Here is a 48,110-nt window from a genome sequence, read left to right as displayed (position 1 = left end):
GCTCTATCCTCCTCGATCGATACCCTATCAGCGTGTAAACCATGTTTGCGGTTTAGGGTGTAAAGGATGAATGCGGTCTGTACCTTCTGCGACTCCCCCCTCAAGGGGGGAGTCGCAGAAGCCGAGCCGCAGGCGAAGGCTGATGCGGAGGGGGGCATACGCGGCGCCGCAAAGCAGCGCTGAATGGCGAAGGCTGATGCGGTGGGGGGTATACGCCAAGCTGTCAAATTCAGTTGTAGGTCTGGCCACGCAGGAAGGGAGCAGGGGCGCTCCCCAGGGAGGGACCAGGAGGGGGAGAATCTACCCGTCGATGGCTTGTGCGTCCAGTCGGTCCAGGATCAACTGTCCCATCTCGCGCGTGCCCACCGAGCGGCCGCCGGCCGCCATCAGGTCGGCTGTGCGGTAACCCTCGTCCAGCACCGAGGCAATCGCCCTTTCGATGGCGGCCGCTTCCCGCTCCAATCCGAAGGAATACTTGAACATCATGGCCGCGGAGGCAATCATGGCGATCGGGTTGGCCAGGTCCCTGCCGGCAATGTCGGGCGCCGTACCGTGGACGGGCTCGTAAAGACCGTTGCGGCCACCCAGGCTGGCCGAGGGCAGCATTCCAATGGAGCCGGTCAGCATGGAGGCTTCATCGCTGAGGATGTCTCCGAACATGTTGGTGGTGACGATGACGTCGAACTGCCCGGGGTCGGCAATCAACTGCATGGCGCAGTTATCGACCAGCATGTGGTTGAGTGCAATGTCGGGGAAACTTCTGCCCACCTCCGCAACCACCCGGCGCCACAACTGCGACGATTCCAGAACGTTGGCCTTGTCGACCGAAGTCAGCCGGCCTCGCCTCTTGCCGGCAGCCTCGAAAGCAACCCTGGCGATCCGCTCGATCTCGGACGTTCGATAGATCAGGGTATTGATTCCAACTTCCTGTCCGTTGATTTTCGAGATGCCGCGGGGCTGACCGAAATAGATGCCGCCGGTCAGTTCTCGCACGATCAACAGATCGACTCCCTCGACAATCTCGGGCTTCAGGCTGGAAGCCCCCGCCAGGGTGGGGTAGACATGAGCGGGCCGGAGATTGGCGAAGAGCCCCAGGCCGGCGCGCAAGCCCAGAATTCCCTTTTCCGGCTTCAGTTCGGGAGGATTGTCATCCCATTGGGGACCACCCACGGCTCCCAGCAGGACGGCATGGCTCCGTTTGCAGAGATCCAGGGTGGGTTCGGGCAGCGGCACGCCGGTGGCATCCAGGGCGCTGCCTCCGGCCAGGGCCTCTTCGGTCCGGATGCAGTGGCCGTACCGAGCGGCGATCCTTTCGATCACCAGCAAGGCCTGGGCCATGACCTCTTTCCCGATTCCGTCTCCCGGGATTACCGCGACCCGCTTCTCACCATTGGATCCCATGGATTGTCGTTGCCTCTTTCCTTTTAAAGGATTATTACGCCTGGGGAACCGGCAGCTTTCGCTTGGCCCGCTGCCGGGAAGCCGCCGACTCCCTGGCATGGATCATCTTGTTGACGGCGTTGAGATAGGCGCGGGCGCTGGCGTCCACCAGGTCGGAGCTGGCGGCCTTGCCGGTGAAGTGATTGCCTTCGAAATGCACGTGAACGAAGACTTCGCCCACGGCGTCCTTGCCGCTGCTGACCGAACGCACGGAATAGTCCAACAGCCTTCCGGGCACGCCGGTGATTCGATCGATGGCCCTGTAGGTAGCCTCTATGGGACCGCAGCCCAGGGCGGTGTCCACGCAGAACTCGTTGTCCTTGCTCAGCCTTACCGTTGCCGAAGCCAGCACCTGATTGCCGCCCGTGGCGTGGACATACTTCAGGTGGTAGCGCTCGGGAATCATTCGTATGCCGTCGTGAATGATGGCCAGCAAGTCCTCGTCATAGATACTCTTCTTCTTGTCCGCCAGCTTGGTGAAGAGCATGTAGGCTCGGTCCAGTTCCTTCTTGTCCAGGGTGTAGCCCAGATCCATGTAGCGCTTGGAAAGCGCATGGCGCCCCGAATGCTTGCCCAGCACCAGGTTGCTGGTGGGAACCCCCACCGACTGCGGGGTCATGATCTCGTAAGTCAGGGCCTGCTTGAGCACCCCGTCCTGATGGATCCCCGCCTCGTGGGCAAAGGCGTTCTTGCCCACCACCGCCTTGTTGGCCTGGACCATCATTCCCGTCAGGTTGGAGAGCAGGTGGCTGGTCTTGTAGATCTGCTCCGCCTGAATTCCGGTGCTGAAACCCAGGTGCTCACGGCGTACCCGCAGCGCCATCACGATCTCTTCCAGGGAGGCGTTGCCGGCCCTCTCGCCGATCCCGTTGATGGTGCACTCCACTTGCCGGGCACCGGCCCGAATGGCAGCCAGGGAGTTGGCCACCGCCAACCCCAGGTCGTTGTGGCAATGGCAGCTCAAGCGCGCTCGGTCCATATTGGGCACCTTTTCGCGCAGCACACTGAAAATCCGTCCGAACTCCTCCGGCACGCAATATCCCACCGTATCGGGGATGTTGATGATGGTCGCGCCTTCCGAGATTGCCGCTTCCACAACCTGGCACAGATAATCCAGGTCGCTGCGCCCTGCGTCCTCGGCGGAGAACTCCACCTCGTCACAGAGGGACCGGGCCAACCGAACCGCATTGACCGTGTCCTCCAGGACTTGATCCCGGGAACGTTTGAGCTTGAACTTCAGGTGTATATCGGAGGTGGCGATGAAGGTGTGGATTCGCGGCTTGGCGGCAATGTCCAAAGCCTCCCAGCACCGGCGGATGTCCTTTTCCATGGCCCGGGCCAGTCCTGCCACCGTTACCGAACGGATCTCCCTGGCAACCTGGCGCACCGACTCGAAATCGCCGTCGGAGGCAATGGGAAACCCGGCTTCCATCACATCCACTCGGAGGGCTTCCAACTGGTGAGCCAGCTTCAGCTTCTCCTCCAGGTTCATGCTGCAACCGGGAGACTGTTCCCCGTCCCTCAAGGTCGTGTCGAAGATATGAATGGTGTCTTCCATCGGTTTCCCCCTGGTCCTGCTCACCTGCCGAAGCCGCAAGGCGCGAGCTCCTCTCAAAGGGTTCAGGTCCTAACCTGACTAGACCCGTTACCACATAGTTTGAGCTCAGCAGCCAGAACATTCAAGAAAAAGGAAACATCGGTCACAATTCCGATGGCCTGCTTGCTTCCCCGATTGCCCAGCTTGAGGGGAGTGGCTTCGTTGATATCAACGCACACGGTCTTGACGCTGCTCTTCAGTACATTGCCCACGGCGATGCTGTGCAGCGTCGAGGCCAGCATCAACACCACCGCCACCCCATCCAGGGCATCGATGTACTCCCGCTGCGCCTCCACGCAGTCGGTAACCACGTCCACCAGGGGACCGTCGTCCCGAATGGACCCGGCCAGGACCGTCCGAATGCCCCGCTTGACGCACTCGTACATCAAGCCCGCGGTCAGCACTCCCTTCTCGACCGCTCTCTCAATGCCTCCTGCCCGATTGATCTCGTTGATGGCCCAAATGTGGTTGCGATGTCCGCCGTCCACGGCCTTGCCGCTTTCCTGGTGAATTCCGAGGGAAGTGTTCAGAAAGGCCTTTTCGATATCGTGAGCGGCAAAGGCGTTGCCGGTGAGCACCACGTCCACGTAGCCCATCCGGATCACCTCCTTCAGGTAGCCGTCCGCGCCCGAGTGGATCACCGCCGGGCCCGGGACAATGGCGATCCGGTCTCCCGCCTTCTTGGCCGCGTCGATCTCCCTGGCAATCTGGGAAATCAGTATTCCCTTGTTGATTTCGGCGCTGGCGTCGTTGGACATGAAATCGAACACCGAGTACTCGCGGCTTCGTTCCTGCGGCTTGACCCGAATCCCCTGGCGTCCGACGACAATCCGGTCTCCCGCCTTCACTCCGCTGATCTTCTTGGTGATGGCCTGTTCACCCGTCCACACGATGACGGCATCCATCTTCTGGTTGACGACCGGTTGCCATTCCCCCCGGACCTTGATGAAGGTGTCGAAGTTGGTGGTGGAATAGAACTCGCTGGGCAGGATGCCGTCCTGTTCGGCCGGGACCAGACGGCAATCATCCCGATCGATGATGGCGCCGAAATCCTCCAGGGCAGCCAGGATGTCCTGCAACTGTTGCTGACTCCGGGCCTTCACCATGAGCCAGGCCCGGGAGGTTTCCTGGTTGTTCCTTCCGATCTCGAAGCGCAGGACTTCGAACTGGCCCTCCATTTCGACGATCTTGTCGAAGGCGTACTTGAGTATGCCCGAATCGATCAGGTGGCCTTCGATCTCGATTTCTTCCTGCAACTGAACCATGGATGGTCACCGGTACGGTTGGAGCCCTTTGGCGGGCCACTGACTAGCTTTCCGTCTTGTTCATCCAGCTCATCATGTCCCTCAGTCCCTTGCCCACCTGCTCGATGGGGTGTTCGGCCTCCCGGCGCCGATTGGCGTTCATGGAAGCCCGCCCGGACTGGTTCTCGAGGATGAATTCCCGAGCGAAATTGCCGTTGCAGACATTTTCCAGGATGTCGTCCATGGCATCCCGCACGGCCTGGTTGACGATCTGAGGCCCCCGGGTGTAGTCACCGTACTCGGCGGTGTCGCTGATGGAATAGCGCATGTAGGACAAGCCGCCTTGATACATGAGGTCTACGATTAACTTCATCTCGTGAAGACATTCAAAATAAGCCACTTCCGGTTGATAGCCGGCTTTGATGAGTGTCTCGAATCCAGCCTTGACCAAGGCGGAAGTCCCGCCGCAGAGTACGGCTTGCTCACCGAACAGATCGGTCTCGGTCTCCTCCTTGAAGGTGGTCTCGATCACCCCTGCCCGAGCGGCGCCGATTCCCTTGGCGTAGGCCAGCGCCACGTCGAGGGCATGGCCGGAAGCATCCTGCTCGATGGCAACCAGAGCGGGAACGCCTGCTCCCTCCTGGTAGACCTGGCGGACCATGTGTCCGGGGCCCTTGGGAGCGATCATGGAGACATCCACCTCCGGCGGCGGTACGACTTGACTGAAATGAATGTTGAACCCGTGGCTGAACATCAGGGTCTTTCCTGCCGACATATGCGGCTTGATGGAGGCTTCGAACACTGCCCGTTGCGTCTGGTCGGGAACCAGGATCATGATCACCTGGGATTGGGCCGAAGCCTCATCCACCGTGGCCACCTGAAGTCCTTCGCCCTCGGCCTTGGCCCAGGAGCGGCTCCCCTCATAGAGTCCGACCACCACCTCCAGTCCGCTGTCCCTGAGATTCAAGGCATGGGCATGTCCCTGACTGCCGTAGCCGATAATGGCAATTTTCTTTTCCTTCAGGTGAGCCAGATCTGCATCTTCATCGTGATAAACTTTCGCCATTGACGCGTCCTCGCTTGGATATGGATTGGGTCCGGAAACTGCTTCCGGGGCCCTCGATTGCCTGCAGGGGGCAGCCCTGGTTCCGGCCCATGGATGCTGCCCATGTTACACCAAGCCATCACCTGCCTTCAAAAAACTCGGTAGTGTCTCAGTTTGTCCGGGTCCAAGGTTGGGATGAGAGAATCGCATGGAATTTCGGGGCGCCATTCCGACTACGCTAGTAGACCTCGTCACCTGTTTCTACGAGGAAATGTTGTTGGGGCCGGGCGACCGGTCCTGGCATAAATTGAAGGACCGGAACGACCCAACGTCCGAAAAAACCAACTGACCACGCAGGTGCCGTTTTGCAACCCTTCACGCTCTCTCTGCTGGCCACTCTCCCCATCGTCGCGGTAGCCCTGCTGCTGGTGCTGCTGCGATGGCCCGCCAGGCGGGCCATGCCGATCGCCTACCTGGTTACCGCCGCGCTTGGCCTGTTGGTGTGGCAAGTACCGGTGCGGCAGGTGGCCGCGGCTTCCATCAACGGCCTGGTGGTTGCCGCCACCCTGCTCTACATCATCTTTGGAGCCATTCTGCTGCTCAACACCCTGCGGCAAAGCGGCGCCATTCAGGCCATCCGAAGCGGTTTCACCAATGTGACTCCCGACCGGCGGATTCAGGTGGTGATCATCGCCTGGTTGTTCGGCACCTTCATCGAAGGGGCTGCCGGTTTCGGGACGCCGGCGGCCATCGCCGTCCCTCTGCTGGTGGGACTGGGGTTCCCGGCCATGGGTGCGGTCATGGCCGGAATGATCATTCAAAGCACACCCGTCTCTTTCGGTGCCGTGGGGACCCCCATCCTGATCGGAGTCAACAGCGGGCTTTCCGCCGATGCCTCCATCCAGGCCTTTGCCCTCCAGGCCGGATTCACCGATTGGAACGGCTTCCTCTCCGAAATCGGCTTCCGGGTGGCGCTGCTGCACACCGCTGCCGGAACCCTGGTGCCCCTGTTCGTTCTGGCGTTGATGACCCGCTTTTTCGGCAAGAACCGATCCTGGGCCGAGGGATTGCGGGTATGGCCCTTTGCCCTCATGGCCGCCTTCGCCATGACCCTGCCCTATCTGTTGGTAGCCAGATTTCTGGGTCCCGAGTTCCCCTCCCTGTTCGGGGGGCTCATCGGCCTGGCTCTGGTGATCTTTGCCGCCAAGAGAGGTATTTTCATGCCGCGGCCGGAGAATCAATGGGATTTCGATGCTCCGGAACACTGGCCCGGCCACTGGACCGGATCGGTTCGTCTGAAGGAGGAGCCTCCGGCTCGCCCAATGGGCCTGTTGAGAGCCTGGACACCCTATCTTCTGGTAGGCCTGTTGCTGGTACTCACCCGGCTGGGATTTTTCCCTTTTCAGGAATGGACTCGGGCCTGGACCATTTCCTTTCCGCACATCCTGGACACCGGGATCTCGGCCCGCGTGCAGCCCCTCTATCTGCCCGGAAGCATATTTCTGCTGGTTTCAGTCCTGACCTTCTGGGCTCACCGGTTGAGTTTGTCCCGTTTCCGGGAGGTGTGTTTTCAATCGGCCGGGACCACGGCAGCTGCCTCGGTCGCCCTCATCTTCACCGTCCCCATGGTGCAGGTATTCATCAACTCGGACGGTGGGGCCGCCGGTTACGACAAGATGCCCATCGTGCTGGCCGCCGGTGTGGCCGCCCTGGCCCAGACCGCCTGGCCGATTTTCGCCCCTTTCATCGGAGGCCTGGGGGCTTTCGTAGCCGGCAGCAACACCGTCAGCAACATGATGTTCTCCCTCTTCCAGTTTGGAGTCGGGCAACGCATCGGGGCGGATCCGGTCTGGATGGTGTCCCTGCAAGCGGTAGGCGGAGCCGCCGGCAACATGATCTGCGTTCACAACGTGGTGGCGGCTTCGGCGGTGGCCGGGCTGGTCGGCAAGGAGGGCGCCATCATTCGCCTAACCCTGCTTCCCTTCGCCACCTATGCCCTTTTGGCGGGTGCTTTGGGTTATGCGATCGCGTGGCATTCCCGGCAAGGCTGGGTGAATCCGGGAACGTTCATCGTCCTGTTGATTGCGGCGACCGTCGTGTGGCTGATCGCTGCCGGCAGGCAGCGGGCCGGGTAGGGTTACATGCTGCCCAGAGCCTGTTCCATCAGATCCATTCCGGTCACCAGGTTCTCCATGCTGGTCGCAAAGGAGATGCGCACGTGACCTTCCATGCCGAAGGCTGAACCCGGAACCACGGCTACTCCCGAATGACGCAGCAGCCAAGTGGAAAACTCCACCGAGTCCCGCACCTCGCTCCCGAAATAGCTGGAAATGTTTGGGAAGGCGTAAAAGGCGCCTCCCGGAGTGGCGCAGCTCAGGCCGGGCATGCCGTTGAGCCGTTCCACTACGTAACGACGCCTGCGCTCATACTCTGCAATCATCTGTGACACCGAGTCCTGGCTGCCGAGGATGGACTCAAGGGCCGCTTTCTGGGAAACCGAGGCCGGGTTGGCGCTGTGGCTCTGGACGTTGCTGACGCTCTTGGCGACTTCCCGCGGGGCCACCAGGTAGCCAATGCGCCATCCGGTCATGGCGTAGGTCTTGGAAGCGGTGTTGACCAGCAAGGAAACATGCTTGGCACGGTCGGCGTACCGAGCCAGCGAGGTGTGCCGATTTCCGTCGAAGACGAAAAATTCATAGCATTCGTCGAAAATGATCATCAGATCCCGGTCCAGGGCCAGGTCCACGATCCGGTTCATCTCATCGGCCGGAATTACGGCTCCGGTAGGATTGTTGGGCGTGTTGACCACCATGGCTCGTGTGCGGGAGGTTACCTTGGCTTCCAGGGCCGATGCCTTGAGGACAAAGTTATCCTCTTCCCGGGTCACGACCTCGACCGGTACGGCTCCAACCATCTTGAACTGCTCGGGAAAAGTCACCCAGTAGGGAACGGGCAGCAGCACCTCGTCACCTTCTTCGAACAGGGCAAAGGCCAGGTTGAACAAGGTGTGCTTGGCGCCGCAGGAGATCACCACCTCGGGCACGGAGTAGTCGACCCCATACTGGCGGCGGTATTTCTCCACCACAGCTTCCCTGAGGTCCTTGATACCCGGTGCCGAGGTATAGCGGGTGAAGTTGTCGTCGATGGCCCGGTGTCCTACGCCCTTGATGTTGTCGGGGGTGTTGAAGTCCGGCTCACCGATACTGAAGTCCACCACCTCCCGACCTTCGGAGCGCAGGCGGTTGGCCTCTTCCGATACCGCCATGGTCGGCGAGGGCGAAAGGCGCCCGACTCGTTTGGCTAGTCTCATCGTCTCTCCCCGCGTCAATTCCAGTCATTCCAGGCTTTCAGCCGGGCTTCACACGGCCCTGGCGGAAGCAGAGTATATTCAGTTCCCGGAGCAAAGTAAAACCGTTCGGGAGTCCGTCCCCCGACGCCTGCAATCCCGGATTCTCAGGGGATGGCGAAGCGTCGTTCCCCATGGGCTGACGCCCACGGCTACCTGTTGTTGCCGCAGCAACAGTCATTAAAATTCCAGTGACGTTTATCTCCGTCCGTTATAGTCTATAACTGTGTTATTTATGAGTGTATTATCTAGGTCTTGCCATCGCTGGACTTGCTACCAACATCCCTTGCTTTCCACTGCCATCCCCCATTTAACAGGGGGATGGATACTTTAAGCAACGTCCCTCCTGCCCGACCTAAAACCAAGCCCACCGGCCGCCACCCCAGCAACGCCCTCTCGACCGCCTTTCTGCGCTCCGCTCCGCCCGGAAGACACGCCGACGGAAACGGATTGTACCTCTTCGTCCAGCCTTCCGGGAGCCGGAAGCCGGAGGTTGGCCTTGTCGGTAAATCTGCCGGGCTCTCAGCACTCTCTCATAGTTCCCCTAACCACGACGGCGAAAGCTCCGCTCTCTGCGAGCAGCACCTCCTGTTGGTCCTGCTGTGCCGGATCAGATGACCACCCCAAATTGTCAAGATTGCGCAAAGGAGAGTCGTAAGTGGTCGATTCTCAGTGCACCAGCAAGTCAAGAAGTGCCAGGAGGGTTAGTTGGTCTGCCGGATTTCAGCGGTGGCGTCCATGTACTCTTTGCCCGCATTTACTCGCCGGAGACGGAACACGTGAAACCCTGTGTGCTTTCCAGATTTGTCCTGATTCATAAACGTGTATCTCCAGTTGTTCTCGTCGAGCCGTTTAACAATGGACGTCCCCAGGGTTACTCTTGCTGGCATCAGATGAAAGGGGAGCCCTGTAGAGGTATTTTCTTCAGTGACACGGTGCGGGCTGTCCTTGGGGACGATCACAAATTTCTGGGAGAGAAAGAGGATGGCACCAAGGGCGAAGCCTAGGACAAAAGCGCCCGCTACAGCCGAGATGTGTACTTTTCTCCACATATTCGCCTCCTTTTCTAGTTACCTTGCCTGACATTTCTTGATGGTGTTTGATTTACGAGTATATCGCACCTCTATTGTGAGAGGGGCTTTACAGATCCTTACAAGGACCCTCTTTCCGGCCAGCCAACTGGAAGAATCAGATCTCCCGCCCCACGATTTCTTTGGACAGTGATTTGAGCAACTCTTTGAGAAGCTACAGGAGAGGAGAATCACGCTATGTCTAGACGAAGGAATGGGGCGACGGTAGCCGATAGGGCGACCGTAGCACGCGCCGGATCCGTAGGTGCTAGAAAGAGCCGGTGATCAAAAATGGTTTGGACCGAACTGCGGGCACTGCATTGGCTATGGATATCGCGTGGCGGGCTCAGGACCCGCTTGACGGCCTCGGACTCAAGGTTGATACTTGGCTGACCTGTCCATCAACGTCCTGAATCGTCCAGTAAATTACGGTTCAACTAGAGGGATTTAATGAGGGGATGGAGACGGACCTCTCTAAAATAGGTCTTTTATAATTAGTGTATTACAACTGAACAATCATAGCCGCCGCGTTCGCGGCTATACTCCCCTACGCGACGTTTCCCGATAGCTCCCCCCGGGCTCTGCGCCAGGGCATATTCTAAATAGAAAAGCACGTTTCCTCTTGCAGCATTGTGGGTTCGGGGAGAGCTGCGAATGCTGCGGTTGACGGGGGTACCCGGCGAGACGCCACCTAGGGGCCATCCTTATAGAGCTGCGTAGCTGCGGCTCAGGGTAGCCCCGGGTGTCAACCCGGGGTCGTTTGGGTTCAGCACCAACCCAGCCGCGAATGCGGCGCATTGAAAGCACCCGTTCGGGACCGCACCACCTCCTCCAAAGAAACGCCGCCCCACGCCACATCTACCCACTGTCGCAGCCGCGTACGCGGCAGACCAAACGGCGGGCCCCAAACACACAGCTCCCATTCGAAATGGCCACCCAAAATACGTAGCAATACTCATGACCCAGTATACTCAGCCCCCCTTCGTGTCCCTTCTTGCATCCCCCTACTCCGGGCGTACCACTTCCACTGCCTCAGGATTCCCCTCAGAATGCGGATGTCGCGATCGTCGGGTGAAGCCCGTGCCAGCAATTGACGCAGGGTCATCATGATTTCCCGGGGATTCTGCTTCTTGAGGAACTGGATTTCTTTCAGACATCCTTCCAGATCTTGAGAGAAGGTCTCTGTTTGACCCAGTTCCGCCAGCCCCCGAACCCCTTTGGAAGGAGGTGCCGAGAGTCCTTGGGAAAGCTCGTAGGCCACGATAGCCACGGCATGGGCCAGGTTGAGAGATGAGAATCCGGGGACGGTGGGAATCCTCACCTGCCAGTGGCAGTACTGCAAATGCTCATTGGTCAGTCCGGTGCGTTCGGGCCCGAAGAGGATGGCAACCTCGTGCCCGGGGGCCAGCGCCTGCAGCTCGGCTGCCATCTCCCGAGGCTGCAGGGATCGATCGAACCATCGAACCGTCCGCGAGCTGGTGGCTACGCTCAGGTGAAAGGACTCCAGCGCCGAGGCAAGCCCGCTGGTCCGTACGGCATTTTCCAACAGGTCGTCGGCTCCCCGGGCCCGTTGCCGGGCTTCCTCGCTCAGATCAGCTTTGCAGTCGACCAGGACGAGTCGACCCATACCCATGTTCTTCATGACACGGGCCACCGAGCCCAGGTTTCCCGGGGAGCTGGTCTCCACCAGCACAATGGCAATGCGGCCGAGATCAGGCATGGGCGGCTCGCCGGGTCTTTTCACCGGCAGTTTGCTACACAATCAAAATGCGGGTTGCTTGTCGGGATCGCCCACGTCTGCCAAACCCATCCGGAGATGCACTATTCGGGTTGGGGCGCTCCTTCGGGCAGCAATTGTCCCTTTTCCAGATAGCGGATCTTGCTGGCGTGGCGGGCTGCATGAGGATCGTGGGTCACCATCAGGATGGTTTTCCCGTGGTCGCGGTTCAACCTGGAAAGGATGGTGAGGATCTCCTGGGCCGACTGCGCGTCCAGGTCTCCGGTGGGCTCATCGGCCAGGATAATGGAGGGATCGCTCACAATGGCTCGGGCAATAGCCACCCGTTGCTCCTGGCCGCCGGAAAGCTGGCGCGGATAGTGATCCATTCGGTCCGACAATCCAACCAGCCCTAAAGCGGTAGCGGCATGCTCGTTCCGCTCCTGTCGGCTGAGACGGGTCAGCAACAGGGGAAGCTCCACGTTTTCCCGGGCGGTCAGGACGGGAATGAGATTGAAGGTCTGAAAGATGAAACCGACATTCTCGTTCCTCCAGTCCGCTATGGCCCGCTCCTTGAGCTTAAGGAGATCCCGGCCCAGGACCTTGACCTGCCCGCGAGTGGGGCGGTCGATGGCGGCAATGAGATAGAGCAAGGTGGACTTGCCCGACCCCGACGGTCCCATGAATGCCACAAATTCTCCTCTTTGAATCGTTAGATGAACATCCTGCAAGGCAATGACCTGAAAGGCGTCCCGCTGGAACTCCTTGTGCAGGTCAGTGGCCTCCACCACCAAATCGTTAACCATGCATTCCCCTTTTCGACCTTTGGCGAGCCCCTCTCGACCCTTCTCCAACCCCTTAGTGGCCCTTCGTGGATATCTCTTTTTCCTGCTCGCCGATCCGAGGCACAGCCTCGCTAATCCCCTACCCTGCGGACCCGGTCCCCATCCTCCAAATTGCCGGGAGGGTTCACCACGATATCTTCCCCGCCGATCAGACCCTCGGTGACGACTACGCCCTCGGCAGTGAGATCTCCGATCCGGACTGGGCGTTCCCTGGCCCGGCCCTGCAGGACCGCCAACACCGTCTTGCGACCCTCCCGGTCACGCACAGACGCGGTAGGCACGGTAATCCGCAAACCCGTGGGAGCCCGATCTCCGTTGGACGGCTCTTCCGGAGCCAGGAAGGCAACCTGGGCATTCATCTCCGGTCTCAGGAAGGAGTCGGGATCGGCCACCTGGACCTTGACCTGCACGGTTGCCTTCTGCCGGTTGGCCTCCGGTGCGATCTCGGCAATATAGCCGCGGTAGGAGCGGTCGGGAAAGGCATCAGTCTTGAGGGTGGCCTCCTGCTTCATGGAGAGCCTGGCGAAGTCGTCCTGGCTGATGTCCAGTTCCACTTGAAGATCGTTCAGATCGGCCAGGGTGACCACGTAGCCCTTGGCCCCGCGTTCACCCACAAAGCTGGTGGTGACAAATTCTCCCTTCTCCACGGCCCTTTCCAGGATCGTTCCGGTGATCGGGGCTCGAATGACGGTGGAGTCCAGGTAGGTCCGGCGAAGAGCCAACGCGCCACGGGCCTGCTTGACCCGCCCCCTCATAGCTTCGATCTGCTCCTCCCGTGGACCCAATCGCACCAGGTCGGCTTCCCTGGACAGCGATTCCACTCGAGCCGCCTCGGCCTCGAAGCGGGTCTGGGCGTTGTCCAGGTCCTGCCGTGGCAGCACTTCTTCCTCAAAGAGCTTCCGCACCCGATCCAGGTTGATCCTGGCGTTCTTCAGATCGGCCTGGGCACGGGCCAGGTTGGCATTGGCGCGAGCGATCTCTTCGGGACGGGAGCCGGCCTCCAGCTCGCTCAATTGTGCCAGCAAGCTGGCCAGTTGTCCCTCGGCCTGCTGCGCCTGAGCCCGATACTCGGCATCCTCCAGCCTGACCAGAACCTGTCCCTGCTGGACCAGGTCCCCCTTTTCGACACCGATCCAGGCGACTTTCCCCACCACCTTGGCCGTCAACTGGATCTTGCGATGGGCCACGATGTACCCGGAGGCGTTCAGGACCACCGCAGGGCCCTGAGACCCGGACTCACCGCCCGCGACCACGCGGAAGACTTCCACCTCGATCTCCTGCCTGGCGAAGCGGGCAGCGGTGACGGCCGCGGTCACAGCCAGAACCAGTACAACACCGGCAAGAATCCAGCGGGTTGTCCACCGGGAGGGGCCGCTCGAGGAACGCCTTCGGCTCTTGTGGATTCTCAGGCTGTCGAGTTCCTGCTCCAGATTTTTCCCGGATTCAACCACCGGCTACAACTCCCGCAGTGCATTGAGAATGCTTTCCCTGGCGGCCCCACGGGCCGGCAGAAGTCCGCCCAGGAGCCCCATGATCGAGGCAAATCCAACCCCAAAGGCCACAATGGCCGGCGAGAGACGAAAATCGAAACCGGTCTCGCTGAAGGTGAGATTGTTGCCGATGCCGGTCTCCAGGCCATGCAGCGGCAGCACCAGCAGTACCCCGATCAACCCGCCCAGCAGGGAAAGGAGGAGAGACTCGATCACGAAAGCAAGCAGAATGCTGCCTCCCGAAAAACCCAGTACTCGCAGGGTCCCGATCTCCCGCGAGCGACGAGCCACGGCCGCATACATGGTGTTCATGGCGGCAAAGCAGCTTCCGACAGCCATGATGACGGCAACAAAGATGCCCAGGAACTTCACCGGCTCGGCCGAGGCGGTCTGCTCCTGGTAGTAGTTCACTTCCCGCTTGCCCTCCAGGTAAAGCCGTTGATCGTCGGCCAGGGCGTTCTGGAGCGCCTGCAGGCTCACCGGATCGCTGGCGCGGACCAGAACCGAGGAAAGCACTTCCATGCGATTGGAATCGGTGGCCAGTTGATTGAGACCGACCCAGATCTCGCTGTCGAAGGCAGTATTGCCGGCGTCAAGAATACCGACCACATTCCAGTCGCCGCGGCCGAAGCGCAGCCGATCTCCCACGCCGGCGTTGACGTACCGCCTTGCGATCGATTTCCCCACCACCACTTCCCGCTGACCCGGCTGGAACCAACGGCCCTCGCTCAACTTCAGGTTGGGCCGCATTCGGATTCCCATCGGGGGCAGGCCCCGGATGTTCACGTTGGCCCCCTCGGGACTGTTGTGGCGCGGCAAATTGATGACGGTCACTATTTCGGGGGAAACCATGGGCCCCCCCTCCAGTTGCTGAATCCCCGGCTTGTTGCGAATGGTCGACACGGCCTCGCGGGTGACCTGGCTGACCAGCTCCGAGATGGAGTTCTTCCTCATTACCAGGAGGTGGAGCGGATGCCCGGTGGCCTGGAGAGACTTTTCCAGGCCTCCGACCAGGGCCAGTATTCCCAGCAGCACCGCCACCGTGAGTCCTATGCCCAAGGCCGTCATGACCGTGGTGGTCTTGCGGACCGTCAGGTTCTTCAAGTTGTAGGAGAGAGGCAAAGGCATATCGTGACTCAGGGCTTCCCCACCGTCTCAGCCATCCAGGCCGACGGGAGGAACACCGCGCGGCCGCAAGGGCTCCGAACCAGACGCTTCAATCGGTTGAGGACGCGCTCAATTTCTCCCCACTATCCGGCTGCTCCTTGAGCACAAACGGCTGTCACCCCGTGTGCCGAAGCGCCGAAGTAATGGGCATCCGGGTCGCTCCCAGGGCCGGGACCAGGGAGCTCAGAATGCCGATGGCCAGGGCAATGGACAGGCTGATCAGGAACACCGGCGGTGAAAACGACAGCCCGGAAAGCATGAGCTGCGATTGTCGCAAGAACCCCGATGCTCCCCAGGCCAGGCCGCATCCCAGCAGGCCCCCCGCCAGGGATATCAGGACGGCCTCGGCCACGATCATGCCCAGCACCTTGCCGGTGGTAAATCCCAATGTCTTGAGCACCCCGATCTCGGTGATGCGCTCCCGCACCGACATGCCCATGGTGTTGGCGGCCACCAGCAGAATGGTGAAAACCAGGGCGCCGCAAATGCTGAGCAGGAACACCTTGACGTTGCCCAGCATGGAAACGAAGCTCAACTGGAAGGCCCGCTCGGTCTCGGTCTTGGTCTGGCGCTCCGAATTTCGATAGAGATCGTCGATTTGCTGCGCGATGCGCGGCACCGACTCGGCGGAATCGGCCAGGACGCCAAAGGTTCCCACCATCCCGCGCCGGGACTCGGGCAAGCCCTCTTCCAGGTATTTCCGGTGAAAATACATGGAGAAGTCCTGGTTTTCGACATCGCTTTCAAACAGGGCCCGAATGGTCAATTCCAGGTCCATCGGGTAGATGTCCCCCTTGATCGTAATCCTCTGGCCCAGCTTGAAGTTCAGCCGCTCGGCCAGGCTCTTGCCGACAGCCGCGGCCGTGCGCTCCGACTGAAAGGCCTCGAGCTGTTCGGGAGGCACCGTGAACTCCTTGTAGACCTCGAAGATCCTTTCCGGATCGGTGGCGAACCGCGGGAAGAAATTTTCCGGTCGATTGTCGATATAGACCCCGCCGAACCAGGAGGTGGGCACCAGCTCGCGCACGCCAGGTACCTGGCGAATCTGCTGTTCATAGTATTCGGGAAGGGAGAAGGTCAGAGAGACCCGGTTGCGGGTCACAAGTCGCAGGGCCTGCTCGGGAGGGCCCTCCTGATGGTAGAAGGCCTGATAGACCGAAAGGAGTACTCCCAGCAGAAACAGCGAAATGCTGATGCTGGCAACCGTCAGCAGCGTTCGGCGCCGGTTGCGCAGCGCATTCTTGAGAGCCAGGTTCAGGGTATCCCGAAACACGGATAGTCTCGTTTCCGCGGGAAGAAAGCAGAGACTCCCGCTGGTTTTCAGATTAGCACAACTCCGGCGGACTCGGTCAAAGCATCCTGGGCATCCCTTACCTGAAACAAACGCTGGCGCCTAGTGGCTGGAAACCGGTTCAAAGTCGAGCATGGGCAAATTTTTTATTCACATCGATGCACAGGATATACAGGATTTTTTTCAGGAAACGGCTAGCTCTTCATGCCGGGAATCCGCAAAACCGCACCGGATCATCGCCTGAGCTGGCCTCTCGTGCTGGAAGCTCTTGTCCCGTTAATCCTGTGCATCCTGTGCATCGATGTTCAATTAGGTGGAAAACCGTGCTAACGGAACAGGACCCTTTTCCCCGACAGGCTATGAAGATTCGTTGTTTCACCCTCGAATGATCCGCACGACAGGGCGGGGGCGGTACTTGTCTGAAACCTCCCGGTTCCGCCCCTATGAGTCGCCCCGTCGTTGGGGAGGGAGGAGCGCCTGGGTGAAAAGTGAATAGTGGAGAGTGAAGAGTGGTCAGCGGATGGTGCTGAAAGCAGCCAAGCGCTTGATGACCCAGTTGCACTTTCTCAAGGACCGTGCCGAGAGCAACAGGACATTTGACTGATCGATTCCAGACCTATTTGAAGGACTGCGCCGAGGCCGGAACGATGCTTTGCGTGTCGATCAAAGAGCTCTTCCCTCTTCACTCTCCACTCCTCTGAAGCATCCCTGGTTCACTCTGTATGATCCGTCCCGTCGTCGGGGACGGGAAGCGGCTAACCAGGACCTTGACCTTTTCTCCGACCTGGTCTCCGGGAGTTTTCTTCCAACGGACTGGAACACGCCCTGCAATGAGTCCTCCGCCGGGCATTCAGGGTCCCGCAGCTCCGGCAGCGGATGTACATGGTGTTCGTGAACCACTGGGTCAGGAAGGCGCTTCCGCCCAGGATCAGAACAGCCAGCAGGATATTGAGGGCTGTTTCCATGAAAGGAGCAAATAAGGACCGCTACCGGCTCAGCCTGGAAACAGGCGGCCCATGCCTCTATTCCGCCACGGGCGACGGACTAGCCCGACCCGGGCGCTTCATTCGCCTCCACCCTCCCGGGCCGAAAGAAGAACGCAAAGAGCACCAGCACCACCGCTGCGGCCACCGCGGGCACCAGCCAGACCTCACCCCAATGATGCTGCACGGCACCAGCCCCATCAAGATAACTGTAATGCTGCACCACCAGCCCGGAAACCCTGGCGCCCACGAACATGCCCAGGCCCAGGGTGACCAGGGCGATGAATCCCTGGGCCGCTGCCCGAACCCGGATGGGTGCCTTGCGGTCCACGTAAACCTGGCCGGCCACGAAAAAGAAATCGTAGCAGATGCCGTGCAGGAGAATGCCTCCCAGCAACATCCACAGGTATTGGTTGCCGTCGCCCCAGGCAAACAGCAGATAGCGGGCCACCCAGGCAGCCATTCCGATCAGTAGCGTCCCCTTGAGTCCCACCCGGGTCAGGAAGAAGGGCATGGCCAGCATGAAGAGAATTTCGGATCCCTGCCCCAGGGTCATTTTGCTAGCGGCCTGACTGACTCCGATCTCGTTGAGGAACAGGTTGGTAAAGGTGTAGTAAAACTGTAGTGGAATACAGAGCAGAAACGATCCCGCCACGAAGATGGCAAAGGAGCGCTCCCTCATCAGGCTCAGGGCATCCAGCCCCAGCAGTCCCCTGAGGCTGAAGGGCTGACCGCCCCCTTTGGGAGGGGTGTGGGGAAGCAGCAGGCAGTAGAAACCCATCAACACCGACGCGCCGGCGGCAATTTGCAGCGGCACGGCGGTGGCCTCCAGGTGCAACCGTCCCACCAGCAGGCCGGCGGCGATCCAACCGATGGTCCCCAGCACTCTTACCCTGGGGAATTCCCGTTCCGGGCTCTCCATGTGGTGAAAGGACAGGGAGTTGGTGAGCGCCAGGGTCGGCATGTAGCACAGGGTGTAGATCAACAGCACCGGGAGGAGGTGGCTGAAGTTTTCCAGACCGGATACCCAATACAGCAGGACCCCGCCCATTAGGTGCAGCCCCGCAAGCACCTTTTCCGAGGAAAAGTAACGGTCGGCCACCAACCCCATGAAAAATGGAGAGATCATGGCCGCGATGGCCGTGGTGGCGTAGGCCCAGCCGATCTGGCTGTCGCTGAAGCCAAGGGTCCGGCTCAAATAGGTGACCAGGGTGACGTACCAGGCCCCCCAGATGAAATACTGCAAAAACATCATGGCGGAGAGCTTCAGGCGAACCATACCTTGACCTCGTTGACGGAGCGGTCTATCGGCTTGCGCCCGGCTAAGGGCCATTGTTCCGGCCGCGGTTGCTGAGTAGCGACAAGACCATTTTCCTTTTGGTTTTCTTGGTGGCCCTTCGTATTCCTTCGTGGCCCTTGGTGGATAACTCTTTTCATCGCTCCACCTCAGTCTCCAGTCCCCTTCTCACCCTCAACCCAGGACATCCCCGACAGGCGGGTCACGGTCCGTTTTTGCCCGAGAGCCGCCATGACCTCGAAAATTCCCGGGGCTACCGCCTTTCCGGTCAGCAGTGCTCGGGCCGCGTTGATGAGCAGACCCGCCTTGACCTCCTTTTCGGCGGCAAAGGCGCGAAGGGCCGATTCCGTCTCCTCCAGTCCGAAGACGGGCAGCGACCCGAGACGCGCGCCCAGTGCGGGCATCAGAACCGGCAGAGCGTCATTCTTGAGGAATTTCCGGCGAGCCTTGTCTTCGATCTCGAAGTCATCGGTGAAGAAGGCTCTCCCCTGGGTGGCGAAGTCGGACACCATGCGGACGCGCTGCTTGAGCAGATCGATCACCTTCAGCATCCAGGCCCGGTCGGAGGAGTCGAACTCCCCTTTCCATAGTCCCTCCCTTTCCAGCTCGACCCTGATCAGCGCGAAAAGCCTCTCGGCAGGGGCGTTGCGCAGATAGCGGCTGTTGAACCAGGACAGCTTCTCCAGGTCGAAGACGGCGTTGCTTTTGTTCACACCCTTCAGGGAGAACTGCTGGATTAACTCATCAGTGGACAGAGACTCCACCTCGGTTTTCGGAGACCAGCCCAGCAGCGCCAGAAAGTTGCAGAAGGGGTCGGGCAGATAGCCCTGTTTCCGGTAGGTGGTCACGGCGGTGGCCCCGTGCCGCTTGCTGAGCCTGGTCCGGTCGGGGCCCAGAATCAGCGGGAGGTGCGCAAAATCGGGAACCGTCCGTCCCAGGGCCTGGTAAAGGAGGATCTGCTTAGGAGTGTTGGAGATGTGGTCGGCGCCGCGGATGACGTGGGTGATCTTCATGTCCAGATCGTCCAGCACCACGCCCAGGTGGTAGGTGGGCATGCCGTCGGATCGAACCAGCACGAAGTCCTCGATCTGCTTCGCCTGGTGGACAATCCGGCCGAAGATTCGATCCTCGAAGGCAACCTCTCCGTCGCGGGGCCCCTTGAAGCGCACCACGCCGGGCAGACCGCGGGCATGCCTCTCCACTGACCGGTCTGACGACAACCCGCAACAGGTGCCGTCATACTTCCAGGGTTTTCCGGAAGCGGACGCCGCCTGGCGCTTGGCCGCCAACTCGGCTGTCGAACAAGAGCAGCGGTAGGCCTTGTTCGCGCTCAAGAGCTGATCCGCTACCTGGCGGTAGCGGTCCAGCCGTTCCGACTGCAGGAAGGGGCCCTCGTCCCAGTCCAGGCCCAGCCACTGGAGAGCCCCCAGAATGTCTTCCACCATCTCCGGGCTGGAGCGCTCCCGGTCGGTGTCTTCGATTCGGAGGATGAAGCGACCGCCCTGACCTCGGGCAAACAGCCAGTTGAACAGTGCCGTACGCGCCCCGCCCACGTGCAGGGATCCGCTGGGGGACGGCGCAAAGCGTACTCTTACACCCGGCACGCCAGGATCCTCCTTGAACTATTGGAAATCACTGTGTGCAAATTCAGGAAAGAGGTTGGGCGGGGTGGCCGGAAGTCGTCCGCCCGGGCGGGCGAGCGCTGATCAAGGCTCCCCGCCGGCGGTTCGGACAGATGGTCGGAACCTGCCGAAATCGCATGGATTCGGCAAGTCCGTCCCAGGCGTGCCTAAACGGCGTCCCTGGCGGCAGCCAACGCCGCGTCATAGTCGGGATGGGAGGCGATTTCCTTGACATACTCCACGTGGCGGAGGGTTCCGCCGGAATCCACCACGAAAATAGCCCGGCTGTTCAGCCTAAGCTCCTTGACCAGGGTGCCATAACTGGCTGCAAAGGACATTTCCTGGTGATCCGAGAGCGTCTGGACCTGGTCCGCCTCGGCCGCTCCGCACCAGCGCTTTTGGGCGAACGGCAGATCGGCGGAAACCGTCAGAACCACCACCCCGTCTCCCAGACCGGCGGCCTCCTGGTTGAATCTCCGGCTCTGCTGGTCGCAAACCGGGGTATCCAGCGACGGGACCACGCTGATGAGGCGCACCTTGCCGGCGGAATCGGATAGCCCGACGGGTTTGAGGTCGTTGGAGAGCAGGGTAAAGTCGGGGGCCGGGTCACCTGCTTTCAACTCGGGCCCGACCAGCGTCAATGGATTCCCCAGAAATGTTGTGGCTCCAGCTCGTTCCTGCGCCATGTCTTCTTTCCTCCTTAGGATCGATAGCGTTATTTGTTTTACAACTTGAACTTCCACGGCTCGCCGGACAGAACCCTGCAACCTGGCATCCGGCAGGGACTGTTTGCGCCTAGCCTTCCTCGTACTGGCTCTTCAGCTTGGCCACCACGGTGGCGTCTGCCAGGGTGGTGGTATCCCCAAGGGCCCGTCCCTCGGCGATATCGCGCAGCAACCGCCGCATGATCTTGCCGCTTCGGGTCTTGGGCAGCTCGGCCGTAAAGTACACGCTCTGCGGCCGGGCAATGGGTCCGATTTTCTGGACCACGTGCTTCTTCAACTCGTCTACCTTGCCGGCATTCCCCTCAGCCCCTTCCTTCAAGGTTACGAACGCGGCAATGGCTTCTCCCTTGATATCGTCCTTCTTGCCGATCACGGCCGCCTCGGCCACCTCCTGATGGTCCACCAGGGCGCTCTCCACTTCCATGGTGCTCAACCGGTGCCCCGAGATGTTCATGACGTCATCCACGCGGCCCAACAGCCAGAAGTAGCCTTCCTCGTCCCGCTTGCAGCCGTCCCCGGCAAAATAGACGTTCTTGCCGAAGCGCTGCCAATAGGTCTCTTCATACCTTTTGGGGTCTCCATAGATGGTGCGGGCCATGGAAGGCCAGGGAGACTTGAGCACCAGGTAGCCGCCTCCGCCCAGCGGGACGCTGTTACCGGCCTCGTCCACCACGTCGGCATCGATGCCCGGAAGCGGGAAGGTGGCCGAACCCGGCTTGGTGGTGGTGAGGCCCGGCAGAGGCGAAATCATGATGGAGCCGGTTTCGGTCTGCCACCAGGTGTCCACGATGGGGCAGCGCCCCTGCCCGATCTTCTCGTGATACCACATCCAGGCCTCGGGGTTGATGGGCTCGCCCACCGTCCCCAAGAGGCGCAGCGTGGACAGGTCGTGCTTCGCCGGATAGGACTCGCCCCACTTCATGACGGCCCGGATGGCCGTGGGAGCCGTATAGAAGACATTCACGCCATACTTGGCCACCATGGCCCACCAGCGGTCCTTGTCGGGCCAGTCGGGGGAACCCTCGTAGAGAACCCCGGTGGTTCCGTTGGCCAGGGGCCCGTAGACGATATAACTGTGCCCGGTAACCCAGCCGATGTCGGCCGAGCACCAGTAGACGTCCTCTTCCTTGGCGTCGAACACCCACTTGTGAGTCAGGGACGCCCCCAGGATGTAGCCGGCGGTGGTGTGCAGAATACCCTTGGGCTTGGCCGTGGTCCCTGAGGTGTAGAGAATGAACAGCGGGTCCTCCGAGTCCATGGGCTCGGGCTCGCAGTAGGCCGGGACATTTTCCACGACGCGGTGCCACCAGACGTCCCGGGTCTCGTCCACCGCCACCGGAGCCGCATCCCCGATCCTTCGAACCATCACCACCTTCTCGACACAGGGGCAATCCTCGAGTGCAGCGTCCACGTTTCGCTTGAGGGGAACGATCTGACCGCGCCGGTAGCTCCCGTCGGCAGTGATCACCAGCTTGGACTGAGCGTCGTTGATCCGGTCTCGCAGGGACTCGGCGCTGAACCCGCCGAAGACCACGCTGTGGGGGGCGCCGATCCGGGCACAGGCCAACAGGGCGATGGGCAATTCCGGAATCATGGGCATGTAGATGGTGACCCGGTCGCCCTTTTGCACACCCAGCCGCTTCATGGCATTGGCGAACCGGTTGACCTCCCGGTAGAGGTCGGCAAAGGTCAGAACCCGCTCCTCTCCGGGTTCTCCCTCCCAAATGAAGGCGGCCTTGTTGCGACGCCAACCCCGAACATGCCGGTCCAGGCAGTTCACTGATACATTTAACTTCCCTCCCACAAACCATTGAGCAATAGGTGGCTTCCAGTCCAGGACTCGATCCCACTTGCGCATCCACTCCAGGCTCTCGGCAGCTTGGGCCCAGTAGGCCTCGGGGTCCTTGGCCGCCCGTTGATAGATGTCCGGATCGGCCATATTGGCGTTTCGAGAGCACTCCTCCGGAGGCGGAAAGAGGCGCTCTTCGTCCAGCAGAGCTTCAATGGGTTGATCGGAGCGATTCATCAGACCCCCTTGTGGTTACACAGCCATTCCACAACCCGAACACAGGGGCGCTATTATACACGGCAGCCATTTCGCCGTTAACGCCAATTTCCCGAGGATTCCACAGCCGAACCGACCATTTCCGCGGGCACCGTCCGGACTCGCAACAAGTCTCCCGCCGGGACTCAAAATCCCCCGCCCTGACGATCCAGCCCGCGGTAATAGTCGGACAGGATCTCGACTTCTCCGGCTCGGGAACCCCATACCACGTTTTCCTCAACCCGGATGCCGGCCACCGGACGGCCGCCTTCCCGCCAGTAGAGTCCGGGCTCGATCGAGGTCACCTGCCCGGGCAATACCGGCCGCTGTTCTCCGGGACCCAGGGTGGGACGGTCCTCGTGGTAGGCAAAACCGAGGCCATGGCCCAGAAAATGGGTGATTCCCTGCTCGAATCCGGCCTCTCGCATGGCCTGCCAGGAGGCCTCGCAGAGTTGTTCCCCCGTGCTCTTTACCGGGACATAACGCGCGATTGCCGCCGCCTGGGCATCCAGGACGGCCTGGTGCAACCTCCGAAGCAATGCGGTCGGTTCGCCGACTACCGTGGCCCGAGTGATGTCGGCCCAGTACCCCTCGGCGTGGGCGCCCAATTCCAACAGCACCAGATCTCCCTGTTGCAGTCGTCGCGCTGTGGGATGATTGGAAAGGGTATCGGCTATCCCAGTGCGCTCAGCACCCGAGGTAATCTGCGGCATCTCGCAAAAGACGTAGTCGATTCCCAGTGATGCCGCCTTCCGGAGGACGGCGCAGTGGACCTCGGTGGCCAGATCGATTTCTCGAATGCCTGCCTGCGCCAACTGGTAGAAGGCCTGCGCTCCCGCTCGCACCACCTGGTGGGCCAGCTTGAGCTTGCCGACCTCCCGGGAGGACTTGACCGACTTGAGCTGGTTGATCCGGTCCCCGGCGTCCTCAACCACGGGGAAAATCGAAGGCAGCTCGGCCCTGATCCTGTCATAGGTCAAACACTCCGATGGCATCTTGTTGGGGCCGTAATGGTGCACTTCAAGATGCGCCCCGACCTTTTCAATCCCCTGCCTCGACCTCTCGCTCCGAAGCCACTCGATGACGGCCTGATCGGGGTCCACCTGGCAGCCCCGCTTGCACCAGTCGAAGCAGTCGATACGGTCTGCCCAGCTCTCCTCGGCCACGAAGGATTCCCGCCACCAGGGGGTCAGCAGGCCGACCCCGCCGTCCCGGTCCACCAGGACGGCCACGTGGGTGCTCGCCGGCAGCATGCCGGTGGCCATCAGGATGTCGTCCGGGTAGAGCAGCAGCAGGGCGTCCAGTCCCCCCTCGGCCAGGGACTGTCGAATCTGGTTCAGTCGTTCATGGTCGGGGGAGGCCATGGGTTTCAATTCTTTCGGTTCGGAGTGTTCCGAGCGGGAATCCGTCACGGCTGCGCCGGAACTTGGCCGGAACCATTGTCGTGACAGCGATCCGAAAGGCGACGGAGAAGAGTAATGGAGAGGCTCCTCTGCTCATCTCACGCGGGCTGTCCACTATAGCGATAAGGGAGAAGAAGGGTCAATGGAAGGTGTGATGATACGGCTGTGCGTCCGAGGGCACGGGAACCCCTGCAGGAGGAAGGCCCCAACTGCGAGGAATGTCCATGATCGGGTCCGTTGACAATAGTCAGAATCCCAGTCATAATTTTCACCATGTCCATTGACGAGTATATCCCCGTATCCACGGCGAAGTCGCAACTCCTTAACGTACTCCGCCGCATTGAAGAGCAGCACGCCAAGGTGGTCATCACCAAGAATGGTACGCCCAAGGCGGTTTTGCTCCCCTACCGGGATTTCGAAGGCCTGCGGGAGACGATCGAAATACTTGCCGATCCGGCGATGGTTCAGGGGATCCGGAAGGGTCTGGACGACGTCACCGCCGGGCGGGTTGTGAGCGTGGAAGAGGCTTTCGAGGATTGAGACCTTCCTCAGTTTTCGTTTCCGAAGCTGCAAAAGAGATTCTGCGGCACCTTCATCCAACCTCGAAGAAGGCAATCCGCACCGCCTTGGATGATCTTCGAGAACATCCGTTTCAGGGGAAACCTCTGGTTGCCGAACTTGCCGGCCTGTGGTCTCTCCCCGTCGCACGGTACCGAATCATCTACCGGCCCGATTCCCGTGGGGTAACGGTGGTTTACATCGGACCGAGACGTGATGTCTACGAGACGTTGAGAGACCTGCTAACGCAGGGGAAGCCGGTAAGCCAGGCCTGATCTTTACCCACTGCGTCCATTGAGAACGGATCCGGGGCGCGACATGCCTTTCTCCATCGACAGTGTGATTCCCTGGGGGCGCACCTTGGCCGAATATCGGGCGATGTTCGACCTCTCGGAAGGTGATCTCGGCGGCCGAATCCTGGGCTGTGGCGACGGACCGGCCAGTTTCAATGCGGAGATGTCGGCCCTGGACCGTGCCGTCGTCTCCGTCGATCCGCTGTATGCGTATTCCGCTGCCGTCATCGAACGGCGGGGGCAGGAAACTTTCGACGTCGTCATGAAGCAGGCGCGTGATAATCAGCAGGATTTTGTCTGGACCCATGTGCCGTCCATTCAGGAACTGGGACGAAGGCGGATGTTGGCTATGCGCAGATTCCTTTCCGACTTTCCCACAGGCAAGATCGAAGGACGATATTGGGATGCATCACTACCCCATTTGCCCTTTAGCGACGCCAGGTACGATCTGGCGTTATCCTCGCATTTTCTATTTCTTTACAGCGCCCAGTTCGATCTGGCCTTTCATTGCAGCGCTCTGCAAGAAATGCTTAGGGTAGCCTCAGAGGCACGTGTCTTCCCCCTGCTGCAGGTTGGCGGTACACCCTCGCCTCACGTTCAGGGAGTGATTGAGTACTTCAAGTCAAAAGGGCTTCAGGCCTCCATCGAAACGGTTTCCTACGAGTTCCAGAGGGGTGGGAACAAGATGATGCGGCTAGGGAGATGACATTCAATCCGGAAAGATGACCCCGGAAATCACCTCGGCAACGTTTTGCCCAACCTCACCCACCAACGCCTGCCAAACCCTTCCACCCGACGCCCACTCTACTTCCGCCATCGTTCCCGCGAGTGTTGCCAATTCCGCAAAACTCCGTAATATTGGGGTTAATCGGTCTTGAATCCCGAAGTTTGGCAGAAACGCGCCTCAAGAAGTCTGTCTGAACAGAGCGGAGTCGTCTGTCCATGAGATACCTCGTCACTGCTCAACTCAAGTCGAACCGAAAGCGTCCCCTGCTTGAGGCCATCGAGGACAAGTCCCTGGGCCGCGGATCGGTAGCCGGAGGCGAGTATCTTCGAAACATGGAAGAGGCGCGCAGGACGGCTGACGGACGGGTCCGCTGGGTCGAGGTCTGCTTCTGTCCGACTCCGCTGCAGGAAGAACGTCCCTATTGGGAGGAGTATTTCGACCTGGAGCGTGTGCAGGACGCCCATGACCGCAACCGCTGCCGGGACATGAACGGCGAGGAACCCTGGGCCTGCACCGACTGCGACTGCACGGAACGGCTGGAGAAGAAGCTGAAAGCCAAGGGTCATCCCTTCTTGAAGCAGTTGACCGCCCCCGATGAAGACGAGCCGGCCTGACAAACCGTATTCCCTCCCAACACGAAGTTTCACACCAATGACTGACCCCAGGCCGGAATTTGCAGATTCGCTCGTGCCTTATGACTTATTGCGGAGACCATCCAACACTGATGCTACCTGCCCGTCGTGAGGCACCTGGGCCAATGCCCAAAAAATTGTCTTGCGCCATTAACCCGCATTTCTCACCAGGGGGCATGATCATGGCGCAGGAATTTTCCCTTCAGCGCGTGCTCGCGACCGAAGAGCGTAGCGGTCACTACGGTCGAGGGAGCATGTGCGCGCTGAAGGGAAAAGGACAAGCCAGGGCATGCCCAGCGCCGTCTGTGATGCGCAAGCCCTTGACATTGAGCCAATCAAGGTGCTGAAGATAATCTACTTCTTGTCCTGCCTCCAGCGGCCTGGTGAGAAATGCGGGTTAAACCCGCTCTGAGAGATTCTGGAGAGCATCGTTTGGGATAAGGAGGCGGAAGCCACTATGGACTCCCTGCTCACCATCAAAATCGTTGCGGCTCTATCGATCCTTGCCGTCGGTATCGCCGGAGGCATCATTCCACTGTTGGCGGCTCGTCAACACGGAAGCCGCAGATTCCTGTCACTGGGCAACTCCCTGGCCGGCGGCATCTTCCTCGGTGCGGGGTTCATCCACCTGCTGCCCGAAGCGGGAGAGGCCTTTGAGGGGGCATTCGAGTATCCCGTTGCGCCACTGCTGGCGGCAGTGGGGGTCGGCCTGCTGCTGCTCATAGACCGTGTTCTGTTTGAAGGCTACGCGGGACCGGGTGAGGGAAAGGAAACCCGTCAGCCGATTTATCCCCTGGTTCTACTTGTAGTTCTCTCCATCCACTCCATCATCGCCGGCGCCGCCCTGGGTCTCGAGGCCGAAGTCGCCACATCGGTGCTCGTTATGCTGGGCATCCTGTTCCACAAGGGTTCGGCTGCCTTCGCCCTGATGGTCAGCGTCCGTGCTTCCGGCGCCGATCGGAGACGCCTCTGGACGGTACTGACCATTTTCGTCGCGATGACTCCGTTGGGAATCCTGGTCGGGACGGTGGCTTCCAACCTTCTCGAGGGACAGGCTGCAAAGCTGATCGAAGGGAGTTTCAACGCCCTGGCGGCGGGAACCTTCATCTACGTAGCCATTCTGGACGTCATCAACGCGGAAATGTCCAGGATCGACGACCGCGTCGCGCACTTCATTCGCAGCACACTGATCGGGAAAGACGACGTGCCGATGCCGGTAAAGGACACCGACCGTTTCCTCAAATTCGTTCTGGTATTCGTCGGCCTCGCCGGCATGGCGGTCCTGGGAATCTGGGTGTAGGGATCCTCCAATGATAATCAATCGGGGACGTTGTTGAATTAGTGGAATTATTCTGTCTGGCGATTCTGTTGACGCCTAGAGAGGAAGGAAGAACCGCGGTAAACGTCCAAGATTCCGTTGTGGAACTGCTTGGTGCAACGTTTCGGACGCGTTATGAGGACGAATCGCGCTGTCTTTGCCTGCGGGTGTGCCGACGCGCTCCAGAGAGCATCTGCTGCTTCGCCGTTTCGGCCGGCCAGGAATAAGAAACTGGGAGAGTTATTCCAGTAATTCAACAACGTCCCCTTTTTTTCTTGCCGAGTTGACCGTGGATTCGGCGCAACCTCAGGGCAGGTGCATAGCTGGGCTACAGGTCGCCACCCGTCCACCCTGGTCCCCGCACCACCCGGCCCGGAGTTGCGCCGGTGTGCTCACCCTCTTTGATGACCGGCTGACCGTTGACGAGAACGTGCATCACGCCGTACGAAAATCGATGTGAGTCTTTGTAAGTGGCATGATCCACGATTCCGTCGGGGTTGAAGACGACGATGTCCGCGAAAAACCCGGGTGTGAGGCTTCCACGTCTCTTGATCCCGAGGTTCCCGGCCGGGAGAGACGTGAGTCTCCGGATCGCTTCTTCTAAAGAAATCACACTCTCCTCACGAACGTATTTTCCAAGGAGTCGGGCGAAGTTTCCGTATGCACGCGGGTGCGTGCCGAAGTGGTTGAAGGGTGGTTCCGGTGCCATGGACGCTGCGTCCGATCCGAAAGAGATCCAGGGCAAGGCAATGAGGCGCTTCACGTTTTGCTCGGACATCAGGAAGTACACCACCCCGACACGGCTGCCGTCTTCGATCACGAGATCCATAGCCGTTTGCTGCGGGGAAGTCCCTCGCTCGGCGGCGACCTCGGCGAGAGTCCACCCGTTGTATTTCTTCAGGTCGGGATTCAAAAAACGGGTCAGAAGGGTTCCTTCGGAACCGGCCGCACTCAAGAGGTTCTCCCAATCGTCGGATCGCTCCAGCATCTCGCGCTCCACCCTGTTGCGGGTTTCCGAATCCTGTAACCGTTCGCTCCACGCCGCGTACCCGCCTTCCTGAACCCACGGAGGCATCGCGGCATTCAAGCCGGTGGCTCCGGCCGTGTAGGTATACATGTTGGCCGTGATGCGGAGGCCTTTTGCCTGGGCTGCTTCGATGCGCTCTACCACGTCTTCGATCTTTGACCAGTTCTCCTCGCCGCTCATCTTGAGGTGGTAGATCTCGGCCGCAATGTCGGCCTCCTCGGCAATCGTAAGCAGTTCATCGAGCGCCTCGATTAGACGATTCCCCTCGCTTCTCAAATGAGAAATGTACATGCCTCCAAACCTGGCCGCCTCGGCGGAGAGCGCAATCAACTCGTCAGTCTCGGCGTAGAAAGCCGGAGCGTAGATGAGCGAAGAGCCAAGGCCCAAAGCGCCGTCTTTCATGGCTTCGGTGACCAGCGCGATCATGCGCTCGAGTTCCTTTGGAGAAGGCTTGCGATCTTCGTAGCCGAGTTCATGAATGCGGACCGATGTAGCCCCCACGAACGAGGCGATATTCGTGGAAACACCCTTCGCCTCCAGAAACTCCAGGTACTCACCCAACGTAGTCCACGGGACTTGGTCACTGTCCAGTAGCCTGGATACTTCCTCGTCAGACCCGACATATCTGGAGAAACGGTCCAGCCATACCTGCTTCATGGCCTCGTTCATTGGCCCAGGTGACTTCCCCTCTCCGAATACTTCGAGGGTGACGCCCTGAAGGAGATCTCCCTGGCTGCGACCGTCGATGATGAGGGATTCGGTGGCCCAGCTCAGCATGTTGATGAATCCGGGCGCAACAGCCAGGTCCGTAGCATCGATCACCTGATCGGCAGTGGCCCCCTCGAGATTGCCCATTGCAGCGATCGTGTCTCCAGCGATGGCAACGTCGGTCACAATCGGCGCGTTACCCGATCCGTCGTAAACCGTACCGCCACGAATCAACACGGCATAGTCGTTGGTTGACTGACAACTGACAATCGCCAAGGCTGCGATCAAGGTCCAAGGCAGCCAGAATCTCATGATCGCCTCCTTTCAGGTCTTACCTGGGACAATGTTCGTGACATCTTTGGCAACTCGTCTGGAGAATTCAACCCATTTCCATTGGGACCTTGGATCAATCACCAAGACTTGAAAGTCAGCTGAGAAAGTTCCTGACCGGACCGAGTTCTTGTACCAGTGGTTGTAAAAGGGTTTACAGCACTTGGAGTTGTGAACCCGGGTTTAGAACTCCAGGACCTGTTTCAGGGCAAAAGCCACTTCCACGGTTCATTGGATCTTCATTTGACTCTCGACGTGAATGTGCTCCATCAGCAGTGTGCTGGGCAATCCTTCCACGAACCCATCTCCCTGTGGCCGGCAGACCGGGTGGTACGTTTATTCTTCTCGGGGCAATAATGTCTGACAGAAAAGTGTTCCAGCTCAGAATGCTGGGTTTCAGACAACTGGACAGGGGATGTAAGAATGTTAACGGCGTTTACGGGCGGGGGATTACAGGGTGGATCAAACCAATTGTTAAACTAGATAAAATAATCATGATAATAGACTTACATATCATTCCTGGCGGAGAGGGCGGGATTCGAACCCGCGTGGGAGTGACTAACCCCCTAACCGCTTTCGAGGCGGCCCCGTTATGACCACTTCGGTACCTCTCCGCATGATGGGACTGTGTCTCGACAGCCCGGAATCGGGCTAGCGCCGAAGCCGGAAGAACTCCTGCAACAGCTTGACGGATTCGGCTTCCCCGACCCCCGACACCACCTCCACCCGGTGGTTGACCGATCCCGATTCGAACAGCCGGAGATGGGAATCGACCGCGCCGGCCTTGCGGTCTTTGGCGCCGTAGACGAGGCGTTGGACCCGGGCCCACACCAGGCTGCCGGCACACATGGCACACGGCTCCAAGGTGCAATAAATCGTCGCTGAAGTCAAACGGTAATTCCCCACGCTTCTGGCAGCCTGGCGCAGGGCCACCACCTCGGCGTGGGCCGTCGGATCTGATCGGGTGATACTCTGGTTATAGCCCCGTCCCACCACGTTGCCATCCACCACCACCACTGCCCCCACCGGGACCTCGTTCATCGAGAAAGCCTTTCGGGCCAGGCGCAGGGCCATTTCCATGAAAGGATCGGCTATGGGCGGGTCCTGATGGCTCACCACAGTTCCTTTAGCGGGACTTGAATTCAGATCGAACATCGGACACCTGAACCTTCGGGCCCTGCCGATGACCTTGCCGCGGCCTTTGAGAGGCGGTAGGAGACCGCTTCGAGCCGGGCCGGTTTCAGTCGCAGGGCAATTGGTAGGCCAATCTGCGTCTCTTGCGGGTCTTGAGGTCTCGCAGGGACTCGCAGACCAGGAACTCGGAAGGCGGGATGTCGGGGCTGTTGGGGCATTCGATTTTGCGTCCCTCCGAGATGAGCCCCGGGCGGGTGGCGGCCCTGAGACTTCCATCCCTTCCGATCACCAGATAGGCCTTCACGTCCAGGCTTTGGCTGGAACAGAGCGGCTGCGGGTCCCAGCTCACCCAGATGGAATCCCCCTGGACCGCCCGAACCGGCGCGTTCAAGGGGAGATCCCAGCGGGCGATGACCTTGCCCTTCCTGTTAAATTCCAGCACCCAGTCGGGCAGCAGCCATTCCGACAGTCCATGGCTTCCGAGATCCTTGACAAAGGCCTGGACGGCCGTTCCGCAGGGATGGGACTCAAGGTTGCCCGCCGTTCCCGACCGCCTCAGCACCTCCCGGACACCCGATGGGAGGGCTCCGCCGTCTTCCTGAGCCAGCATGAAGCGGAGCGGGATTCCCTGCTCTTTCCGATAGGCTTCCAACTGTTGGCCGGCAATCCGGCGGACCAGGAACCCCAGCAGGAAGCGGTCCCAAACCAGGGCCTTTTCCCGCATGGGTCCGAAGACTGTTGTTCCCCCGGTTCCCGCGGCCTCGAAACAGCCCGCCTGCACGGGTGTCGGCCGAGGCGAGAACGGAAACGCAAATCCGGACAGCATGGGCACGCCCAGGATGACGCCGGCGATCATGGCGAACAGAGAATTCGGAGGGAGCAACGGCAGAGTCCTAACCCAACTCTTCCCTGACCACTCGGGCCAGATAGATCGAGGCGGGAGGCATCTTGCCCGGCCACAGCCCGCCGCCGATGTACTGATGGGCGTCAGTGGTGATCGAGTGGGAATAATAAACCACCAGCAAATCGCCATTGGCTTCCTCGATCATGCCCGGATAGGAACAGTCTCCCCAACTGGGCAAGGTTACCGCCTGGGTCAGGGCGCCGGTCCGGTCCTCCAGGGTCCACATGCGGGTCCCGTAGCGCTGTGCTTTGTGAGGATAGTCAGGGCGCTGCGGGTGAACCTGCTCGCTATCTCCGTCGATATAGCGGCCGGCGACCATCCATCGATCCTTGGCCCAGCGCACCGCCGGGGCTTGAATCATTCGATCCAGGGGCAGGCGCCGCCAGCTCCGATAGGGCGGATGGCTGAGGTATGCGAGGGCATGCCGGCTCCCGGGCCTGGCTCCCGGATGAAGCTTGGAGGAAGCGCCCTTGCGGCTCACCGCCAGGATTCGGCCATCCGGGGCGAAGTCGAAGTCGGTCTCGTCGTTGTCCTCGGCGGCAATATCGCTGACCTTCCCCCAGCTCAAACCGTCCGCCGAGCTGAACAAGGAGGCGCTCTCGAACATCTCGAAGGTGTGGGCCTCCGGAATCATGCTCTCCAGCTCAGGCGAAAAGGACCACTCCTGCCCGTGGCAGCGGTAACCGATAATGTAGTGGCGCCCCTTGAAGGTCTGGGGCCGCCAGATCCGCCAGCTCGGGTCCAGCAAGGGCTCAGGGTCCTCAAAGCGGACGCCGTCCTCGGTGTAGCTGACCCCGGTACGAAAAGATGTATTGTGGTGGCCGACCCACCGTTCGAAGCTTTCCTCCGATCCCTTCAGGCTCAGCCAGCGGCGCTTGAGATCGGCCTTGCGTTGCGGGCTGACGTCCATATCTCCCGAGGTATAGAAGTAAAAGACCAGAATCAACCGATCTTTGAGGGGAAGAAACTTGGGGCACACGGTCGTACGGGTGGTGTTCTCCAGGACTCCCCACTCCCCTGCAGACTTGTGAAGCACCGTCTCCCAGTTGACGCCATCGGTCGAAGAAACGACCAGGAGGCCGTGGCCTCCGCCGTGGTTCTTGCCGCCCGAGTTGAAAGCCACATAGTAGCGCCCCTGCCAGCGACAGATGTCAGGCCAGGCGTTGTGGGTGCCGTCTCCATGGATTTCGCGCACGCTGACCCAGCGGTATCGAACCATTGCGGGAGATTCACTGGCCCACGATCCGCCGGGGAAGGCCAAGGGTCCGACCGGCCCTGCCAGGCCCAGACCCAACCCGGCCCCGACACTCCTCAGGAAGCTTCGCCGATCCGTGAGGTTCCGATTATTCATCGATTCCAACCTCCCTTTTGCTACCCCATGTCACCGTCAGACAACATCCAATCATCCCGGGGATTGATCCAAAAACGAAACACTGATGGCCAATATCGAGACTGCCGCCGGCTCCAGGGGAACGGCCGCTCGGGCAGCCCAAGCAAGCCGCCTGCAATTGAACGAGAGATGGGGAAGTGGTACGCCCGGCAAGATTCGAACTTGCGACCTTTGGTTTCGTAGACCAACGCTCTATCCAACTGAGCTACGGGCGCTCCGCATGAGGGCCGGCACGGCGAGACTGACTTTCGTCAAGCGACCCCATCTTGTAACATATCTGCCCGGCCGGATCAAATGGCGTCCGGCGGCGGGCTGGACAACGTGATTTTAGTACCGGGATTCCTTACCGGTGGTCCGTTCAAGGGCCGGGAGTATCGCCTGTGCACCTGACAGGTTAAGGAACAAGAATGCGGGCGGGACGCCCGCGCTCCCGGGTGGGCGCATTCCAGGCCATCCGGGGTATCCCCAGGCACTCATTTCAACCCTTCGTCCATACTCGACCCATGGAATCGACGAAGACGCCTGAAAAATTCACGCTGGCCGGGGTGCAGATGGACCCCACCCTGATGGACAAGGAGGCCAACCTGGCGGGGATGATCGATTCGGTGGAGATCGCCGTCGCCAAGCAGGCTCGACTGGTGGTTTTTCCCGAATGCGCCCTGACGGGTTACTGTTTCGAAAGCCTCCAGGAAGCCCTTCCCTACGCTGAATCCATCCCCGGTCCCTCCACCCAGCTCCTGGCAGGTCTCTGCCACAGAACCCGAGCCTACCTGGTTCTGGGGATGCTGGAAAAGGACGGGGACCGCTGCTTCAATGCGGCGGTCTTGATTGGACCGGAGGGGGTGGTGGGCAAATACCGCAAGGTGCATCTGCCCTGTCTGGGAGTGGACCGCTTCGTGGACCCCGGAGATCTCGGTTTCGGGGTGCACCGGACCCCTCTGGGACGTATCGGCCTCAACATCTGCTACGACGGATCCTTTCCCGAGAGCGCACGCATCATGGCACTTCGGGGAGCCGACATGGTTCTGCTGCCAACCAACTGGACCGCGGCGGCCAAGGAGTTCGCCGAGTTTCTGGTCAACGCCAGAGGCCTGGAGAACAAGGTGTATTCGGTGGCGGTCAATCGGGTCGGCCAGGAGAGAGGGTTTGGCTTCATCGGCACAAGCCGTATCGCCGACCCCTCGGGCCGGACCCTGGCCCTGGCCGGTCCCGAGGAAGAGGACATCATCTTCGCTGAAATCGATCCCTCCATCGCTCGCGACAAGCACATCACCCGCGTTCCCGGCAAACACGAAATCAACCGCTTCACGGATCGCCGCCCCCAGTACTACGGCAAGATCGTGGAAGCTTCCGACCCGGACCCGGGAACATTCACCACAACCCGTCTACATCAGCACGCCTTTTATAGCGGAGGTGACAATGCCTGAAAAATTCACGCTGGCCGGGGTGCAGATGGACCCCACCCTGATGGACAAGGAGGCCAACCTGGCGGGGATGATCGATTCGGTGGAGATCGCCGTCGCCAAGCAGGCTCGACTGGTGGTTTTTCCCGAATGCGCCCTGACGGGTTACTGTTTCGAAAGCCTCCAGGAAGCCCTTCCCTACGCCGAATCCATTCCCGGGCCTTCCACTCAACTTTTGGCCGGTCTCTGCCACAGAACCCGGGCCTACCTGGTTCTGGGGATGCTGGAGAAAGACGGTGACCGCTGCTTCAATGCGGCGGTCTTGATTGGACCGGAGGGGGTGGTGGGCAAGTACCGCAAGGTGCATCTACCCTATTTGGGAGTGGACCGCTTCGTGGACCCTGGAGATCTGGGTTTCGGGGTGCACCAGACCTCTCTTGGACGCATCGGGCTCAACATCTGCTACGACGGATCCTTCCCGGAGAGCGCGCGCACCATGGCACTCCAGGGAGCCGACATGATTCTGCTTCCAACCAACTGGCCCACGGGGGCGGAGGAGTTCGCCGAGTTTCTGGTCAACGCCAGGGGCCTGGAAAACAAGGTGTATTCGGTGGCGGTCAATCGGGTCGGCCGGGAGAGAGGGTTTCGCTTCATCGGCACAAGCCGTATCGCCGATCCCTCGGGCCGGACGTTGGCCCTGGCCGGCCCCGAGGATGAAGACATCATCTTCGCTGAAATCGATCCCTCTGCCGCTCGCGACAAGCACATCACCCGCGTTCCCGGCAAACACGAAATCAACCGCTTCAAGGACCGCAGGCCCCAGTACTACGGCAAGATCGTGGAAGCTTCCGAATCGGACTGAGCTTCCGGCTCGGACGGGACTTCCGACTCGGACGGAGGGGGCGGCCCGGGTTGCCAGGGAACGGCGCCGGCCTTTTGGATCCGCAGTCGAAGAATGCGCGAGAGCCTGGAAACCACGCGGGGCTCCTGTTCGGCAAGGTCGTGTTCTTCCAGGGGGTCCTCCCTCACATTGAACAGCTTGAAGGGCTCGAAGGGTGAGTTCTGCAGCAGCTTCCAGTGCCCCTGGCGGACCGCATAGTAGTCTTGTCCCTGGTGGAGTCGCCCTCCCTCCCGGCGAACCCAATGGAGGGTGCGTTCGATCGGCGGCGCCATTTGCCCCACCAGGGTTCTGAACAGGGACACTCCGTCGGTCTCCGACTCCACCGTCAGCCCCGCCACCGTACAGATGGTCGGGAAAAGATCCATGGTCAGCGCCAGCCGGTTGGAGGTAGTGCCGGGACGGATTTTCTCCGGCCAGACCACCACCAGCGGTACCCGAATCCCTCCCTCGTACATCTCCCTCTTTCCACCCCGCAGGTCCCCGCAGTTGGCTTCCGCCCGCAGGTCCCCGCCATTGTCACTGGTAAACAACACCAGGGTTTCGCTGTCCTGCCCGTTTTCCCGGAGCGCCTCCATCACCATTCCGATTCCCTCATCCAGATGCTCGATGAGAGCCACCAAACGGGCCCGTTTTTCGCTCAGCCCCCCACTCCGCTGCGCCAGCCGCTCCAGGTGGAAAGGCGGCGGTTGAGCCGGCGCACGAGGGGCATTGTAGGCAAGAAGGAGAAAAAACGGCTGGTCGTCCTCTGCCCGATCCATCAGATAGTCGATCGCCCATTGGGTGAAGAGGTCGGTGGCATGTCCGGCCGGCTCGATGGTCTCTGCATTGAACCGCATGTGGTTCACGCCGCGGCGCGTGTGAAGGAAATAGTCGTCCATCCGGTCGGCCAAAAACCCCCGGAACAGGTGGAATCCCCGCTCGTTGGGGAGATTGGGCGATTCCAGACCCAGATGCCACTTGCCGATCAGGGCGGTCTGGTATCCCGCCTGCTGCAGCAAACCGGGAAGCAGCGTTGCCTCCGGATTCAGGTAGCCCCAACTCCTCTCGGGCTCGGGCCGAATGTTTCCCGGGACTCCTACCAGGTCAGGGTACCTTCCGGTCAAGAGTGCCGCGCGGGTGGGAGCTCCCACCGTCGAATTCGCATAAAATTGATTGAAGCGCATGCCCGATTCGACCAGAGCGTCGATGTGAGGGGTCTGCAAGTCCTCCGCGCCCGAACTGGACAGGTCCCCATAGCCCAGATCATCCACCAGGATCAACAGGACGTTGGGGGGACGAGGCGGCTCCTCTTCTTCAACTTCTTCACCTTCTTTAACTTCTTCAACTTCTCCACCTTCCTCGGCCGCTCCGGAACCCTTGGCATCCTCAGCGCCTGGATTCTCTTGAGTCTCCTCCGCCGGGCCCTCGCGCTGGGAGGCGTGGAATTCCGAACCCCCGTAAAGCATCCACAGGGCAAGCACCAGCGCAAGCATGATCTTCATGAAATTGCGGTCCTCCACCTGCCATCCGGCCCGGTCACGGCGCAATCCGGGAATCGTGCCGATTGACCCTGCCTCCCGGTTGTTTCGGAATGGCATTGCCACCAAAACCCGCTACAATAGCCCAAGCCCCCAGCGCACCTTTCCTTGAGGTGAGTTCATGAATTACCGCTATCGATACGCGACCAGCTCCATCTCCTTTGGGGGGCCCCTGACACCCACGGTGAAGTGGATCATCATCGCCTGCGTGGTGGTGTTCGTGATGCAGGTCCTTTCGGGAGGACTGAGCGGACCGATCACGGCTCTGTTCAGCCTCACCCCTTCGATGGTGCTCGGCAGCCTTTATCTCTGGCAGTTGTTTACCTACATCTTCCTGCATGCCGGCGTCTTTCACCTGCTGATCAATATGCTGATCCTTTTCATGTTCGGGTGCGAATTGGAGCGTTACTGGGGAGGGCGGCAATTCTGGCGCTACTTCCTGGTAACCGGAATCGGCGCCGGCCTCTGCATCACGGTGGTCAACTTCTTTTCCTATCAGGGATCGACCTTGGGGGCTTCGGGAGCCATCTATGGCGTCCTGCTGGCTTACGGGATGACCTTTCCCGACCGCATCATCTACGTGATGCTGTTCTTCCCGCTTCCCGCCAAAATCGCCGTGATGGTCTTCGGGGGCATTGCCTTCCTTTCGAGCTTGTCCGGAAGCGCCTCCGGAATTTCCCATGCGGCTCACCTCGGCGGCATGCTGGTGGGCTACCTCTATCTGAAGCGAGGTCCCTATCGAGGCCGGCCGGGAGCGAGATGGTATCAACCGATCAAGGACGCTTACCTGGAGTACCGTTTTCGGCGGGCCCGACAAAAATTCGAGGTATACCTCAACAGGAAAGAACGCCAACGCCGCGATAACGACACCATCCATTAACCGCCCTTCCGCGGGGAAGCGCTCTCCTCAACCCCTTTTACCCTCAAGCACTCGAGCAAGAAGCAACTGCCCGCCGGCGAAAAACCGTCCCGGATGCCTCCGGTGACCCGGCCGCAAGTGCAACCCGGCCGGAAACGATCCTCTGCACCGGCAATATTTCGGAGCAGACCGTTCAGAAGCCGGCCCGATCCGTCTCAGGCACGAAATAGGTGGTGCGGGTCCTGGCCCGAAGGCTGGGATCTCTCACCTCTACCCGGACTCGCCGCATTCCACCCTGTGTAGCGGGGCTGTTGGAATAGTAAGCCAGACTGAAGGTGTGCCGCAATTCATGGGCAACCTTGGAGTATTCTCCTTTCAGGTCCGACAGGTCGGCCACCAGGAACATTTTTCCGCCGGTCTCGTTGGAAAGCTGGCTCAATCGCTCGGTTTGAATCTGATAGACCTCCTCCAGAACCGAGAGACTCAGCCGAGCGTTTTCCACGTAGGGATCCTCCTCTTTGTCCTCGCTTTCCCGGATATAGCGTTCCAGGATCTGCTTCTGCCGGTCCTTGTTCAGGATAGTGATGGGATAGAAGACGGCATCGTCCTGGGCCAGTCGTCTGCGCAATTCATCGAAAGACACCCGGCTGGAGTTCTCCATTCCGTCACTCAGCACCACGATGGCCTTGCGGCCGCTGCGAGTCCGTTGCAGGCTCTTGAGGGCCATGTCCACCCCGTCGTAGACCCGAGAGCCGCCGACCGAATAGGTGGACAACCGCTTGATGGCTCTTCGAAGCAGCTTGCGTCTATTGGTGAACTTCTGAACTTCCTGGGGGAAAAAGTGGGTTTCGGTGACCGATATCTGGTCGTCGGGACGCAGTTCCTTGGTGAAGTTGCGGGCGGCATCCTTGATCAGGTTGAGATTGTTTCGAGTGCTGATGCTGGTGTCGACCAGCAGCACCAACTTGAAGGGAGCCTCCACCGGGAAAAAAGTTGAGATGTCCTGCCGGATCCCGTTCTCGAAAACCGTAAAATCTTCCCGCGTCAGGTCGGTGACATTGTCTCCGTTTTCGTTCACCACCGTGACGTTCAACACCACCAGGTCCACATCCACTTCCAGACGGAAAGGCCCGTCGTCCTCCTGTGGACTTCCGGGTGGAGGGCCGTGTCCCGCCAAGGGCAATGGCGACAGCAGCGCCAACCCGAGCAGGATCACCATGGCGGTCCAAGCGCAACGGGTGTACATGGCACTGGATTCTAACACGGGTATCATGGGGACGGGTCAAGGCTCGGACCCTGGAACCACCCCGGCAATAAAAAGCTCCGGCCGGAAGAATTCCCGCGCCAGCGCGGCAACTTCCTTGGATTTCACTGCCTCGATTTGCTTCAGGGTGTTGGTGACGTCATAGACGGACTGTCCGAAAATAGCTTTCTCAGCCAGTTCCAGAACCTGCCGGCGCCGGTGCTGGCTGGAAGTCCGATAGTTTCGGATGGCTGCTCTCCTGGCCTGATCGATAGTCTCCTCCGACAGCGATCCCTCGCCCAGCGCGGTCAGCTGAGCTCGCACTGCCTCCAGAGCCCTGGCACCGTCAGTGGGTGCAGCCGTCAGGCGGGCAAAGAAGTATCCCCCCCACTTCAGTCGGCGCTGCGAGGCCAGGATGTCGATTGCCAAACCCTGGCGCTGCTTCAGAGCCAGCGACAGGCTGCCTCCGATACCTGAGGCCAGGTGCTGCAGCACCGTAAAGGCCGCCAGTCGCGGATCGGAGGCCTGCGGCCCCAGAAATCCGGCCTGTGCCAGCCAGGGATGCCCCTTCCCGGTCCTTCCCTCGAGCGCGCGAGCCCCGGTCAGACTTTGCAGATCGGCAATGTCTTCGTATTCGATGCGGGACATCCCGGAGCGCCTCCACTTGCCCGCGAACCTGGCGGCAAAGAAGCTCCCCTCCACGTCTCCGGCAATGACCACAACCGGCTGAGTACCCAGGACATATCGCCGGTGCCATTCCAACAGGTCCTGACGGGTTAACGTTTGCAGGGCTGCCCGCTCTCCATTGGGGCCCCTGCCATAGGGATGAGCGCCGTAGGCGGCCCGCAGGAACAATTGCTCCGCCTGACGGCGTGGATCGTCCAACTGCCTTGCGGTTTGCAAGCGCAAGGCCTGTTTCTGAGCCGTAATGGCCTCTTCTTCGAAGGTCGGCCGTTGCAGGGAATCCGCCAGAATATCCACACAGGCGGCGAAATTTTCGGAGAGACCATGGAGCACAAAACCAAAATAGTCAGGGTTTACCACTGCATTCACTTCCACTCCCAGCCTCTCCATGAGGGCGGCCGGATGGGTGGGTTGCAGGGCCGACCCGGCCCCGATTGCGGCGGCAGCCATCAGGCCGGTAATTCCCTGCTTGCCTGGTGGTTCCGAGGCCTGGCCACCCGGAAAGAAGATCCCCATGGAGGCAAGCGGCAACCAGCGCCCTTCCTGGACCCAAACGTCAGGTCCTCTGAGGATGGAGAACTTTCTCAGGGGCGGCACCAGCCCCGCCGTGCTGATTTCCCGGGGGCCCCTCTGACTGGACGACCGCCCTTCTGCCTGCTCCGTCTGCTCCGGCAGGGGAACCTCGATCCAATCGTCGCCCTTGATTTCACCGACGGCGCGAGGCAGCGCAATTCTCAGGAACTCGCGGTAGCTGTTGGAGTTGAATTGCCTGATCTCCTGCGAGTTCGACTGGTACTCCAGAAGCGTGCACCTTTCCAGAGCGAGATACCGACGGGCTGCGGCAACCACTTCCTCAGAGGTCACCGATTCGATTCTCTGAAGGGTTTCCTGCCAGATCTTGAAATCCGCCAGGTGCTCGTGCCGGGCAATCTGAATCGCCAGGCCCAACAGCCCTTCCTGTGCCTGCAGATACTCGACAGCGACCAACGCCCGGGCTCGCTGGAGGTCCGATTCAGCCAGGACGCCCCGCCTGATCCGCTCTATAGCGGCCAGAGCGGTCACCGCCGACCGGTCCAACCCCGGACCGCCCGCGCCAAGGCTCAGGGAGAGAAAACCGGTCTGGCCAGGAACGATGGTGTCGGTATCGGCCACATGAACCGTCGACCGGGCCATCTCCAGGCGGCGATTCAGCACCGAAGTCTTGCCTGCCGTCAATACGGCTTGCAGCACCTTGCAGGCGTACCAGTCCCGGGTGAAGGCGGCAGGCAGGGGAAATCCCATCTGGATCCCCGCTTGATGCAGGTCTGCCCGCCGGTAGGCGTAGGTGAAGCCATCCGTTCCGGGGGTGGGAGCGGGCGGATGATCGAGCGTGGGTCCCGTAGGAAGTGCGCGGAAACGCTTGACGATCTCTCGCAGGAGAGCCCGCCGGTCAAAATCACCGGTGACGGTGAGCAAGACGTTGCCGGGAGCGAACCAACGACTATGAATTCTGCTGAATCGAGAACCGTCGATGTCATGCAGATTGCCGGGGGAACCGGTCCTTTGATCGAATCCCCTTCCCCTTCTCAACGCCAGGTCAAACAGCTGCCGGCCGTACTCGCGCTCCGGGGAGGCCTTTCTGAATCGGCGCGGTTGGCGGACTGTTCGTAGAAGTTTCCGCACTCTCTCGGGCGACGGATTCCATTTCTCAAGAGCGGCGACTTGAAGGTCCAATCCCTTCCGATAGGCTTCTCGGGGAAGAACAGTGGAAAACCAGGCATGGTCCTCACCCACCCCGGTTTCCAACACCGCTCCGATTCTCCTGGCTTCCCGGGCAACCGTTTCCTGTCCACCGGTTAATGGGGAATGAAGCAGCAGCGGAGACCAGAAATCCCAGAAACCCTGACTGGATGCGTCCTGGTGCAGGCGGCCGGCCTTGACGTAAGTCACCATGGCCACCAGCGGCGTGTTGCTCCTCTCGAAAAGGAGCACCGACAGGCCGTTCTTGAACACGACCTTGGTGAAGGGCCCGACATCCTCTCGAGACATAAAGGGCCCGACGATTCTCAGCGGTGGAGAGTCGGCTGCATTGTCTTGCGAGGCGTGGCAGGAATTGGCGGGCTCCACCAGGCCGATGGGGCTCAACAGTCCCAGCCAACCGCAGAGAACCGCCGCTCGCCAATTGGACCGTGTGGGGACCATGCTCAGAACTGTTCGACCGCGTAGGGAAGGGGCTTGCCTTGCAGACCGGCTCGAATGTTGTCCACGGTCATCCGGGCCATGCGGAGGCGGGTCCGCGATCCGGCTGAACCCAGGTGAGGAGTGATCACCAGGTTGGTCAATTGCAGCAGCGGGTGGTCGCGTGGCAATGGCTCAGGTTCGGTGACATCAATGGCGGCGCCGGCAATCCTCTTGTCGGCCAGGACCCGATAGAGTGCCTCGTGATCCACTACCCCTCCCCGGGCCACGTTAATGAGAATGCCGTCCGGACGCATCCAGGAAAGCTGCTCCTCTCCGATCAGGTGCCTGGTCTCCGGCGTCATGGGAACATTGAGCGTCACGAAATGGGATTGTTCAAGAAGTTCCCTCAGGCTGGCATACTCCGCTCCCAGCTCGCTCTCCGCCACCGGCTTTCGGTGCCGGGAGTGGTAGAGAATCCGCATGTCGAATCCGCGAGCCCGACGAGCCACCTCACGCCCGATGTGGCCCAGGCCGACAATTCCGAGCGTGCTGCCGTGGACTTCTCGTCCCAGGAACAGCGAGGGGTCGTAGTACAGAAAGTCAGGCCCACGTGCAAAGCGGTCACCGGCAACCAGGTTGCGGGCTGAGGCCAGCAGCAGGGCCATGGTCAGGTCGGCGGTGGCTCCTTCTACCGCTCCGGGGGTGTTCCCCACCGCAATGCCCCGGGTCGCCGCGGCCGCAAGATCCACATGGTCGATGCCGACACCGAAGTTGCTGATCACTTTGAGATTGGGCAAGCGGTCCATAAAGGGCCCGTCAATAATGGGATGACCGTAAAGAAAAAGTCCCGCGACCTCCTGCAGGGATTCCCTGGATCCCTCCTCCAGCAAACTCCAGGGTCCCGAGCGGCAGTCCGGAGCAAACAGCTCTTCAATAAAGGAAGCCAGAGGCACGTCTACCAGAATCAGCGATCGAGGCATCGGCAGTTACCGCAATGATGCAGGAGATGGAAAGGCCTTGTTCGTGGACCCCGCTACCCTGGAAGCGGGGACAGGGATTCGGCCGCAGCCGCGGCGCTTCGGGCGGAGAACCACAGAGGCCCGGGGGTCCCGGCTCGGACATGCCGGGGGTTCAGGTATCATCCGCCCTGAGCTTTCCGGCTGTCAGGACGCCTTCCGGCTTTTGTTTGACCAGGCCGTAAGCCTTCCACCCCAATCCCGAAAACGCGTACCCGGCAGCCATGAGGAGCAGGACGATTTGCGAGTAGAAGTAGATGAGCGCCACCAGCATGGCCAGGAGCACGAAATTGACGAATCGCTTGCGGCTCTTGAGGTCGATATGCTTGAAACTGGGATATTTGAGCGTGCTGACCATCAAGAAGCCCAGGAATCCAACCAGCACATTCCACAGAATCCCCGCGAGCCAGTGTTCCGGAGGTTCCGGAGAAAAGTGCACGGCGGCGGCAATCATGGCTGCGCCGGCCGGAATCGGCATTCCCACAAAGGGCCTTTCCGATCCGGTTCCCGAGGGCGAGGGCTTTGCGCTCTGGATGTTGAAACGCGCCAGCCGCATGGCGCCACACACCAGGAAGCCAAAGCAAACGATCCATCCCAGTTGTTGCAGGTGCAGCGAATGGGGCGACTCCGGAGCGAGTGTCCGAACTCCCCAGAGATAGGCCAGTATGGCCGGAGCCAGACCAAAGGTAACCACATCGGCCAGGGAATCGATCTGCACGCCGAATTCGCTGCAGGAGTTGGTCATTCGGGCGATCCTGCCGTCCAGCCCATCGAACACCACGGCAAAGCCGATGGCAATGGCAGCCAGGTTGAATTCACCCTTGAGGGCGTTGGTGACCGCAAAAAATCCGCAGAAGATGGTCCCGATGGTGAACAGCGTCGGCAGGACGTAAATGCCCCGCCGAAACCGGCGTTTTTGGGAATTACTCCTCATTGCGCACGACCCTTCCGATTACGGTGCTGCCTCCCCGCACCCGAGTTCCCCGACTCAATTCCAGAACCACCGTTTCGGGAACAAAAACATCCACCCTGGAGCCGAACCGAATCAAGCCGATGCGCTCGCCGGACTCGACCGCGTCACCAGGCTTCTTCCAGCATACGATTCGACGCGCCAATATCCCGGCGATCTGACTGAAACGGACTGTCAAGGAACCGTTGGCGACCGTCAGTACGTTGCACTCGTTCTCTACCGAAGCGCGCCGGTCGAAGGCCATTCGGAATTTTCCCGGATGATAGCAAACATCCTGGATGGTGCCCGCGATCGGCGAGCGGTTGATGTGCACGTCCCAAAGGGAGAGAAAGATGGAAACCCTGGTGGTCCCATCCGCTTGCTTCGCCAAATCCACGACCTTCCCGTCCGCCGGAGCCAGAACCAGATCCTCTTCGCCCGGTATATTCCGGTGGGGGTCGCGGAAAAAGAGCCCAACCAAAAGAGCGATCCCCAGACAAACCGACCCGAGCAGCATGAAGCCCATGATCCACAGCAGACCGGTGATCACCAGCAGGGGGATCAGGAAGACAAAGGCATCAGCGGCGATCTTCATGGTAGCGACCCTGGCTTCGTAGCCCATCCATTATATATCAGGTGCCGGGTGGAAGCCGTCACCTGCCAGGATGTCAGCAGCCTTGGAGCCGCTGCTCTCTCACTCGGATTCCTCACCGGCTCGCGGAAATAAGGATACAATGATTTTTATTATCAAAATGTTGAATGCATCCAATTAAAGGTCTTGTAGATATTGACTGCCTCGATCGACTCCCCGGTGAGAAATGTGGGCTCGACCGGCTGCAACATTGTCTGCCGGAACGAAAAAAGGGAACCGCAGGGTTCCCTTTCGATCCGGCCAAACATCCTTCAAGGTCCGACCATTCCCTGGCGGGCCTCAGCCAAGCCCGCCCACCCGGACCTTCAGTCCTGCTGCTGCCTCTGGGCTTGAATCATCTGCTGCATTCGGTCCTTGGCCCGCAGCTTCAACTTCTTCAAGGTCACTTCCTCGAGCTTTTCTTGCTCGGAAAGAAAACTTCTGTTCAGCAATAGGGACAGTTTTTCGTCATAGGCGCTGTGTTCTTTGGCAAGTTTTCTGAACTCGTCACTGGACTGCAAGAGATGCTCTCTAATATCCAAGGCGCTTGACACCGTTCCTTGTCCTCCTTCTGTTTGCTAAAGCCTGATTTCCGATCTGCCTCCATTGCCCAAAACTATCACAGCGCCAAAGACCAACTCAAGGAGCAATCGGGCCGCTCGCGAACAGGCTGGTCTCCTGTGTCAAAAACACTACAGCTTCAAGTATTCCTTCAGTTTTCGGGAGTTGGAACGACTCACCGGTATTTCGGTCCCGGCCTGGTCGGCCATCTTGAGCTGCAGGGTCCGGTTGAACCAGGGAACCACCTCCTTGATCCTGTTGATATTTACCAGGAAGGACCGATGAACACGCCAGAAGACCTGCGGATCCAGATTGGCCTGCAACTCCTCCAGAGTTCGATAGTGGGTCTCCCCATTGAGATCCCGGGTGGACACCTGAACACAGCCATCCGAAACGCTGGCAAAGACAATGTCGTCGGCATCGACCATCAGGTGGCGTTTCCTGTCCGTGACCAGAAGCTTCGACTTCCTGGGGGTGGCCGGAATGAACTGCTTGAGCAGGTTCCTGATCCGGTCGTCGACCGGAACATTGGACTCCAGTTGCTTCCTTGCTCTCTGGATGGCCATTTCCAGCCTGGATTTTTCAACCGGCTTGAGGATGTAGTCCACCGCGTTGACCTCAAAGGCCCTGACCGCATACTGGTCGTAAGCCGTGACAAAAATGACCTGAGGCAGAACCTCTTCCTTGACCAGCTGGTGAACCACCTGAAAACCGTTGAGTCCAGGCATCTGAATGTCGAGAAACATCAGATCCGGCTCCAACTCCTTGACCAGACGAATGGCTTCCACCCCGTTGCGGCCCTGGCCGACCACCCCGACGCCGGGAACCGAATCCAGCAGGAAGTGAAGCTCCTCCAGGGCCAACTCCTCATCGTCAACCAGGATACAGGAAATAGGCATCTCAGGATTTTCTCTCCCCGGAACCAATCAGGCTCCGGCCGCCCGGTTTTCGCGGGATTCCTGCAGGGGGATTTCAATATGGGTAAAGGTGCCTTCCCCGGGCCGGCTGCTCACCGTAAATGCGAAATCGGTCTGATAAGCCACCTTCAACCGCTCCAGCACGTTACTGATACCGATTCCGGAGTGGTAGATCGAAGACAGCTTGTCGTTGGAAATTCCAAGCCCGTCGTCGGCAACCTGAATACACAAGCGTTCCTCCTGGAGCACCGAGCAAATCCTGATTCGGCCCCCTTCGATCTTGGGCGAAATGCCGTGTCTGATCGAGTTCTCGATGATCGGCTGCAGGATCATGCTGGGAATCATGCAGGACAGCGTCCGATCGTCGATTTCCTTTTCGACTCTCAGCTTGTCTTTCCCGAAGCGACTCACTTCGATGTCCAGGTAGTTGTCGATAAACTCCACTTCCTCCCGCAGAGGGATGAAGTTTTCGTGTCCCTGCAACAGCTTGCGCAGGATGTGCGAAAGCTTCAGGACAGTGGCTCTCGCCTTGGCGGGGTTGGAACGGATCAGCGACGCGATGGAGTTCAGGGTGTTGAAGAGGAAATGAGGATTGATCTGATTGGCCAGGGCGTCCAGGCGGGCCCTCACCACCAGCACCTCCTGCTCGGCAAGCTTGATTTCCAGCCGGGTGTTGTTCCAGACCTTCAGGGTGACTCCGATGCAGCTCAGCGAGGCCACCAGAATCAGGGCAAACACGATCAGGCTGTCGGTGGGAAAATAAAACAGTCGCGACGAGGTCAATGCTTGTCCCAGTAGCTGCCGCAGGGCCTCCACGCCGACGCAACTGAAAAAGAAGATGAGTTGCCAGCCGCTCTTGCTGAAAAGCTGCCTGGAAAAGAAGGAAAGAATCAGGTTGATAAAAACGAAGGGCGAGAAGTTCCAGATCTCTTCTTTCCTGGGCGAAAGGTTGCGCAGCAGCCCGCTCAACAGCCCCAGGGTCGGGTAGATCGCCAGGGCCGCCCACTCCTGCTGCTGCAGCAGCGCCACCATCCCCACGCAGCCCCCGACAATGGCTCCGACGACGGTGCCGCCCAGGAGACCGGCAATGAAAGTGCCCTCCAGGCTGAGGTCGAAGGCAGCGAACGGATTGATGGTCCCGCTGCCCACCCCGGCGCCTCGGATGACCACCCCGATACAGAGCGGCAGACCCCAAAACCGGATGAGGGTGAGTTTCTCCGCGGCTTCCCTCTCCTCGGCAAAGAGCGTTTTGCGAAAGGTTTGAGAACGAGTCAGCAAGGACGCCAGGGAGGCGATAATCCCCAGCTTGACCAGGAGCGCAATCAATATCTCCCGGTTGGCGGCAAAGATTTCCACTACTGAAATTCCCTCAACGGCAGTCCACGTCGCTGGCGACGGTAGCGCGAAATAGGATCGCCCGCCCGAAGCGTGGAGGCGCAGCATCACCGTGCGGCTACTCTAACACCCGACTCCCGAGAATGCCAGACAGGGCGCCCGGCCGCGGGCCGTGCCAGGGGTCGCAACAGACCCGCAGGCATGGAGCGAAAAGAGATCCACGAATTCGCACCAATGGACTTGAATGGAGTCATGGCACCAGCCTCTTCCACTCGAGCTGTGGACGCCTGCAATCGAGGATCGATCCGCTACCAAGAGTAATCTGTGTTCATTCGTGTCCATCTGTGATTCACTGCTCCTGTTTGACTATGAATCGGTTTTTCGACACTTGGCGCTGGGCGCTGTTCCAGCCAGGTAACGCTCCTGCCCTGCCGGGCAGATCATACAGGGAGAAACAGGGGCCTCTTACGAACCTGGGAGACTGGACCCCCACCGGTTCGACTGCGGGCTTCGCTTTCGGGGCGCCGCGTTGGCCTCGCCGACTCCCCCTCAAGGGGGGAGTGATAGAGTTCTACTGGAAGCCTTGT

Annotated in this window: 38 protein-coding genes and 2 tRNA genes; 9 read left to right on the top strand and 31 right to left on the bottom strand. The window is 60.1% G+C overall.

Annotated elements, in window-relative coordinates:
- Window positions 1-300 precede the first annotated feature (300 nt).
- The 4 genes from leuB to ilvC form a co-directional block, all read right to left on the bottom strand.
- Complete coding sequence (gene leuB, locus OXI69_03205; protein MDE2665139.1) at window positions 301-1,401, bottom strand: 3-isopropylmalate dehydrogenase; 1,101 nt, start codon at window positions 1,399-1,401, stop codon at window positions 301-303.
- A 34-nt stretch (window positions 1,402-1,435) separates the two neighbouring features.
- Window positions 1,436-2,998, bottom strand: a complete 1,563-nt coding sequence (locus OXI69_03200; GenBank protein ID MDE2665138.1) for a 2-isopropylmalate synthase — start codon at window positions 2,996-2,998, stop codon at window positions 1,436-1,438.
- A gap of 62 nt (window positions 2,999-3,060) precedes the next feature.
- Window positions 3,061-4,302 (bottom strand): TIGR00300 family protein, encoded by a 1,242-nt coding sequence (locus OXI69_03195; protein ID MDE2665137.1) that lies wholly within the window; start codon window positions 4,300-4,302, stop codon window positions 3,061-3,063.
- A 43-nt stretch (window positions 4,303-4,345) separates the two neighbouring features.
- Window positions 4,346-5,347, bottom strand: coding sequence for a ketol-acid reductoisomerase (gene ilvC / locus OXI69_03190; protein ID MDE2665136.1), 1,002 nt, complete (start codon window positions 5,345-5,347; stop codon window positions 4,346-4,348).
- 344 nt (window positions 5,348-5,691) lie between these two features.
- Here ilvC and OXI69_03185 point away from each other — a divergent pair, with 344 nt between their 5' ends.
- Complete coding sequence (locus OXI69_03185) at window positions 5,692-7,461, top strand: L-lactate permease (protein MDE2665135.1); 1,770 nt, start codon at window positions 5,692-5,694, stop codon at window positions 7,459-7,461.
- Between the two features lie 2 nt (window positions 7,462-7,463).
- On the opposite strand, the gene OXI69_03180 is transcribed toward OXI69_03185, so the two are convergent.
- From OXI69_03180 to OXI69_03125, 12 genes are all read right to left on the bottom strand, one after another.
- Window positions 7,464-8,636, bottom strand: coding sequence for a pyridoxal phosphate-dependent aminotransferase (locus OXI69_03180; GenBank protein MDE2665134.1), 1,173 nt, complete (start codon window positions 8,634-8,636; stop codon window positions 7,464-7,466).
- A 740-nt stretch (window positions 8,637-9,376) separates the two neighbouring features.
- The gene (locus OXI69_03175) at window positions 9,377-9,724 is read right to left on the bottom strand and encodes a hypothetical protein (GenBank protein ID MDE2665133.1); all 348 of its coding nucleotides are present in this window, start codon (window positions 9,722-9,724) and stop codon (window positions 9,377-9,379) included.
- A 973-nt stretch (window positions 9,725-10,697) separates the two neighbouring features.
- The gene (locus OXI69_03170) at window positions 10,698-11,462 is read right to left on the bottom strand and encodes an RNA methyltransferase (protein ID MDE2665132.1); all 765 of its coding nucleotides are present in this window, start codon (window positions 11,460-11,462) and stop codon (window positions 10,698-10,700) included.
- 101 nt (window positions 11,463-11,563) lie between these two features.
- A complete protein-coding gene (locus tag OXI69_03165; protein ID MDE2665131.1) occupies window positions 11,564-12,265 on the bottom strand; it encodes an ABC transporter ATP-binding protein in 702 nt (233 codons plus the stop codon).
- Between the two features lie 110 nt (window positions 12,266-12,375).
- Complete coding sequence (locus OXI69_03160) at window positions 12,376-13,755, bottom strand: efflux RND transporter periplasmic adaptor subunit (GenBank protein MDE2665130.1); 1,380 nt, start codon at window positions 13,753-13,755, stop codon at window positions 12,376-12,378.
- A gap of 3 nt (window positions 13,756-13,758) precedes the next feature.
- Entirely contained in the window at window positions 13,759-14,922 is a 1,164-nt protein-coding gene (locus tag OXI69_03155) for an ABC transporter permease (GenBank protein MDE2665129.1), read from the bottom strand.
- A gap of 154 nt (window positions 14,923-15,076) precedes the next feature.
- Window positions 15,077-16,234 carry an ABC transporter permease gene (locus tag OXI69_03150; protein MDE2665128.1) on the bottom strand — a complete coding sequence of 386 codons (1,158 nt, stop codon included), beginning with the start codon at window positions 16,232-16,234 and terminating at the stop codon, window positions 15,077-15,079.
- Between the two features lie 1,062 nt (window positions 16,235-17,296).
- Entirely contained in the window at window positions 17,297-18,514 is a 1,218-nt protein-coding gene (locus OXI69_03145; GenBank protein MDE2665127.1) for a nucleoside permease, read from the bottom strand.
- A 167-nt stretch (window positions 18,515-18,681) separates the two neighbouring features.
- Window positions 18,682-20,136 carry a glutamate--tRNA ligase gene (gene gltX / locus OXI69_03140; GenBank protein MDE2665126.1) on the bottom strand — a complete coding sequence of 485 codons (1,455 nt, stop codon included), beginning with the start codon at window positions 20,134-20,136 and terminating at the stop codon, window positions 18,682-18,684.
- Window positions 20,137-20,321: 185 nt separating this feature from the next.
- Entirely contained in the window at window positions 20,322-20,840 is a 519-nt protein-coding gene (gene tpx / locus OXI69_03135) for a thiol peroxidase (GenBank protein MDE2665125.1), read from the bottom strand.
- A gap of 109 nt (window positions 20,841-20,949) precedes the next feature.
- Complete coding sequence (gene acs, locus OXI69_03130) at window positions 20,950-22,905, bottom strand: acetate--CoA ligase (GenBank protein ID MDE2665124.1); 1,956 nt, start codon at window positions 22,903-22,905, stop codon at window positions 20,950-20,952.
- Between the two features lie 164 nt (window positions 22,906-23,069).
- Window positions 23,070-24,287: a Xaa-Pro peptidase family protein gene (locus OXI69_03125; protein ID MDE2665123.1), complete on the bottom strand. Its 1,218-nt coding sequence runs from the start codon at window positions 24,285-24,287 to the stop codon at window positions 23,070-23,072.
- Window positions 24,288-24,599: 312 nt separating this feature from the next.
- Between OXI69_03125 and OXI69_03120 the strand changes: the two genes are divergently transcribed.
- The 5 genes from OXI69_03120 to OXI69_03100 all read left to right on the top strand — a co-directional run bounded on the left by OXI69_03120 (window position 24,600) and on the right by OXI69_03100 (window position 27,836).
- Window positions 24,600-24,866, top strand: a complete 267-nt coding sequence (locus OXI69_03120; protein ID MDE2665122.1) for a type II toxin-antitoxin system Phd/YefM family antitoxin — start codon at window positions 24,600-24,602, stop codon at window positions 24,864-24,866.
- Window positions 24,863-25,159 carry a type II toxin-antitoxin system RelE/ParE family toxin gene (locus OXI69_03115; protein MDE2665121.1) on the top strand — a complete coding sequence of 99 codons (297 nt, stop codon included), beginning with the start codon at window positions 24,863-24,865 and terminating at the stop codon, window positions 25,157-25,159. Before OXI69_03120 ends, OXI69_03115 begins: the two co-directional genes overlap by 4 nt.
- A 43-nt stretch (window positions 25,160-25,202) precedes the next feature.
- Window positions 25,203-25,883: an SAM-dependent methyltransferase gene (locus OXI69_03110; protein MDE2665120.1), complete on the top strand. Its 681-nt coding sequence runs from the start codon at window positions 25,203-25,205 to the stop codon at window positions 25,881-25,883.
- A gap of 236 nt (window positions 25,884-26,119) precedes the next feature.
- Window positions 26,120-26,518, top strand: coding sequence for a hypothetical protein (locus OXI69_03105; protein MDE2665119.1), 399 nt, complete (start codon window positions 26,120-26,122; stop codon window positions 26,516-26,518).
- Window positions 26,519-26,993: 475 nt separating this feature from the next.
- Window positions 26,994-27,836: a ZIP family metal transporter gene (locus OXI69_03100; protein ID MDE2665118.1), complete on the top strand. Its 843-nt coding sequence runs from the start codon at window positions 26,994-26,996 to the stop codon at window positions 27,834-27,836.
- A 346-nt stretch (window positions 27,837-28,182) separates the two neighbouring features.
- On the opposite strand, the gene OXI69_03095 is transcribed toward OXI69_03100, so the two are convergent.
- From OXI69_03095 to OXI69_03070, 6 genes are all read right to left on the bottom strand, one after another.
- Complete coding sequence (locus tag OXI69_03095) at window positions 28,183-29,901, bottom strand: amidohydrolase family protein (protein ID MDE2665117.1); 1,719 nt, start codon at window positions 29,899-29,901, stop codon at window positions 28,183-28,185.
- A 538-nt stretch (window positions 29,902-30,439) separates the two neighbouring features.
- Window positions 30,440-30,533, bottom strand: a tRNA-Ser gene (locus OXI69_03090).
- 37 nt (window positions 30,534-30,570) lie between these two features.
- Entirely contained in the window at window positions 30,571-31,035 is a 465-nt protein-coding gene (tadA, locus tag OXI69_03085; protein MDE2665116.1) for a tRNA adenosine(34) deaminase TadA, read from the bottom strand.
- Between the two features lie 124 nt (window positions 31,036-31,159).
- Entirely contained in the window at window positions 31,160-31,936 is a 777-nt protein-coding gene (locus OXI69_03080; GenBank protein MDE2665115.1) for a hypothetical protein, read from the bottom strand.
- A 10-nt stretch (window positions 31,937-31,946) separates the two neighbouring features.
- Complete coding sequence (locus tag OXI69_03075) at window positions 31,947-33,308, bottom strand: hypothetical protein (GenBank protein MDE2665114.1); 1,362 nt, start codon at window positions 33,306-33,308, stop codon at window positions 31,947-31,949.
- A gap of 177 nt (window positions 33,309-33,485) precedes the next feature.
- A tRNA-Arg gene (locus OXI69_03070) sits at window positions 33,486-33,562 on the bottom strand.
- A gap of 192 nt (window positions 33,563-33,754) precedes the next feature.
- Here OXI69_03070 and OXI69_03065 point away from each other — a divergent pair.
- Both OXI69_03065 and OXI69_03060 read left to right on the top strand, forming a co-directional pair.
- Window positions 33,755-34,774: a carbon-nitrogen hydrolase family protein gene (locus OXI69_03065; GenBank protein ID MDE2665113.1), complete on the top strand. Its 1,020-nt coding sequence runs from the start codon at window positions 33,755-33,757 to the stop codon at window positions 34,772-34,774.
- The gene (locus OXI69_03060) at window positions 34,767-35,612 is read left to right on the top strand and encodes a carbon-nitrogen hydrolase family protein (GenBank protein MDE2665112.1); all 846 of its coding nucleotides are present in this window, start codon (window positions 34,767-34,769) and stop codon (window positions 35,610-35,612) included. The genes OXI69_03065 and OXI69_03060 overlap by 8 nt, the downstream gene beginning before the upstream one ends.
- On the opposite strand, the gene OXI69_03055 is transcribed toward OXI69_03060, so the two are convergent.
- Window positions 35,576-37,132 carry a sulfatase-like hydrolase/transferase gene (locus OXI69_03055; protein ID MDE2665111.1) on the bottom strand — a complete coding sequence of 519 codons (1,557 nt, stop codon included), beginning with the start codon at window positions 37,130-37,132 and terminating at the stop codon, window positions 35,576-35,578. The two genes, OXI69_03060 and OXI69_03055, sit on opposite strands and share 37 nt — an antisense overlap.
- Before the next feature lie 157 nt (window positions 37,133-37,289).
- On the opposite strand from OXI69_03055, the gene OXI69_03050 reads away from it, so the two are divergent.
- The gene (locus tag OXI69_03050; GenBank protein ID MDE2665110.1) at window positions 37,290-38,048 is read left to right on the top strand and encodes a rhomboid family intramembrane serine protease; all 759 of its coding nucleotides are present in this window, start codon (window positions 37,290-37,292) and stop codon (window positions 38,046-38,048) included.
- A 172-nt stretch (window positions 38,049-38,220) separates the two neighbouring features.
- Here the strand turns inward: OXI69_03050 and OXI69_03045 are convergent, their stop codons facing one another.
- The 8 genes from OXI69_03045 to OXI69_03010 all read right to left on the bottom strand — a co-directional run bounded on the left by OXI69_03045 (window position 38,221) and on the right by OXI69_03010 (window position 47,544).
- Window positions 38,221-39,291, bottom strand: coding sequence for a VWA domain-containing protein (locus tag OXI69_03045; GenBank protein MDE2665109.1), 1,071 nt, complete (start codon window positions 39,289-39,291; stop codon window positions 38,221-38,223).
- A gap of 18 nt (window positions 39,292-39,309) precedes the next feature.
- The gene (locus tag OXI69_03040) at window positions 39,310-42,135 is read right to left on the bottom strand and encodes an insulinase family protein (GenBank protein MDE2665108.1); all 2,826 of its coding nucleotides are present in this window, start codon (window positions 42,133-42,135) and stop codon (window positions 39,310-39,312) included.
- Window positions 42,136-42,137: 2 nt separating this feature from the next.
- The gene (locus tag OXI69_03035) at window positions 42,138-43,094 is read right to left on the bottom strand and encodes a D-glycerate dehydrogenase (protein MDE2665107.1); all 957 of its coding nucleotides are present in this window, start codon (window positions 43,092-43,094) and stop codon (window positions 42,138-42,140) included.
- A gap of 151 nt (window positions 43,095-43,245) precedes the next feature.
- Window positions 43,246-44,064 carry a CDP-diacylglycerol--serine O-phosphatidyltransferase gene (pssA, locus tag OXI69_03030; GenBank protein ID MDE2665106.1) on the bottom strand — a complete coding sequence of 273 codons (819 nt, stop codon included), beginning with the start codon at window positions 44,062-44,064 and terminating at the stop codon, window positions 43,246-43,248.
- A complete protein-coding gene (locus OXI69_03025; GenBank protein MDE2665105.1) occupies window positions 44,054-44,674 on the bottom strand; it encodes a phosphatidylserine decarboxylase in 621 nt (206 codons plus the stop codon). Before OXI69_03025 ends, pssA begins: the two co-directional genes overlap by 11 nt.
- A 362-nt stretch (window positions 44,675-45,036) precedes the next feature.
- Window positions 45,037-45,264, bottom strand: coding sequence for a DUF465 domain-containing protein (locus tag OXI69_03020; protein MDE2665104.1), 228 nt, complete (start codon window positions 45,262-45,264; stop codon window positions 45,037-45,039).
- A gap of 138 nt (window positions 45,265-45,402) precedes the next feature.
- Complete coding sequence (locus tag OXI69_03015) at window positions 45,403-46,170, bottom strand: LytTR family DNA-binding domain-containing protein (GenBank protein ID MDE2665103.1); 768 nt, start codon at window positions 46,168-46,170, stop codon at window positions 45,403-45,405.
- 27 nt (window positions 46,171-46,197) lie between these two features.
- On the bottom strand, window positions 46,198-47,544 hold the full coding sequence (locus tag OXI69_03010) for a histidine kinase (GenBank protein ID MDE2665102.1): 1,347 nt from the start codon (window positions 47,542-47,544) through the stop codon (window positions 46,198-46,200).
- Between the last annotated feature and the right edge of the window lie 566 nt (window positions 47,545-48,110).

The sequence above is a fragment of the Acidobacteriota bacterium genome (assembly GCA_028875575.1).
In the GTDB taxonomy this organism is placed as follows: Bacteria; Acidobacteriota; Terriglobia; order Versatilivoradales; family Versatilivoraceae; genus Versatilivorator.
The sequence above is the reverse complement of the archived record's forward strand: the minus strand, read 5'-3'. Positions and strand labels throughout refer to the sequence as shown.

Bases quoted from the DNA above. Each gene is read 5' to 3' on its own strand.
- leuB (MDE2665139.1), bottom strand. From the start codon at position 1,401: ATGGGATCCAATGGTGAGAAGCGGGTCGCGGTAATCCCGGGAGACGGA.
- OXI69_03200 (MDE2665138.1), bottom strand. From the start codon at position 2,998: ATGGAAGACACCATTCATATCTTCGACACGACCTTGAGGGACGGGGAA.
- OXI69_03195 (MDE2665137.1), bottom strand. From the start codon at position 4,302: ATGGTTCAGTTGCAGGAAGAAATCGAGATCGAAGGCCACCTGATCGAT.
- ilvC (MDE2665136.1), bottom strand. From the start codon at position 5,347: ATGGCGAAAGTTTATCACGATGAAGATGCAGATCTGGCTCACCTGAAG.
- OXI69_03180 (MDE2665134.1), bottom strand. From the start codon at position 8,636: ATGAGACTAGCCAAACGAGTCGGGCGCCTTTCGCCCTCGCCGACCATG.
- OXI69_03175 (MDE2665133.1), bottom strand. From the start codon at position 9,724: ATGTGGAGAAAAGTACACATCTCGGCTGTAGCGGGCGCTTTTGTCCTA.
- OXI69_03170 (MDE2665132.1), bottom strand. From the start codon at position 11,462: ATGCCTGATCTCGGCCGCATTGCCATTGTGCTGGTGGAGACCAGCTCC.
- OXI69_03165 (MDE2665131.1), bottom strand. From the start codon at position 12,265: ATGGTTAACGATTTGGTGGTGGAGGCCACTGACCTGCACAAGGAGTTC.
- OXI69_03155 (MDE2665129.1), bottom strand. From the start codon at position 14,922: ATGCCTTTGCCTCTCTCCTACAACTTGAAGAACCTGACGGTCCGCAAG.
- OXI69_03145 (MDE2665127.1), bottom strand. From the start codon at position 18,514: ATGGTTCGCCTGAAGCTCTCCGCCATGATGTTTTTGCAGTATTTCATC.
- tpx (MDE2665125.1), bottom strand. From the start codon at position 20,840: ATGGCGCAGGAACGAGCTGGAGCCACAACATTTCTGGGGAATCCATTG.
- acs (MDE2665124.1), bottom strand. From the start codon at position 22,905: ATGAATCGCTCCGATCAACCCATTGAAGCTCTGCTGGACGAAGAGCGC.
- OXI69_03125 (MDE2665123.1), bottom strand. From the start codon at position 24,287: ATGGCCTCCCCCGACCATGAACGACTGAACCAGATTCGACAGTCCCTG.
- OXI69_03120 (MDE2665122.1), top strand. From the start codon at position 24,600: ATGTCCATTGACGAGTATATCCCCGTATCCACGGCGAAGTCGCAACTC.
- OXI69_03110 (MDE2665120.1), top strand. From the start codon at position 25,203: ATGCCTTTCTCCATCGACAGTGTGATTCCCTGGGGGCGCACCTTGGCC.
- OXI69_03105 (MDE2665119.1), top strand. From the start codon at position 26,120: ATGAGATACCTCGTCACTGCTCAACTCAAGTCGAACCGAAAGCGTCCC.
- OXI69_03100 (MDE2665118.1), top strand. From the start codon at position 26,994: ATGGACTCCCTGCTCACCATCAAAATCGTTGCGGCTCTATCGATCCTT.
- OXI69_03095 (MDE2665117.1), bottom strand. From the start codon at position 29,901: ATGAGATTCTGGCTGCCTTGGACCTTGATCGCAGCCTTGGCGATTGTC.
- OXI69_03075 (MDE2665114.1), bottom strand. From the start codon at position 33,308: ATGAATAATCGGAACCTCACGGATCGGCGAAGCTTCCTGAGGAGTGTC.
- OXI69_03065 (MDE2665113.1), top strand. From the start codon at position 33,755: ATGCGGGCGGGACGCCCGCGCTCCCGGGTGGGCGCATTCCAGGCCATC.
- OXI69_03060 (MDE2665112.1), top strand. From the start codon at position 34,767: ATGCCTGAAAAATTCACGCTGGCCGGGGTGCAGATGGACCCCACCCTG.
- OXI69_03055 (MDE2665111.1), bottom strand. From the start codon at position 37,132: ATGAAGATCATGCTTGCGCTGGTGCTTGCCCTGTGGATGCTTTACGGG.
- OXI69_03050 (MDE2665110.1), top strand. From the start codon at position 37,290: ATGAATTACCGCTATCGATACGCGACCAGCTCCATCTCCTTTGGGGGG.
- OXI69_03040 (MDE2665108.1), bottom strand. From the start codon at position 42,135: ATGGTCCCCACACGGTCCAATTGGCGAGCGGCGGTTCTCTGCGGTTGG.
- OXI69_03035 (MDE2665107.1), bottom strand. From the start codon at position 43,094: ATGCCTCGATCGCTGATTCTGGTAGACGTGCCTCTGGCTTCCTTTATT.
- pssA (MDE2665106.1), bottom strand. From the start codon at position 44,064: ATGAGGAGTAATTCCCAAAAACGCCGGTTTCGGCGGGGCATTTACGTC.
- OXI69_03025 (MDE2665105.1), bottom strand. From the start codon at position 44,674: ATGAAGATCGCCGCTGATGCCTTTGTCTTCCTGATCCCCCTGCTGGTG.
- OXI69_03015 (MDE2665103.1), bottom strand. From the start codon at position 46,170: ATGCCTATTTCCTGTATCCTGGTTGACGATGAGGAGTTGGCCCTGGAG.